The organism is Deefgea rivuli DSM 18356 (assembly GCF_000620145.1).
GTDB lineage: Bacteria > Pseudomonadota > Gammaproteobacteria > Burkholderiales > Chitinibacteraceae > Deefgea > Deefgea rivuli.
Genome location: NZ_KK211081.1, coordinates 427468 through 485138, shown reverse-complemented (window position 1 = coordinate 485138; position 57671 = coordinate 427468). Strand labels below are relative to the sequence as shown.

48 protein-coding genes and 1 tRNA gene (2 of these 49 only partly in view) are annotated in these 57671 nt (G+C 47.2%); 39 read left to right on the top strand and 10 right to left on the bottom strand.

Annotated features, from left to right (window positions below; translation table 11 throughout):
- From gap to Q320_RS0112280, 4 genes are all read left to right on the top strand, one after another.
- On the top strand, positions 1-212 hold the 3' end of the coding sequence (gene gap, locus Q320_RS0112300) for a type I glyceraldehyde-3-phosphate dehydrogenase (protein WP_027469250.1). 793 nt of this gene lie to the left of the window's left edge; 212 of the gene's 1005 nt are visible here — the last part of the coding sequence; its start codon lies beyond the left edge, outside the window; the stop codon is at positions 210-212.
- Positions 213-518: 306 nt separating this feature from the next.
- Positions 519-1625, top strand: a complete 1107-nt coding sequence (locus Q320_RS0112295; RefSeq protein WP_027469249.1) for a porin — start codon at positions 519-521, stop codon at positions 1623-1625.
- A gap of 227 nt (positions 1626-1852) precedes the next feature.
- Positions 1853-2929 (top strand): porin, encoded by a 1077-nt coding sequence (locus tag Q320_RS0112285; protein WP_027469248.1) that lies wholly within the window; start codon positions 1853-1855, stop codon positions 2927-2929.
- 269 nt (positions 2930-3198) lie between these two features.
- Complete coding sequence (locus Q320_RS0112280) at positions 3199-4281, top strand: porin (protein WP_169734458.1); 1083 nt, start codon at positions 3199-3201, stop codon at positions 4279-4281.
- Positions 4282-4385: 104 nt separating this feature from the next.
- Here the strand turns inward: Q320_RS0112280 and Q320_RS0112275 are convergent, their stop codons facing one another.
- The 6 genes from Q320_RS0112275 to Q320_RS0112250 all read right to left on the bottom strand — a co-directional run bounded on the left by Q320_RS0112275 (position 4386) and on the right by Q320_RS0112250 (position 10809).
- A complete protein-coding gene (locus tag Q320_RS0112275) occupies positions 4386-5606 on the bottom strand; it encodes an EAL and HDOD domain-containing protein (RefSeq protein WP_027469246.1) in 1221 nt (406 codons plus the stop codon).
- 67 nt (positions 5607-5673) lie between these two features.
- Positions 5674-7605, bottom strand: a complete 1932-nt coding sequence (locus Q320_RS0112270; protein WP_027469245.1) for a chemotaxis protein CheA — start codon at positions 7603-7605, stop codon at positions 5674-5676.
- 27 nt (positions 7606-7632) lie between these two features.
- Complete coding sequence (cheZ, locus tag Q320_RS0112265; protein WP_027469244.1) at positions 7633-8382, bottom strand: protein phosphatase CheZ; 750 nt, start codon at positions 8380-8382, stop codon at positions 7633-7635.
- A gap of 37 nt (positions 8383-8419) precedes the next feature.
- Positions 8420-8809 (bottom strand): chemotaxis response regulator CheY, encoded by a 390-nt coding sequence (cheY, locus tag Q320_RS0112260; RefSeq protein WP_027469243.1) that lies wholly within the window; start codon positions 8807-8809, stop codon positions 8420-8422.
- 68 nt (positions 8810-8877) lie between these two features.
- Complete coding sequence (locus Q320_RS0112255; protein WP_027469242.1) at positions 8878-9825, bottom strand: chemotaxis protein; 948 nt, start codon at positions 9823-9825, stop codon at positions 8878-8880.
- Between the two features lie 33 nt (positions 9826-9858).
- The gene (locus tag Q320_RS0112250; RefSeq protein ID WP_027469241.1) at positions 9859-10809 is read right to left on the bottom strand and encodes a chemotaxis protein; all 951 of its coding nucleotides are present in this window, start codon (positions 10807-10809) and stop codon (positions 9859-9861) included.
- A 218-nt stretch (positions 10810-11027) separates the two neighbouring features.
- Here Q320_RS0112250 and Q320_RS0112245 point away from each other — a divergent pair, with 218 nt between their 5' ends.
- The 19 genes from Q320_RS0112245 (at position 11028) to Q320_RS0112150 (ending at position 34023) form a co-directional block, all read left to right on the top strand.
- Positions 11028-12185 carry a sensor histidine kinase gene (locus Q320_RS0112245; protein ID WP_169734457.1) on the top strand — a complete coding sequence of 386 codons (1158 nt, stop codon included), beginning with the start codon at positions 11028-11030 and terminating at the stop codon, positions 12183-12185.
- Positions 12186-12268: 83 nt separating this feature from the next.
- Positions 12269-12574: an STAS domain-containing protein gene (locus tag Q320_RS0112240; protein WP_027469239.1), complete on the top strand. Its 306-nt coding sequence runs from the start codon at positions 12269-12271 to the stop codon at positions 12572-12574.
- 7 nt (positions 12575-12581) lie between these two features.
- The gene (locus tag Q320_RS0112235; protein WP_027469238.1) at positions 12582-14297 is read left to right on the top strand and encodes an ATP-binding SpoIIE family protein phosphatase; all 1716 of its coding nucleotides are present in this window, start codon (positions 12582-12584) and stop codon (positions 14295-14297) included.
- 556 nt (positions 14298-14853) lie between these two features.
- The gene (locus Q320_RS0112225; RefSeq protein WP_027469237.1) at positions 14854-15219 is read left to right on the top strand and encodes a response regulator; all 366 of its coding nucleotides are present in this window, start codon (positions 14854-14856) and stop codon (positions 15217-15219) included.
- A gap of 23 nt (positions 15220-15242) precedes the next feature.
- Positions 15243-17363: a chemotaxis protein CheW gene (locus Q320_RS19725; protein ID WP_051534701.1), complete on the top strand. Its 2121-nt coding sequence runs from the start codon at positions 15243-15245 to the stop codon at positions 17361-17363.
- An 8-nt stretch (positions 17364-17371) separates the two neighbouring features.
- Positions 17372-17848 (top strand): chemotaxis protein CheW, encoded by a 477-nt coding sequence (locus tag Q320_RS0112215; protein ID WP_027469236.1) that lies wholly within the window; start codon positions 17372-17374, stop codon positions 17846-17848.
- 106 nt (positions 17849-17954) lie between these two features.
- A complete protein-coding gene (locus Q320_RS22175; RefSeq protein WP_051534700.1) occupies positions 17955-20204 on the top strand; it encodes a methyl-accepting chemotaxis protein in 2250 nt (749 codons plus the stop codon).
- 122 nt (positions 20205-20326) lie between these two features.
- On the top strand, positions 20327-21193 hold the full coding sequence (locus Q320_RS0112205) for a CheR family methyltransferase (protein ID WP_027469235.1): 867 nt from the start codon (positions 20327-20329) through the stop codon (positions 21191-21193).
- A complete protein-coding gene (gene cheD / locus Q320_RS0112200) occupies positions 21193-21807 on the top strand; it encodes a chemoreceptor glutamine deamidase CheD (protein WP_027469234.1) in 615 nt (204 codons plus the stop codon). Before Q320_RS0112205 ends, cheD begins: the two co-directional genes overlap by 1 nt.
- Positions 21808-21831: 24 nt before the next feature.
- Positions 21832-22911, top strand: coding sequence for a protein-glutamate methylesterase/protein-glutamine glutaminase (locus Q320_RS0112195; protein WP_027469233.1), 1080 nt, complete (start codon positions 21832-21834; stop codon positions 22909-22911).
- An 8-nt stretch (positions 22912-22919) separates the two neighbouring features.
- A complete protein-coding gene (locus tag Q320_RS0112190) occupies positions 22920-24257 on the top strand; it encodes a sigma-54-dependent transcriptional regulator (protein ID WP_027469232.1) in 1338 nt (445 codons plus the stop codon).
- 74 nt (positions 24258-24331) lie between these two features.
- Positions 24332-24655 carry a flagellar hook-basal body complex protein FliE gene (gene fliE / locus Q320_RS0112185; RefSeq protein WP_027469231.1) on the top strand — a complete coding sequence of 108 codons (324 nt, stop codon included), beginning with the start codon at positions 24332-24334 and terminating at the stop codon, positions 24653-24655.
- Positions 24656-24683: 28 nt separating this feature from the next.
- A complete protein-coding gene (gene fliF / locus Q320_RS19715; RefSeq protein ID WP_084282624.1) occupies positions 24684-26405 on the top strand; it encodes a flagellar basal-body MS-ring/collar protein FliF in 1722 nt (573 codons plus the stop codon).
- 15 nt (positions 26406-26420) lie between these two features.
- Entirely contained in the window at positions 26421-27428 is a 1008-nt protein-coding gene (fliG, locus tag Q320_RS0112175; RefSeq protein WP_245591013.1) for a flagellar motor switch protein FliG, read from the top strand.
- Positions 27429-27436: 8 nt separating this feature from the next.
- Entirely contained in the window at positions 27437-28291 is an 855-nt protein-coding gene (locus tag Q320_RS0112170) for a flagellar assembly protein FliH (RefSeq protein WP_027469229.1), read from the top strand.
- Complete coding sequence (fliI, locus tag Q320_RS0112165; RefSeq protein WP_027469228.1) at positions 28275-29675, top strand: flagellar protein export ATPase FliI; 1401 nt, start codon at positions 28275-28277, stop codon at positions 29673-29675. The genes Q320_RS0112170 and fliI overlap by 17 nt, the downstream gene beginning before the upstream one ends.
- A 5-nt stretch (positions 29676-29680) precedes the next feature.
- Positions 29681-30112, top strand: a complete 432-nt coding sequence (fliJ, locus tag Q320_RS0112160) for a flagellar export protein FliJ (RefSeq protein ID WP_035853525.1) — start codon at positions 29681-29683, stop codon at positions 30110-30112.
- Positions 30113-30198: 86 nt separating this feature from the next.
- On the top strand, positions 30199-32673 hold the full coding sequence (locus Q320_RS0112155; protein ID WP_027469226.1) for a hypothetical protein: 2475 nt from the start codon (positions 30199-30201) through the stop codon (positions 32671-32673).
- Positions 32674-33147: 474 nt separating this feature from the next.
- Positions 33148-34023 (top strand): hypothetical protein, encoded by an 876-nt coding sequence (locus Q320_RS0112150; protein WP_035853655.1) that lies wholly within the window; start codon positions 33148-33150, stop codon positions 34021-34023.
- A 90-nt stretch (positions 34024-34113) separates the two neighbouring features.
- On the opposite strand, the gene Q320_RS0112145 is transcribed toward Q320_RS0112150, so the two are convergent.
- Entirely contained in the window at positions 34114-34851 is a 738-nt protein-coding gene (locus Q320_RS0112145; RefSeq protein ID WP_027469224.1) for a hypothetical protein, read from the bottom strand.
- A gap of 318 nt (positions 34852-35169) precedes the next feature.
- On the opposite strand from Q320_RS0112145, the gene Q320_RS0112140 reads away from it, so the two are divergent.
- The 4 genes from Q320_RS0112140 to Q320_RS0112120 all read left to right on the top strand — a co-directional run bounded on the left by Q320_RS0112140 (position 35170) and on the right by Q320_RS0112120 (position 37741).
- Positions 35170-35763 carry a recombinase family protein gene (locus Q320_RS0112140; protein ID WP_027469223.1) on the top strand — a complete coding sequence of 198 codons (594 nt, stop codon included), beginning with the start codon at positions 35170-35172 and terminating at the stop codon, positions 35761-35763.
- A 105-nt stretch (positions 35764-35868) separates the two neighbouring features.
- Complete coding sequence (locus tag Q320_RS0112135; protein WP_027469222.1) at positions 35869-36294, top strand: hypothetical protein; 426 nt, start codon at positions 35869-35871, stop codon at positions 36292-36294.
- Entirely contained in the window at positions 36294-36638 is a 345-nt protein-coding gene (locus Q320_RS0112130; RefSeq protein WP_027469221.1) for a hypothetical protein, read from the top strand. Before Q320_RS0112135 ends, Q320_RS0112130 begins: the two co-directional genes overlap by 1 nt.
- Positions 36639-37543: 905 nt before the next feature.
- Positions 37544-37741 carry a hypothetical protein gene (locus Q320_RS0112120; RefSeq protein WP_156939058.1) on the top strand — a complete coding sequence of 66 codons (198 nt, stop codon included), beginning with the start codon at positions 37544-37546 and terminating at the stop codon, positions 37739-37741.
- Between the two features lie 61 nt (positions 37742-37802).
- On the opposite strand, the gene Q320_RS0112115 is transcribed toward Q320_RS0112120, so the two are convergent.
- Together Q320_RS0112115 and Q320_RS0112110 are read right to left on the bottom strand one after the other, a co-directional pair.
- A complete protein-coding gene (locus Q320_RS0112115) occupies positions 37803-39491 on the bottom strand; it encodes a site-specific integrase (RefSeq protein WP_027469218.1) in 1689 nt (562 codons plus the stop codon).
- Between the two features lie 99 nt (positions 39492-39590).
- Positions 39591-39662 (bottom strand) — tRNA-Arg (locus tag Q320_RS0112110).
- Between the two features lie 161 nt (positions 39663-39823).
- Here Q320_RS0112110 and pyk point away from each other — a divergent pair.
- On the top strand, positions 39824-41260 hold the full coding sequence (pyk, locus tag Q320_RS0112105) for a pyruvate kinase (protein ID WP_027469217.1): 1437 nt from the start codon (positions 39824-39826) through the stop codon (positions 41258-41260).
- Positions 41261-41332: 72 nt separating this feature from the next.
- On the opposite strand, the gene uvrA is transcribed toward pyk, so the two are convergent.
- The gene (gene uvrA / locus Q320_RS0112100; protein ID WP_505624083.1) at positions 41333-44128 is read right to left on the bottom strand and encodes an excinuclease ABC subunit UvrA; all 2796 of its coding nucleotides are present in this window, start codon (positions 44126-44128) and stop codon (positions 41333-41335) included.
- 230 nt (positions 44129-44358) lie between these two features.
- Between uvrA and Q320_RS19710 the strand changes: the two genes are divergently transcribed.
- The 11 genes from Q320_RS19710 to Q320_RS0112045 form a co-directional block, all read left to right on the top strand.
- A complete protein-coding gene (locus Q320_RS19710) occupies positions 44359-45333 on the top strand; it encodes a phosphotransferase (RefSeq protein ID WP_169734456.1) in 975 nt (324 codons plus the stop codon).
- Positions 45334-45517: 184 nt separating this feature from the next.
- Positions 45518-46900, top strand: coding sequence for an MFS transporter (locus Q320_RS0112090; protein ID WP_245591012.1), 1383 nt, complete (start codon positions 45518-45520; stop codon positions 46898-46900).
- 109 nt (positions 46901-47009) lie between these two features.
- Positions 47010-47534, top strand: coding sequence for a single-stranded DNA-binding protein (gene ssb, locus Q320_RS0112085; RefSeq protein ID WP_027469214.1), 525 nt, complete (start codon positions 47010-47012; stop codon positions 47532-47534).
- A 158-nt stretch (positions 47535-47692) separates the two neighbouring features.
- Positions 47693-48793, top strand: a complete 1101-nt coding sequence (gene aroC / locus Q320_RS0112080) for a chorismate synthase (RefSeq protein ID WP_027469213.1) — start codon at positions 47693-47695, stop codon at positions 48791-48793.
- Positions 48793-49500 carry a DUF4136 domain-containing protein gene (locus tag Q320_RS0112075; RefSeq protein WP_027469212.1) on the top strand — a complete coding sequence of 236 codons (708 nt, stop codon included), beginning with the start codon at positions 48793-48795 and terminating at the stop codon, positions 49498-49500. Before aroC ends, Q320_RS0112075 begins: the two co-directional genes overlap by 1 nt.
- 129 nt (positions 49501-49629) lie before the next feature.
- The gene (gene hpnD, locus Q320_RS0112070) at positions 49630-50466 is read left to right on the top strand and encodes a presqualene diphosphate synthase HpnD (RefSeq protein WP_027469211.1); all 837 of its coding nucleotides are present in this window, start codon (positions 49630-49632) and stop codon (positions 50464-50466) included.
- A gap of 12 nt (positions 50467-50478) precedes the next feature.
- Complete coding sequence (gene hpnE, locus Q320_RS0112065) at positions 50479-51813, top strand: hydroxysqualene dehydroxylase HpnE (RefSeq protein WP_027469210.1); 1335 nt, start codon at positions 50479-50481, stop codon at positions 51811-51813.
- A 259-nt stretch (positions 51814-52072) separates the two neighbouring features.
- On the top strand, positions 52073-52828 hold the full coding sequence (locus Q320_RS0112060) for an SDR family NAD(P)-dependent oxidoreductase (protein ID WP_027469209.1): 756 nt from the start codon (positions 52073-52075) through the stop codon (positions 52826-52828).
- A gap of 416 nt (positions 52829-53244) precedes the next feature.
- Complete coding sequence (gene yoaA / locus Q320_RS0112055; RefSeq protein WP_027469208.1) at positions 53245-55242, top strand: DNA repair helicase YoaA; 1998 nt, start codon at positions 53245-53247, stop codon at positions 55240-55242.
- A gap of 49 nt (positions 55243-55291) precedes the next feature.
- Positions 55292-56347, top strand: a complete 1056-nt coding sequence (gene mltG / locus Q320_RS0112050) for an endolytic transglycosylase MltG (protein WP_245591011.1) — start codon at positions 55292-55294, stop codon at positions 56345-56347.
- A gap of 605 nt (positions 56348-56952) precedes the next feature.
- Positions 56953-57671: the 5' portion of a DMT family transporter gene (locus Q320_RS0112045; protein ID WP_027469206.1), read on the top strand. Its footprint extends 169 nt past the window's final position; the window shows 719 of its 888 coding nt (coding positions 1-719); the start codon lies at positions 56953-56955; its stop codon lies beyond the right edge, outside the window.

Here is a 57671-nt window from a genome sequence, read left to right as displayed (position 1 = left end):
CTTCTGAAGGCGCAATGAAAGGCGTTCTAGGCTACACCACCGAGAAAGTGGTTTCGACTGACTTCCGTGGTGAATCATGCACTTCTGTGTTCGATGCTGATGCAAGTATTGCTTTGGATGGCACTTTTGTTAAGTTGGTGTCTTGGTACGATAACGAATGGGGCTATTCAAGCAAAGTGCTTGAAATGGTTCGCGTTATGGCGAGTAAGTAAATCTAGCCTGATTTAAATTATTTAAATCAAGCGCAATGAATGCCGGTCGGCCTAGCTGACCGGCATTTTTTTTCGCTATCTCTTCGAGCGGCAATATTCATCGATCAATGAATGCTGCTGTGGCGCGGCAATAAGGGTCCAAATAAAACGCTAAGGTATGACATGCAGCATCTGGCTATGCTGTGGAGGTAATTTTACACCCTCGAAAGCGTCTTTTTTGCACAGAGTAAGCCGAGTAAGGTCTGGATAATGCGTCACATGCCTTCTGTCTTAGGTGGTTCATCTGTTCAACGAGGAGTGTTAAATATGTTCAAGCGTTTACTGATTGGTAGTCTGTTGTCGACCGCATTTGCTGTGCCAGCAATGGCTGAAATTTCTATTTCGGGTTCAGCTGAAATGGATTTGTTTTATCGTACGAACCAGGCTGATGGCAATGGCGGCAGTTCTGGCGGTGCTATGGGGCAAGAAATTGCAATCGTTGTAAATATCGACGGTAAAGATAAGCTCGATAGTGGCGACACTTTAAAATGGCGTCTAGCGCAAAAAGTAGCGACAGACTATCGCTATGATTCATTTGGTCAGCGTGAAGCTTGGATCGGTTACGAAGGCGGCTGGGGTGAGATGCGTTTTGGTAATCAATTCTCTAATCAATACTTAGCGATGGATTGGCCATATGGCGCGCAAGGCCAAGGTAACCTTTGGGCTGATTTTGGTGCGCACACTGTTCAGTACAGTAAAGCGGTTAGCTATTTCTCGCCTAACTTTGGTGGCTTTAGCTTCCAAGGGCAATACGACCTGGGTTCTGGTGATCGCGATGCACATGCATACGAGCTTACCGCAAATTATACGCAAGGTGGTTTGCGTGTAGATGCTGGCTTCCACGAGGCGAAAAACGATGGTTCTGCATCATCTGAAGCCTATGTATTTGGTAATAGCGGTGGTTGGGGTAGTGGTGGTAATTACGCGAAAGATAACAAGGTTCGCGCTTATAACGTAGGTGCTATGTATCGCTTTGAAAATGGTTTTGACGTCGCTGCAAGTGCAAAGCGCAATGAATGGAATGGCGAAGTGAACAGTGCTATCCATGCAGGCACAGGTAAAACTACGGTGGATCAATACTTAGTGCGTGCAGGCTATACGACGGGTAAGCACAATATGAATCTGGGTTACCAACGTGTTACTGATAGTAAAACTGATGGCGTGACCGCTGATGATGGCATGGATGTGCTGAATGCTCAGTACAACTACACCTTGTCTAAAAACACTAGCGGCTTTATTCAAGCGCGTTACCACATGCTAGATAATGCCAACAAAGCCAGTGTGATGCATGGTGCTTATCAACTCGATGGTTCAGCAGGTAGTGGGAAAGATAATTCCTTACGTGTACTGGTTGGTACTTGGACTGGCTTCTAAAGCGCTAAGTTGATGTAGTTAAATGAGTTTTGCATAAAAGCGGCGCAGCAATGCGCCGTTTTTGTTGTTTGCGCGATACAGTTTGTAGGCCGAAAGCCGCTTGGTTTTGCCTTGCACTCCAAACATGGGTATTCTCGAGTCTGTAAAGCAGTGGCGGCAATGTTCAGATTGCAGCCTGCTGTTACGGTGGTTTTAACTTAACTCTCGTATCTTTTGGAGAATAATAAATGTTCAAGCGCGTTCTATTGGCTGTAGCTGTTGCTGCTGCTGTATCTGCTCCAGCTTTCGCTGAAGTATCTATCAACGGCTCTGCTGAGATGGATTTGTTTTACCGTACTAACAATAGCGATGGTACTGCTACTGGTACTACTGGTAAATTGTTGCAAGAAATCGCAATCGTTGTGAATATCGATGGCAAAGACAAACTAGACAATGGCAGCACTTTGTCTTGGCGTCTTGCTCAGAAAGTAGCAACTCCAGATCGTTTTGATGCAATGGGCATCCGCGAAGCTTGGATTGCTTACGGTGGCGACTGGGGTACTTTGAAGTTTGGTAACCAATGGTCTAACACTTACCTGATCCAAGACTGGCCATATGGCTCTAAAGGCTTCTCAGGCACTATGGGTGAAGTTCCTAATACTGGCTTTGGCTCAGGTATTAGCTACGCTTCTCCATCGTTTGGTGGTTTTAACCTGACTGCTGCTTACGATTTCGGTAACGGCAATAACAATGCTGCTACTGCATACGAAGTAACATTGCAAGGCGCTATCGGTCCTGTAAACTTGGATATGGGTTACTTCGCAGTTGAAGACGGTTCTCCAATTCCAAACGGCCGCGATTGGGCTGGTGGTCAAACTGCCGGTAAAGCAAACGGCATGAAAGACGAAAAAGGCGCGAGCTACGCTAACTGGGTTATCGGTGCTCGTGGTTCTATCGCTGATGTAGCTTTGCGTGCAGCTGTACGTAACATCAACGCAGAAACTCCTACTGGTGTTGAAGCGGATCAAATGGGTTACCTGTTGAGCGGTACTTATGGCTTCGGTAAAAATGCACTGAGCCTTGGCTACATGTTGCAAACTGCTGAGAAAGATGGCCAAAATCAGAACGACAACGACTTTGAAACTATTGGCTTCCAATGGGATTACTCTTTGTCTAAAAACACTGGCGCATTCTTGCAAATCCGTCACAACATGGTTGGCAAGAACTGGGGTGCAAACGCAGCTGCTTGGCAAAATGATGATGGTAAAGCAGGTAGCAAAGACAACGCTACTCGTATCTTAGTTGGTACTTGGACAGGCTTCTAATCTAGTGATTTAATCGCTAATTAGAAATAAAAAAAGGCAGCTTAGGCTGCCTTTTTTTATTGTTTTCTTTTATAACTATTGGCTTAGGTATTAAATTTTTTTAATCAGATTATGATCTTTTATCATAAATGTCATTTTTTTGTAACGTAAAAAGATTATCATTTGTTCATGAAAATTTGGAATCAGATGAGTGTTTTTTTGCTAGTCAACAGCCCAATTTCGATATAACCAATTTTTTAATCATCTTTTTAATAAAGAGCTTGAATCAAATGAACAAAATTATTGCATTATCTCTTGCTACCGCATTGACTAGTTCTTTGGCTGTTGCCGAAGTGACAATTAGCGGGAGTGTTCGTACTGCTATGGAATACGTCAGCCCAGATCAAGTTGGCGTTAAAGCAGGTTCAAAAAGCGATGGCACTAGCAGAACACAACTAGCAGATCAAAGCTCACGTATCCGTTTTTCAGGTAAAGACAAGTTGGATTTTGGTGGCGATTTGGTATGGGTTCTGGAAAACCGTTTCCACGTTGGCGATCCTTATGACAAGGTTTCTAGCAACGTTTGGGGCTCGCGTGATACTTATATTGGTTACAAAGGTGATTTTGGTTTTACTCGTTTTGGTAAAATGGATAATGCATACAAAACGATGTTGAAAAACATTTCACCTACAATCGAAAATGAGATGAATGATTCTTCTGGTTATCTAGGTAATGGCCAATTGTTGCGCCGCCTCGGTGGTCGTGATGGACAGGTGATTTTTTATGAAACACCAAACTTCAGTGGTTTTAATGCCAGCACATCGTACACGATTGGTGAGAAAACAGCTCAATACGACGCATCTACTTTCCAGATCGGTGGTTCTTGGAAAAATGATATGTTTAACGTCGGTGCTGTTTATTCCAATGCAATGGATCAAACGGCCGATTACAAATCATCAAAAATTACAACTAAGCCAATGGGTGATGCATCGGTTAGTGGTTATATGATTGGTGCAAATGCTAAGTATATGGATTTTGGCTTGGGTCTTACATATGAAAATGTAACTCGTGATGATGGGAAAACATCTCGTGATCAAGATAGTTACGCAATTGCAGGCTCGTACAAGTTTCAAAAAATGAACTTCTTGCTAACTTATGTAAAAGCAAATGATGTTGACACTCTTTCAGAGTCTGGTGGTGACCAGGTTTCTGTTGCGGCATCTTATAATTTGTCGAAGCAGTCGAAAGTTTATGCAACTTATACAAAACTGAATAATGACAAAAATTCTAGCTTTACGACAGAGTCAGGCTACACATTGAATAATGGCCAAAGCATGGACTTATTCTCTGTTGGCGTACGTTCGGACTTTTAATTTGTTAGTGTTTGACCGCTTGAACTTGATCCGCCCAATCGAAAGATTGGGCGGTTTTTTTATTTTAAGCAGGGAGTTAGCTAAGCCTCAGGAATAGACCAAGATTAAACGCCTAGCTCTTCAACCCAGTTTAGGGCTTGTACATGTGAGCGATTTAGCATATCTGGGGTAATTTGCAGCTGTTCACACAGTCGTGGCACTTCTGCCATTTCAGGGTCTTCGCAAGCCTCTGCAAGCTCTAAAAATGGGCCATAGATGCCACTATGTTCCATAAGTGCATCACTGACCGATTCCGGTAAAATCAGTGTTTCTAATATTTTGTCCATTGGCATATCAAGCAGTACGTCAAGTAAAGAGAACATCCCAACAATGAAAAGATTATCTTTATCTTGCCCATCAAGCAGGTGAGCACCTAATAGTTCAACTAAGCGCCCGCGCGTGACTGCTGTTTTTAAAAGTGCAGGTGGGCTACCTGTTTCGGCGCCTGCTGTGACTAATAATAGTGTTAACCAACGATAGAGTTTTTGATAGCCCAGAATCGTTACTGCATGCCGGAAGGATTGAATCTCACAAGACAGGCCAAAGCCAGCAGAGTTGATGTAGCGCAGTAATTTGAATGAGAGAGCGACATCGCGTTTTAGTGCATTTTCAATATCCCGAATTTCTGCGTTATTGCGTAGCATATTCAAGAGCTGCAAAATGTTGGCATACCCAGGGTTAATAACTTTTGCTGATAGTGTTTCAGGGTGAGCAAAATAATAGCCTTGAAAGCAGTCCATGCCAATGTCTAGGCATTGCTTAAATTCATCTTTGGTTTCTACTTTTTCTGCAACTTGCAAAATAGGGTGCCGGCGTAATTCCTTCGATAAAGCAGGTACTTGCGCCATGCCAAGTTGTTGAATATCGAGTTTGATATAATTCGCAAACTCAATCATTGGGGCTGTTTGTGGGGTTAAAATAAAGTCATCAAGGGCTATACCAAACCCTTGCGCACGAAGATCGCGTAGGCGATTTAATAGTTCTGCACTGGGCTGTGTCGTTTCAACAATTTCCAAAACAACGCGCTGTGGTTGTAAAAGCTCAAGAAAATTACTTTCGAGCATAGATTCGGCAACATTAATAAATGCCAATTTGCTGCCGACTAGCCAATCGGTTCCCATGTTAGATATTGTATTAACTAAGACATTTGTACCGGCTTGCATATCACTAGAGAATTCAGCAGATACTGATTCTTTGTTGAGACGAAATAATAATTCGTAACCAATAATTTGCTGCTGCCGGTTAAGAATGGGCTGGCGGCCAATAAAAGCATGTTCTTGCGTCATATTCGGGTAACAGGCGTATAGCCATGCTCCAAGTTAGTGTTTGTCGTTAATCTTTTCAAATAACTTATCAAGTAAATTGCTCGATAAAGCGGGATGTCTTAATCGCCGCAGCATCTGCAGTGTCCGAGGCCAACAAGTCTTCCATGTCGAGCACGAGTACAATCGAGCCATCGCCGGATAATGTTGCGCCTGCCACGCCTTTCGGGCGAATATTCTGTAGTGGTTTAATCACCACATCGTCGCGGCCAATAAAGCTATCCACAGCGAGGATAAATGAATGCTCTGCAGATTGCATCAAGACGCCAAATTGAGGCAGCTGAACTTCATTCCAGCCGATGAGGTGAGCTAAGGAGCGGACGGATAGGATTTCATCCCGAACAACAATGGTTGCGCGCCCAGAGACCTCTTGAACCTGTTCTTGGCGAATCGTAATAATTTCCCGAACCATTGCAAGCGGAACAGCAAATGGTTGGTCACAGACTTTAACAACCAGAACAGGCAGGATTGCCAAGGTCAGCGGCAATGAAATTGTGAAACGGGAACCTTCACCTACAGCAGACTGGATATCAACTCTGCCATTGAGTTTCTGGATATTCGTTTTAACGACATCCATCCCGACCCCGCGGCCTGAGACGCTGGAGATCTGATCTTTGGTAGAAAAGCCAGGCAGGAAAATAAGCTGCAAGCTTTGCTTATCATCCAAGCTATTGGCTGTTTCAATATCAATCAGCCCTTTCTCAATTGCTTTGCGTCGAATGACATCAGGCCGCATGCCGCGGCCATCATCGACAATTTCAATACGAATATGATCGCCGACTTGGGTTGCAGTTAACTCAACCACTGCTTTCGCTGGCTTGCCACTGGCAATGCGCTCTTCTGTGGTTTCAACACCATGATCGACTGCATTACGAACCAAATGGACTAATGGATCGTTTAAGTCCTCCAGCATTGTTTTGTCTAGCTCGGTTTCTTCACCGGTAATTACAAGCTCAACATCTTTGCCCATTTGGCGAGCTAAATCTCGTGCTAATCGCGGATATTTTTGGAACAAGCGTCCGATTGGCTGCATCCGAGTCTTCATGACTGCATTTTGCAGGTCGCCAACGAGTAAATCTAGCTGTCCAATAGCTTCGTCTAGTGCTTTGAGCGTAACACCATCCATTTTTCCAGACATAATATCTGCGCGGAGGGTGGTGAGGCGATTCTTCGTTAGTCCAATTTCGCCAGATAAGTTAAGTACTTGATCTAGGCGAACTGTATCAATTCGGATGGTGGTTTCTTGAGTCGCTAGTTGCTGAGTGTTTGCTTGAGCACGAACATTGCTTGCTACTGCGGGGGCAGGTTTAAGACTTTGCATTGGCTCTAAAAAAGCGCTGCCTGCAATGATGACATCATCTGATTCTTGCTGGATTTCTTCGGCCACTGTGATAGGAGTTGGTATTAAAGATGGAGTAGTAACGACTTCAGCATCATCCAGTAATGCGTTATATAAGTTAGGCCAATTCGGCTCTGTATTGGATGATGTTGTTTCTGCAACTGTTACTGCGGGTATTGAATCTGTTTTTGCTGTAGCTGTTACAGCTGAAGGAGGGGCTGTATTTGCTTTTCTTCCTTCGAGTACATCATCTAATGCTTGAAGTAGCGCAGGGTCTGCCGCTGCAGGTTGGCGGCCTTGTGACATTTCACCAAACATTTCGCGCACTACGCCAGTCGCAGCAAGGATTTCATCCATAATTTCTGGATCAAGCTTGAGTTCTGCATTGCGAAGTTTGTCGAATAGGTTTTCAGTTCTATGGCATAAACTCACCATCGCATCAACATTTAAAAAGCCTGCCCCGCCTTTAATTGTGTGAAAGCCACGGAAAATATCATTTAAAAGCGCCTTGTCATCGGGGCGTTTTTCTAGCTCAACAAGTTTATTATCAACTTCAGATAGAAGCTCTGAAGATTCTGTTAAGAAGTCCTGCAGCAGGTCTTCCATTCCGCCGAAAACACTCATGGTGTACCCCTTTTATGCAGGAAGAGCTCAGAATCCGAGGCTTTCCAGCAAGTCATCAACTTGCTCTTGGTTAGTAACAATATCAGTTCGACCTTCTGTACTCACAACAGGCCCATTCAATAGGCTGGCATCATCAACTTTCACCGCACCTTGAGGACTAAACATCAATAGAAAATCAAGCAAATGACTTTCCATATCTTTTGCCATGCTTAATACCCGCTTAATGACTTGTCCTGTCAAATCTTGAAAGTCTTGGGCCATCATAATTTCAAGCATTTGAGTACTAACTTGCTCAGATTGCTGTGCAGTGGTTTTCAAATGAGAATGTGTTTGTTCAACCAGTTTTTTGAAGTCGTCAACACTGAGTTCGTGTTTATAAAATTTATCCCATTGGATTGATAAGCGTTTTGAATTATCAGTGATGCTGTCTTGCAATGGTTTTGCCACGTCGAGAGCATTTAATGTGCGCTCTGCAGCTTGCTCAGTCATGGTTGCGACGTAAGATAGTCGGTCGCGGGCGTCGGGAATAGACGCCGCAGCAGATTCAAGAGATTTATCTAGGCCAAGTTCGCGCAGGGTATCGTGCAGCTTTCTTGTGATCTGCCCGATGTGTGAGAACATTGATTTTGCAGGCTCATCCATCGCAGAACGTTGTTCTGAAGGCGGCTGGGCAGCGGATTCTAGTATTTCTACATCAGTAGAATTAGATTGAACTATGCTATCAAACAGCGCTTCAAGGTCGGGTGAATCCCCGTTATTTAATGCATTATCGCTCACAGTGCCTCCTGCTTTTTATATGTTGATTCGCTGAAAATTACTTGGCCATATTAGCGAAAATTTTCTTTAGCTTCTCATCGAGTGTGGCGGCTGTAAAAGGCTTCACCACATAACCACTAGCGCCTGCAGTTGCTGCTTCGATGATGTTTTCCTTTTTAGCCTCAGCTGTAACCATTAAAACTGGAAGGTGCTTTAATTGGGCATCTGCTCGAATCGCTCTCAATAGTTCAATGCCCGTCATATTAGGCATATTCCAATCGGTTACGACGAACTCAAATTGGCCGTTTTTTAATTTGTGCAGCGCGACTTGCCCATCTTCTGCTTCATCCACATTGGTGAAACCAAGCTCTTTTAGAAGATTCCGGACGATGCGACGCATAGTGGAAAAATCATCCACCACGAGAAAACGCATGTTCTGATCTGCCATAACTTAACTCCAGTTGCTTTATCACAATTGATAAACGCGCAAAATAAAATGTATTACGATAAGTCGAGCTAGCTTTGGCTACTCAACATAGGGGACAGCGTGTCTGCTAATATCAATGCGTCAAATTTTGCAACATAGGCATCAACACCAACACTTGCACCCATGGCGCGATTGGCATTCGATGATAATGACGAATGCATAACGACTGGTATGCCTTTAAATCGGTGATCTGACTTAATGTGTTTTGTTAGTACATAGCCATCCATTTCCGGCATTTCAGCATCTACTAATATTAATTTTAGTTTGTCTCGCAAGTTTTCGCCATCATGAGCTGCACGATTTGCTAAGTTTTGCAGTTTATCCCACGCTTCTTTGCCATTATTAGCTTGATGGTATTTGATGCCAATCTTGTCGAGAACGCTAATAATCTCTTTCCTTGCCACCATAGAGTCGTCAACAAAAAACATAAAGGTGTCTGGATGGATCGTCGTTGGGGGTAGGTCGGGAATGATTGGTTCACCAATCACGGTTGCCAAAATTTGCTCTACATCTAAGATAGACACGAGTTTGCCATCTGGTAATTCAGTAATTGCAGTAATCAAGGCTTGATTGCCGGCGAGCATGGTTTCAGGTGCGCGAACTTTGTCCCAGTCAACGCGGATAATCCGATCTACATCGTGCACTAGGAAGGCTTGCGTGTGTTTTGAAAACTCCGTCACAATCATGGTGCTAGTTGCATCGCTAGCGGGTTCTTCGTGGGTTGCAATAAAGCGGGCGAGTGAAATAACGGGAATAATATTCCCGCGTAGAGATAAAACACCTTCTACGCCGTGCGGCATATTAGGCGTTTTAGTAATTTTTGGTGTTTGTGAAACCTCACGAACTTTAAACACATTGATGCCAAAAATTTCTCGAGTTCCTAATGAAAATAGCAAAATTTCCATTTTGTTGGAGCCCGCCAGCTTGGTGCGTGCATCGACAGTATCAAGTAAATTAGCTTGTGGTGGCTTGCTCATGAGTAACCTCTTTTTGTACTTGTCTCGCAGAATTTATTCGCGACGCAAAAAATTCATAATACTTTCTGAAAGCTTGTGCGGCTCGAATTTTGCAACGTAACCATCAACACCGACGGACTGACCTAATTTTTGGTTTGAAAGTCCAGAAAGTGATGAGTGCATCAGCACCGGAATACCTACAAATCGAGGATCGCTTTTGATTTGCTTGGTTAGCATATAGCCATCCATTTCAGGCATCTCAACATCGGTCAAGACCAAATGCACCAAATCTTTGACCATTTTGCCTTGGAGTTCTGCTGATTTTGCAAGTTTTAGCAGTTCATCCCAGGCTCGCTTACCGTTAATCGCATGCATGTGATGTACATTCATTGCGTCTAATGTTTGCTCAATTTGGCTACGTGCGACTAGCGAATCATCGGCAAAAAATACGGTTTTGTGGCTGATGCTCGCATCACTAACCACTGCCGCTGTATCAATGGTGCTGCTCTTTTGGGTTGTTTCAGCTAGGACTTTCTCAACATCGAGCATCATGACTAGCTTGCCGCTTTCGAGTTCTGTGACCGCCGTAACTAAACCACCCATTTGCATGGTTAGCATATCGGGCGGTACCCGCATAACAGACCAATCAAGGCGCAAAATTGTGTCTACAGCCTCAACTAAAAAACCTTGAGTGTGGCCGTTATATTCAGAAACAACCATAATTTCGGGCTTACTTTCTGTGACAATGCCGGCGTATTTGGCAAGATCAATTACGGGAACTAAGACCCCGCGCAAGCTCACCATCCCTTCGACAGATGAAGGCATATCGGGGGCTTGCGTAATTTCGGGAGTTCGCATCACTTCACGAACTTTAAATACGTTAATTCCGAACGTCTCTCTGCGGCCTGATCTTTGATCAAGTCCTAGGGTAAAGAGCAAAATCTCTAATTTGTTGGTCCCTGCCAATTTGGTACGGGCGTCGATATTTTTTAGAAGGTCTGACACGACTCTACTCCAAGCGGCTAAGGGTGAATTGAATACTGCATTATCGGCCTTGGATTACAAATATATAGCGCTAAAAACATTTTTTTTTGCAAAGTGATTGTTTTTTAAGGTTCTAGCTCGATAAGCTGGCGCATCTTTGAATTGGTGCAATGTGAAATCTTTATAATCCATATTTATGAATGCAACAAGGACAGTTCTTTATGAGTACGCAGGATGAAGTGATTGATCCACGAAATCTGGAAGAAGCGTTTGCCTTGTTTACTGCGGCTTCGGAGCAATTGTCGCTGGCATATGCTGACTTGCAGGGGCAAGTGAGTACGCTAACTGAGCAGCTTGAGGTTGCTAATGGGAATTTACGCCGTGAATTTGATGAAAAATCAGCACTTTCCCGTCGTTTGCGTTTGTTATTAGATTGTCTGCCTGCTGGAGTGCTTGAGCTGGATTCTTTGGGGCGAGTTTTAGCACAAAATACTGCCGCGAAAAAATTATTACGTCGTGATGATGTTGGCTTTAACTGGCCACACATCGTTGCGGAGCACATGCAGCTCAGTGACGAGCCTGGTGTTTCCGAATATCGATATGCTGATGAAATATCGTATTTTTTACTGGAAGAGGTTGATGTTCCTGAAGAGCAGGTACGTCTGGTATTACTGCATGATGTTAGTTTGGCACATGAGATGCGTAGCGCGCTCGCTCGGCATGAACGTTTGGCCGCCATGGGGGAGATGGCGGCGGGTTTAGCGCATCAATTGAGAACCCCATTATCGACTGCCTTGCTTTACAACGGGCACTTGGTTCGGCCTAATTTGGCCGAGGATGATCGTGTTCGATTTGCACAAAAATCACTCGATCGTTTGCGGCATTTAGAGGTGCTCATCCAAAATATGTTGAGGTTTGTCCGTGGTCAGCAGCAGTTAACCGAGTTGTTAGATATTCGTTGTGTCATTCAGGATGCTGTGCAGCATGTTTTGCCACAATTTGAACAAAAAAATGTATGTTTAACAATTGTTGAACCAAGCGAGCCTATCTGGGGGAAAGTGAATGCGCGCGAGTTTTCTGGCTGCTTGGCAAATATCTTTGAGAATGCGTTACTGGCTTCTCATCCAGGACAAAAAGTTTTATGTGAAGTGCTAAAAGATGATTCATTCCTGTCGATTGAAATTAAAGATTTGGGATGTGGCATGGCAGAGGACGTGCGATCGCGGCTGTTTGAACCTTTTTTTACGACGCGTAAGGATGGGACTGGTTTAGGGTTGGCTATCGTACGAAATTTGGTTTCTTCATACGGCGGGGATATAAGTGTTGAATCTAAGCTAGATTTGGGGAGTTCCTTTAAGATTTGCTTGCCACTGGCGACAGCGGCAACTAAGGTGTGAGAGTGATCGTTAGATTTGGCAAAGTGCTAGTTTTTCGGTCGTACCGAGATCAATTTACTAAAAGATAATAGGGTTAATTACGTATGACACCTACCGTGCAGATTGAGGGTAATGTTGGCCGCGTCATTTTGTCGGGGCAGTTTGATTTTAGTGCGCACAGAGAGTTTCGTCAGGTGTGCGAGACGCTGATTGCGAATCCGGAGATCAAGGAAGTTTTAGTCGATTTCCAAAATGTGAATTATTTGGATAGCTCTGCGCTAGGGATGTTGTTATTGCTGAAAGAGAAAATTTCTGCTGCAAGTAAGAGTCTGGCATTAGTTAATTGCCGTGACACGGTAAAACAGGTTTTGGAAATCGCCTGCTTCGGTAAAATTTTCACGATTAGGTAGTTTTGTAATGAAAATTTTGGTTGTTGACGATACAGAAGCCATTCTGTTGCTAATTTCGCGCTTTGTCGAAGCTTTGGGGCATCGCGCAGTTTTGGCGAGGAATGGCCGTGATGCGGTAGAGCAATGTCGTTTAGAACAGCCTGATTTAGTATTAATGGATGTCATGATGCCGATCATGACAGGGCCAGAAGCGGCTATCTTGATTAAAGAAGAATCGGGAGAGCGCTGGGTACCGATTGTCTTTGTGACGGGGGTTGGCGAGGAAAACGCCTTAGCCGATGCCATTGAACGCGGTGCTGATGATTACATCAACAAACCGGTTAATTTCCGGGTTCTAGAAGCCAAGCTAAAAGCATTCGGGCGGACGCTCGAACTGAATCGGAAAGTACGCGAACAATCCGAGCGACTGGCGGATTATTACGAGAATGCTGAGGAAGAGAAACGAGTTGTGCGTCATTTGATGGAGCAACTCGTCAATTCTGAGCGCTTATCTGATCCTCAACTACAGTATTTATTGTCTCCGGCAGAAAGTCTGTCTGGGGACTTGATTGCATCTGCTCGTACGCCGGGTCAAGCATTGCATGTGATGTTGGCCGATGGGATTGGGCATGGTTTGACCGCAGCATTGAATGTGTTGCCACTGACTCAGCCGTTTTACAGCATGACTGAAAAAGGTTATGCGATCAGCGATATTTTGCTGGAAATGAACGACAAAGTTCGCCAAGTGCTGCCAGTTGGCCGTTTCGTTTGTGTCACCCTTATTTCAATTGATGAGACGACTGGTTGTATCGAAGTCTGGAATGGCGGCATGCCGATGGTGTATTTGCTCAATGACCAAGGCGAGGTGGTGTTTGAGTGTCGTTCAAAAAATCTGCCCCTGGGGATTGTTCCTTCGCACTCCATGGATTTTGCACCAGAGCGGTTTTATTCGAATGGTGCAGGTTTTGTAGTAGCGTATTCTGACGGTTTGGTTGAGGCCAGAAATGCACAGGGCGAAGAGTTTGGTGTGACGCGCTTGCTTGATGTACTGCAAAGTAATTTAACACTCAAGCCTATTGACTGCTTTCAGCATGAATTTGCCGAATTCTTGCAGCAAGAAAAGCATCATGATGATGTTTCGCTGGTGCTGGCTGGTTTTGGTGGTAATAGTCAGCGAGATATTCGTGTTGCTAATCCAGCAACTCAGGATATCAGCCAGTTATTAACGGCGGATTTTGCGACTGGTAATGAAAGTACGTGGCGTTATAGTCTGGTGCTCACTGCTGATGAATTAAGATACGTGAATACGATCCCTTTCATGATGACCTTTGTGAAAGAGATTAAATCTTTAGCAAGTTCACAGTCGGATGTGTTCTTGATTCTGACTGAGTTGTTTTTGAATGCCGTAGATCACGGCTTACTGGGAATGGATTCCGATATAAAATTAAATCCAGACGGTATGGAATATTATTTGCTTGAGCGTTCCAAGCGGCTACTTGAATTGCAAGAAGGCCGGATCGAGATTGATTTGATGGGCGTTATGCTGCACGGTCAGGAGGTCTTACGGATTCGTGTTAAAGACAGTGGCCCAGGTTTTAATTGGTCGAAATCTAGTCTGGACGCTCCTCACCCCCTGTACTCGTTTGGGCGGGGCATTGCATTAGTTAAAGCTTTAGCTTTGCGTGTCAATTACATTGGCATTGGTAATGAAGTTGAAGTTTATTACGCACCACAAGCCGTTTGATTTGAGTTTTGTGCTGATTTTTGTTTGATTTCATTGAGCCTAACTCTATTTACAGTCAAGCGTTGTTGATCAAGTTTACTCCCCTATACCCTCTTTTTCTTATTTGATCGTTTGCATCGCATGCAATACTTTGCAATTTTTATTGCTGGGTATATTCATGCCGGTCTTGTATTTAAAAGACGCCATTTAAATACCTGTATTTTAATAAGACCCCCTTCAATTTTTTTGCCCATCTTAGCATAAGCCTAGTTTTTTCTTAGTGTGTTTTTCTATCCAAAGAATAGCAATGTTCTCTTCGTGAAATTAGTCATTTGTCGGCTCTAAAACTACGCCAGCCATGGGCTAAGCATGCTGGCGCTATGCAGAATCCCCTTCTCCTTGCTTGCCTTTATTTGCAATTATTTTTTCATTGTTAGTAATATTATTTAGGCCAATTTGTAAATTTGTCTATAGTAAATTCTGTCCTGATTCTCCTCGTCATACATTGCTGCGTATTCATAAGCAGCGCACCACACAATGCCGTAGGCATATTTTGGTGAAACTCAAGGGGGCCAATATGGCTAAAAAAGTACTCACGGTGGATGACTCTACGTCAATTCGGCAAATGGTTGCGTTTACTTTAAAAAGCGCCGGTTATGACGTCGTTGAAGCGGCAGATGGCAATGCTGGTGTGGCGCAAGCGAAGACTCAGCAAGTCGATCTGATTTTGACGGATCAAAACATGCCAGGCATGGATGGGCTGACTTTAATTCGTACCGTACGCGCTCTGCCGCAGTATGTGAGCACGCCGATTCTGATGCTGACCACCGAATCGAGCGACACGATGAAACAGCAGGGGCGCGCCGTAGGGGCAACAGGCTGGCTGGTTAAGCCGTTTGACCCGCAAAAATTGTTAGAAGTTGTTCGTAAAGTCATTGGTTAATTCACTGCGCTAAGGAGTTGGCAATGACGATTGATATGAGCCAGTTTATCGCAGTATTTTTTGATGAGGCATCCGAGCATTTGGCTGCTCTTGAAGATTTATTGCTAAAGCTTGATGTTGCTAATCCGGATGCAGAAGAATTGAATGCGATTTTTCGGGCCGCTCATTCGATCAAAGGGGGGGCGGCAACGTTTGGTTTTAGCGATCTGACTGAAGTCACGCACATCTTGGAAAATCTGCTGGATCGCATTCGTAAGCATGAAACTCAGTTGCACCCAGCGATGGTGGATGTTTTTTTGCATACGGGGGATGTGCTGCGAGCGATGCTGGCAGCTCATCGCGGTCAAGATGCTGTTGATCCTGCGACGATTTCGCAAGTGATGCAAGAGTTAACGCAATGTTCTAGTGAATCATCGCAAGCTAAGCACCTTGAGCGAATTTCAATTGAAATTGCAGCAGGTGATGATTTTGATATTCGCGGCTTGCTGCGAGAATTAACAACTTTCGGTGAAATTATTGATTATGAACACGGCGATCTGGTGCGCCCGTGGCGCTTTCGTGTTGATTCAACCCAATCGAGCGCCAGTATTTTGGACTCGGTGTCATTTTTAATTGATCCGGCGCGAATTACTATTTTGCAGGGCGATTTGCCTGGTTCTGCGTATGGTTTATTTGCTACGGCAGGATTACTGGATGATGCCGCTGTAGTAGCGGTATCTGAGGATATTGGCTATGGTTTTTTCGAGCCACAGCTAGACGTTGAGCATCAGGCAGTGTTGATTGAGGGGGATGGCTTTGGATTTTTTGTTCCTGCGGCGTCTTTACCGATCTGTGCGGTCACTCCGCAGCCAGAGTTCAGTAGCAGTACCGAGTTGAATCGCCGGAGCACTGATCGAGTCGTCGCAGATAAAGCCGCCACTGGCGAAAAAACGGATTCTTCAATTCGCGTGAGTGTGGAGAAAGTCGATCAGTTGCTTAATCTTGTTGGCGAACTGGTGATTACTCAATCGATGTTGGCGCAAAACGCTTTGCTACTCGATCCCGTTTTACATGAAAAATTGCTTTCTGGTGTTGCCCAGCTTGAGCGCAATACGCGAGAGCTGCAAGAGTCGGTCATGTCGATCCGGATGATGCCGATTTCGTTTGTATTTAATCGCTATCCTCGCTTGGTGCGTGATCTGGCCAGCAAACTGAACAAGCAAGTTGAGTTAAGGATGATCGGTGAAAACACCGAGCTGGATAAAGGGTTTATTGAAAAACTATCTGACCCGCTCACGCATTTAGTGCGTAATAGCCTGGATCACGGACTAGAAACGCCTGAGCTTCGTGTCGCCAGAGGTAAACCCGCGCAGGGCAATCTCACGCTGAAAGCCTTTCATCAAGGCGGCAATATCGTGATTGAAGTGAGCGATGATGGCGCAGGTTTGAATCGCGAAAAAATCCTAGCTAAAGCGCGTGAGCGTGGGCTGAATGTCAGCGATAGCATGACGGACAACGAGGTATGGCTGCTCATTTTTGAGGCCGGATTTTCAACCGCAGCCGAAGTCACCGATGTATCTGGGCGTGGTGTGGGGATGGATGTAGTACGAAAAAACATTCAGGCGATGGGCGGGCGGGTTGAAATTCAATCCATGACTGGAGTTGGCTCAACCATCAGCATCCGTTTGCCATTAACACTGGCAATCTTAGACGGCATGTCAATCTCTGCATCGGATGAATTTTATATTATTCCACTCACTTTTATTATCGAATCACTGCAGCCCAAGGGGAATGAAATTAAAACAATGGCAGGGCGTGGCTCAGTCATTAATGTGAGGGGTGAATACGTACCTTTGGTCGCATTATATGAAGTATTTAATTTGCCGAAAAAAATTAATCATTTCTCTGATGGAATTGTAATTATCTTGGAAGCAGAAGGGCAAAAAATCGCTTTGTTCGTCGATGATTTATTAGGCCAGCATCAGGTTGTGGTTAAGAACCTAGAAACTAATTATCGTCGGGTTGCAGGGGTTGCTGGTGCCACAATTATGGGGGATGGACACGTAGCATTTATTTTGGATGTGGCTTCTCTAGTCAAAATGGCGCAGCACGCATCTACTAATGAACATCTCGCAGCGAAAGAGCTCGCTACGCTTGCTGCATAAGGAAAATCATGGACGCATTAATTCGAGAAAATGAGGTAAATCGTGAGTTATTGGTTTTTGCTCTGGGTCGCGAAGAGTATGGAATCGATATCTTAAAAGTTCAGGAAATTCGTGGTTATGATGCGGTAACCAGTATTGCAAATGCACCTAAATTTATTAAAGGTGTTATTAATTTACGTGGAAATATCGTGCCGATTGTAGATTTAAGGGTGAAATTTAATATCGGCAATGTGACTTATGATGAATTTACCGTGGTTATTATTTTAAATATCGCCCATAGAACCATTGGCGTAGTGGTCGATAGTGTTTCGGATGTAATGACTTTAGCGATGGACCAGCTCAGAGATGCACCTGAATTTGGTGCTGCTTTTGATACGACTTATATCCTTGGATTGGGTGTCATGAATGAAAGAATGATTATTCTTGTTGATATTGAAAAGTTGATGACGAGTACGGATATGGAGTTAATTGAGGCAGTTGCTTAATGTTAAATCACTTATAGATTAAGCGTGATTTTTTAATTTATTTTTGTCAGTGTGAAGATAAAATCGATTTGCATCAATAGGCCTAAAACTACTGGAGTAATGAACAATGCTTTTTATTAATAAATTACTGGGGAATGATCAACGCAGTTCACTACCTCCTGTGAATATGGCTACCATTGATGTCGCAGAGCTAGCTGATTTAAAGGGGAAAGTGGCAGCAATTAGCAAGTCACAGGGCGTGATTGAGTTTGATCTCAATGGCCATGTTCTTGATGCGAATGATAATTTTCTAAGGGTGGTTGGTTATGAATTAAATGAAATTATTGGCAAGCACCATAGTTTGTTCGTTGATTTGGAGTATCGCCAATCATATGAATATCGTCAGTTCTGGGATAAATTAGGCCGTGGTGAATTTGATGCAGGGCAATATAAACGGATTGGCCGCTCGGGTAAGGAAATTTGGATACAAGGTAGTTACAACCCTATTTTTGATCAAAATGGTAAGCCATTTAAGGTTGTAAAGTATGCGGCTGATATTAGTGCTGAAAAAATGCTGAGTGCGGATCACAATGGTCAATTAGCTGCGATTAGTAAATCACAAGGTGTGATCGAGTTTAATTTAGATGGCACTGTGATCACGGCAAATGATAATTTTCTTGCTGCGCTGGGCTATTCATTGTCGGAAATAAAGGGCCAGCATCACAGCATGTTTGTTGATCCTGTCTATCGACAAAGTGTTGAATATCGCAGCTTTTGGGAAAAGTTAGGTCGTGGCGAATATGATGCTGGACAATATAAGCGGATTGGTAAAGGTGGAAAAGAAATATGGATTCAGGCTAGTTATAATCCAATTTTGGATATGAATGGCCATCCTTTTAAAGTGGTTAAATATGCTTCTGATGTGACCGAGAGTAAATTGGCAACAGCTGATTTTCAAGGGCAATTGGCGGCAATTAGCAAATCACAGGCCGTGATTGAGTTTAATTTAGATGGTACGATTATTAACGCGAATGAGAATTTTCTTGCTGTATTAGGTTATAGCTTGAGTGAAATAAAGGGAAAACATCATAGCTTATTTGTGGATACAGTCGATCGACAAAGCCATGACTATCGGATCTTTTGGGAAAAGCTAGCTCGCGGTGAGTACGATGCGGGGCAATATAAAAGAATTGATAAAACAGGAAAGGAAATCTGGATTCAGGCGAGTTATAACCCGATTATGGATTTAAATGGCAAGCCATTTAAAGTTGTTAAATATGCTAGCGATATCACCAAGCAAGTGAATGATTCGATTGCGTTGCAAAAAGCGGTCGAGCAAACGCAGGCTGTAGTGAGTGCTGCGGTGAATGGTGATTTACGCCAGCATATTCCATTGGAAGGCAAAACAGGCATGTTGGAGGTTTTATGCTCTGGTGTGAATGACTTAGTGGATTCAATGGCCGATATTGTGTTGCAGATTCAACAGGCTTCTCAAGAAATATTAATGGGTACCAGTGAAATCTCGAAAGGGAATAGCAATTTATCCAGTCGTACTGAGCAGCAAGCGGCGAGCCTTGAAGAAACGGCGTCCAGTATGGAGGAGCTCACTAGTACGGTGAAGCAGAATGCCGAAAATGCACGGCAGGCGAATCAGTTGGCCATTGGCGCTTCCGACATTGCGCTGAAGGGCGGCGAAGTCGTGAATAAAGTCGTGTTGACGATGTCCGAGATTAACGATTCGGCGAAAAAAATTGTCGATATTATTTCCGTCATCGATGGGATTGCGTTTCAGACCAATATTTTGGCACTGAATGCCGCAGTTGAAGCTGCGCGTGCTGGTGAGCAAGGGCGTGGTTTTGCTGTGGTGGCATCAGAGGTTCGTAATCTGGCGCAGCGCTCGGCTGGTGCGGCGAAAGAAATTAAAACGCTGATTGGCGATTCGGTTGTTAAAGTGGAGGCGGGATCAAAATTGGTCGATCAGGCGGGCCATACGATGCAAGATGTGGTTGGCGCTGTGCGCCGTGTGACAGACATTATGAGTGAAATTTCTGCGGCTTCGAGCGAACAAAGCGCAGGAATTGAACAGGTTAATCAGGCCGTTACACAGATGGATGAAAACACGCAGCAAAATGCTGCTTTGGTTGAAGAGGCCGCTGCAGCGGCGGAAAGTCTGGAAGAACAAGCTCGAAATCTCAATCAGACCGTTGGCATTTTTAAGCTGGCGACTGATCCACCTGTTCGTGCCGTGTCGGCGCGCGCCACACCGACGCGTCAAGCGCCCGTGGTCGCACGAGTTACGGCTAAGCCGGTGCTTAAATCGGCAAGCCGTTCAGTCCCGCAGTTGGCTTCAAGCGACGGGGATTGGGAAGAGTTTTAAATTCAGCAAGCTGTAGCAGTTCAACAATGAAAGGGGCGATGCAGTCCCTTTTGTTTTTGATGGGTATTTAACTGTATGCGTTATTTAAAAATGGCTGTGGCCATATACCCTAGGTATTAAGCATGGATCTAAATCAGACGATCAGCCACGAGCATGAGTTCAGTTATTGCCGTGCTGATTTTAATAAAGTCGCGCAGCTGATTTATGAATGCGCTGGTATTCGTCTCAATGACAGCAAGCAGCAAATGGTTTATAGCCGTTTGGCACGACGTTTGCGGGTGCTGAAGCTACGTTCATTTGCACAATATTTGCATCTTCTGGAGCAGGATCCCGACTCTGCTGAATGGCAGCCATTTATCAATGCCTTAACAACCAATTTGACGTCGTTTTTTCGAGAAGCCTATCACTTTGAAATCTTGGCGCAGCAAATGCAAACCAGCCGTGCGCGGCCGTTTCGGATTTGGTGCGCGGCAGCGTCCACCGGCGAAGAGCCTTATTCATTGGCGATGACGGCGATGGAAGCTTATCAAACGGCTCAGCCAGCGGTAGAGATTTTGGCTTCGGATTTAGATACCCAAGTTTTGGCAACGGCAGCTCAAGGTGTTTATACGGTAGACAAACTTGAGCAGATGACATTGGCACGTAAGCGCGGTTTTTTCCTGAAAGGCACAGCAATGAATGGGGGTAAAGCGCGGGTCAAACCTGGATTAAGGGCTTTATTACAGTTTCAGCAAATCAATTTGCTCGATTCAACATGGCCGCTACAAGGGCAATTTGATGCTATTTTTTGTCGCAATGTGATGATTTATTTTGATCAAGCAACGCAAAAAATCATTCTGCAAAAAATGGGGCGCTTATTGAAACCCGATGGGCAACTCTATGTTGGGCATTCAGAAAACCTTCATTTCATCTCGGAGTATTTTACCTCCTGCGGTAAAACGACCTATCGATTGACCGAGCGAGCCATTCGCGAATGGGGAGTGGGCTAATGTCGTTCAGAGAAACGGATGAAATCCTCGCCCCAACCTTGTATTACGATCGAAATTTTGAGACTGCAGCTGTGAAAATTTTGCCCGGTGAATATTATGTCACGCCGCGTGAAATGCTTTTGGTCACTGTGTTGGGTTCTTGCGTTGCCGCTTGCATACGAGATCCGGTGAGTGGGATTGGCGGAATGAATCATTTTATGTTGCCAGAATCCGCTGAAGATAGGGCAAGTGTGAATGGCTTATCGACCCGTTATGGGACACACGCGATGGAAGTTTTAATCAACCAGCTGTTGAAATTGGGCGCTAAAAAATCGCGTTTAGAAGCCAAAGTGTTTGGCGGTGGTAATGTTTTACGCGGATTTACGGTTTCTAATGTAGGCTTACAAAATGCAGAGTTTGTGAAACGCTTTTTATCGCTAGAGCAAATTCCGATTGTGGCAGAAGATTTACTCGATATTTTTCCCCGCAAAGTGTATTTTTTCCCGCAAACGGGACGTGTTTTAATTCGAAAACTCAAAGCCGTTCATAACAATACGATTGTGGAACGGGAAAAGAATTACGGCGCACGCCTGACGCATCTGAAAGACGGTGGCGATGTGGAGTTGTTTTCGTAAACTGGCTGCCGAGGAGTTAAATGAGTGCCCAAAATAAGAGTGATTGTCGTTGATGACTCTGCGCTGATGCGTAGTTTGTTAAAAGAAGTGATTGATACTGCACCGGATATGGAGTGCGTCGCTGTTGCATCGGATCCGATTGTGGCGCGGGAAAAAATCCGCGAGCTCAATCCGGATGTGATTACCCTCGATGTGGAAATGCCCAGAATGGATGGGCTGGATTTTTTGTCACGCTTGATGCGCTTAAAGCCAACGCCCGTGTTGATGATTTCGTCACTCACTGAGCATGGCTCGGAAGCCGCTATGCGCGCCTTAGAGTTGGGGGCGGTGGATATTATTGCCAAGCCCAAACTCGATATTGTGCAAGGCATTCAAAATTATGCAGAAGAAATTCGCGAGAAAATTCGTATGGCTGCTAAAGCAAGAGTGAGGGCACTCAGTACCGAGCCGATACCTGTCAGTTATACCGCTGATGCGGTACTGCCCAAAGCGGTTCGCCCGCTGATGAAGTCGGAAAAACTCATTATTGTGGGCGCATCGACGGGCGGAACTGAAGCTTTAAAAGATTTCCTATTGCCAATGCCGCCTGATGCACCGGCGATCTTGATTGCTCAGCATATGCCGGAAATGTTTACGAAGTCATTTGCGAATCGGCTCAACTCTTTGTGTCGAATTACGGTGAAAGAGGCGGAGCAGGGTGAACGAATTTTGCCGGGTCATGCGTATATCGCACCGGGTCATTCACATTTATTGCTAGGGGTTTCTGGCGCAAATTATGTTTGCGAATTATCGCAAGCGCAGCCAGTGAATCGGCATCGTCCCTCAGTGGATGTGCTATTTCGTTCTGCCGCCAATATTGCGGGTCGTAATGCTGTAGGCGTTATTTTGACCGGTATGGGTAAAGATGGCGCGGCGGGTATGCTCGAAATGCGTCAAGCGGGCGCTTATAATTTTGCCCAAGATGAGGCCAGTTGTGTTGTATTTGGCATGCCAAAAGAAGCCATTGCTTTGGGCGGAGCGAATGAAGTAGTGGCGTTAAAAGATATGGCGCAAAAAGTGTTAGTTTGGCTGGCTGCTAATGGCGGTCGAGCGTTGAGGATTTAAAGGAAGACATGGCTTTACCGATTTTAATTGTTGAAGACGATGATGCGCTACGCGAAGCCTTGGTGGATACCCTTGAGCTGGGCGGCTATCAGGTGATTGCGGCTGAAGATGGTTCAAGTGCATTACTATTATTGCAAACTCATCGTGTGGGTATGGTGATCTCCGACGTACAAATGCAACCGATGGATGGCGATACCCTGTTGCGAGAGGTTAAAGCGGCTTATCCATGGCTGCCAGTGATGTTGATGACGGCGTATGGTGTGATTGATAAAGCAGTGTCGGCGCTGCATGCTGGAGCGTGCCATTATTTGCCCAAACCCTTTGAGCCTGATTTGCTCTTGGCTCAGGTTGAGAAATACCTGTTGCCGGATATGGGCTTGGATGAGGTATTAGCTGAAGCGCCCGCGATGCGGCAATTGATGGATGTGGCTAGGCGCGCCGCAATGGTCGATGCATCGATTATGCTGACTGGCGAGTCGGGCGTGGGTAAAGAAGTGATGGCTCGTTATATCCATCGCCACAGCCCGCGGGCGGCGAAACCCTTTGTAGCGATTAATTGCGCTGCAATTCCTGAGCAACTCCTTGAGTCGACCTTGTTTGGGCATGAAAAAGGGGCTTTTACTGGGGCGGCCGCGCAACACTTAGGCAAGTTTGAGCAGGCGCAAGGTGGTACTTTGTTGCTGGATGAAATTACCGAAATGCCTTTGTCATTGCAGGCTAAGTTATTGCGAGTACTGCAAGAGCGCGAGTTAGAGCGCGTTGGTGGTGTAAAACCGATTGCTTTGAATATTCGTATCTTGGCGACTAGCAATCGTGATTTGGCGCTGGAAGTGAAAGAAGGGCGCTTCCGTGAAGATCTGTTTTATCGTTTGAATGTCTTCCCATTAAAAATTCCAGCGCTGCGCGAGCGGCAAGAAGATATTTTGCCTTTGGCACGATCCATGCTTTCTCGTTATGCAGTAGCCTATCAGCGGCGTTTACCTGTATTTACCGCTGATGCTGAGCAAGCGCTTAAATCATATGCTTGGTTGGGTAATATTCGTGAGCTAGATAACGTGATTCAGCGTGCTTTGATACTGGCGCCAGGGGATGAAATTGCCGCTGAGCATTTATATTTGCCAGTTGAAGCGGCAAATTCTGCCGTTGTATTGCAGCAAGACAATGTCGTTGAGTCGTTGCCTGTGACTGCCAATATTAAAGACATGGAAAAAAGCATGATCTTGGAGGCGTTGAAGTCAACTCAAGGTGTACGCAAGGCCGCAGCAGAAAAACTCGGGATGAGCGAGCGGACTTTGCGCTATAAATTGGCTCAATATCGCGAGCAAGACGGTAATTTACCAATTTGATGCCACATGGTGCAGGATTTGCTTGCCGCAGCCGCCACGCACCCCTACAATTTTGCCCAGAAGGATAGGTAGTTATGAGCGTGCAAGGAATTGATCAGGTTCTCGGCGAATTAAGGTCGATGTCTGCGCTGGCTTCGGGTCAGCCAGTCAGCAATCCGGCAGAAGTGTCGGGTGCGCCCGATTTTGCAGAGTTACTTAAACAGTCCATCGATCAGGTGAACCAAGTCTCACAAGATGCTCAAGCCAAACAAACGGCTTTTCAGTCGGGTGATTCTGAGGCGAATTTACAAGATGTGATGGTTTCATTGCAAAAAGCCAGTTTGAGTTTTCAAACGATGGTTCAAGTGCGCAATAAGCTTGTTACTGCCTATCAAGAAGTGATGAATATGCAGGTGTAAAACCTGAGACCTTGAAAACCGGTAGAGTATGGCAGAAGCGGGCGTCGCGACAGATAACACCCTAGTTAGAGCAGGAAATATCGGTGGGCTGCGTCAGCGCTTCAACGAGATGCCTGCTGCCCGCAAAATGATCGCTATGGTCATGGTGGCGGTCATTGTTGCCGGCGTTGTCGGCTCTTTGCTTTGGTCACGTGAACCCGCTTATCGCATTCTGTTTACCAATCTGCCAGATAAAGACGGCGGCGCAGTCGTTCAGTCTTTAGAGCAGCTAAAAATTCCCTTTAAACTGGACGCTGGAACGATTTCTGTTCCTGCAGACAGAATCTATGACATTCGTTTGAAGCTTGCTGCGCAAGGTTTGCCAAAAGCCGCTAATACCGGCTTTGAGCTGATCGATAATCAAAAATTTGGCGTTTCGCAATTTGCTGAGCAAGTCAATTATCAGCGTGCAATCGAAGGTGAATTGGTTCGTTCAATTGAAAGTATCTCCTCTGTTGAAAAAGCGCGCGTGCATTTAGCGACGCCAAAGCAAACTGTTTTCCTGCGTGACCAACAAAAACCTTCCGCTTCGATTGTATTAACCCTGCATCCAGGGCGTAGCTTAGATGGCGGCCAAATTGCCGGTATTATTCATTTAGTGTCATCCAGTATTCCGGGCTTGCCAGTGAGTAATGTCACTGTCGTTGATCAGGACGGTAATTTGCTGTCGCGTTCGGCGGACTTGATGAATAAAGGCTCGCTAGATCAACGTCAGTTGCAGTATGTTAATTTGGTAGAACGTGGTTTTGTTGAGCGACTAGAAACCATCCTTGCTCCGATTGTGGGTAAAGGCAATGTTCGGGCCGAAGTCACTGCACAATTAGACTTTTCTGAAGTTGAGCAAACATCTGAAACCTTCAAGCCTAATTCCCCGCCCAATGCCGCCGCGATTCGTAGCCAGCAATCTTTAGAACAATCTGGCCGTTCTGCAGAAGATGCTGCAATGGGCGTGCCAGGTGCATTATCGAATCAACCGCCTGGCGCTGCTGCAGCGCCGATTACGGCACCTGTGGCGAGTGAGGCGAGTGCCGTTGCAAGTACCGGTGCGAGCAATATGCGCAAGGAAGGCACGACCAATTTTGAAGTTGATAAAACCATTCAGCATGTGCGGCAATCCGTTGGTACCGTTAAACGTTTGTCGGCTGCGGTGGTGCTGAACTACAAGGCGGGCAAAGATAAAGACGGCAAATTGTCCTATGTGCCGTTTTCTCCTGCTGAAATGACGCAGATTAATAATCTGGTACGCGAAGCGATTGGCTTTAATAAAGAGCGTGGCGATTCGGTCAATGTTGTGAATGCCGCCTTTGCCGAGTCAATGCCATTAGAAGAAAAACCGCTGCAAGACCGCGCTTTAACTTATCTGCAAAGCAATGGGCCTGATGTACTCAAGGCTTTTGTGATTTTAGTCGCGGTCTTTTATTTGCTGTTCTTTATTGTGCGACCATTGATGAAAGACATCACTCGCTCGCGCGAAGAAGCGCGTACGATGGAGCTGGATTTGGGCGAAATGGCGGCTGGAGATCATTTCTCGCCTGATTCGGGAGTCAAAACCGAAAGCGAAGAAGATCAAAGCAAAATGTCTGCCTTTGCTGACCTATTGCAACAAGCCAAAGAGTTGGCGAAAAATGATCCGCGCATGGTGGCCACAATTCTGCGCGAATGGATGGCCAGTGCAGCTGATGACAAGGGCAATCCGAATAAAATTTCCTGAGCGGAGGGCATCTAGATGGCTGCCAGTATGAATGAAGAAGGCGTCAATCGCGGTGCTTTGCTCCTGATGTCCTTGGGTGAAGATTGCGCGGTTGAAGTGTTCAAGTTTTTGGGCCCGAAAGAGGTACAAAAATTAGGCTTCGCAATGGCCAATATGAACAACGTCAAACGTGAAGAGATGGATAAAGTGCTGGGTGACTTTATCGCGTCTACGCAAAATCGCGCTAATCTGGGCGCCGCCGACGAATATATCCGCTCCGTTCTCACTAAAGCGTTGGGTACTGATAAAGCGGCCAACTTGCTCGACCGTATTTTGCAAGGCAATGATAATAACGGCATTGAATCACTGAAATGGATGGATTCAATTGCGGTTGCCGAGCTGATTAAAAATGAACATCCGCAAATTATCGCGACGATTATGGTGCATTTAGAGCCCGATCAATCGTCCGAAATCATGGGGCATTTTGTTGAGCGTTTGCGTAATGATGTGTTGCTACGGATTGCTACGCTGGAAGGTGTGCAGCCTGCGGCACTGAAAGAACTCAACGATGTACTTACCCAATTGTTATCTGGCTCGGATAAGCTCAAGAAAAGCGCAATGGGTGGCGTGCAAATGGCCGCCGATATGCTCAACTTTATGGGTAGCGCCGTCGAAACTTCGGCAGTTGCCAATATTCGTGAATACGATCCTGAGTTGGCACAAAAAATCCAAGATAAAATGTTTACCTTCGACAATGTCTTGGATATTGATGACCGTGGTATCCAATTGTTGATGCGTGAAATTCAGTCTGATTCCTTGATTATTGCGTTGAAAGGCACCAGCCAAGCACTACGCGAGAAAATCTTCAAAAATATGTCGCAACGTGCGGCGGAAATGTTGCGTGAAGATTTGGAAGCCAAAGGGCCAGTCAAACTGTCTGAGGTTGAAGGTGAGCAAAAAGAAATTCTCAAAATCGTACGTCGTCTGGCTGATGAAGGGCAAATTGTCCTTGGCGGTGGCGGTGGCGAGGGTCTAGTTGATTAAGGAATATCATGTCTGGACCTCATCGACGCGTGATTCCACGCGAAGAGCTATCTGAATTTCAGCGCTGGCAATTTAACTCATTACTCGATACGCCCGCTGCGGCGCATTCTCCAGCAATTCCAGAAATAGAACAGCTCAACGCTGGTGCTGAACTAGCGCCAGCCGTTGAGCACGTTCACCAAGAAGAAACTCAGCTGGTTGAGACTGAAATCGGTTTGCCCGACGAACCTGCAATGCCTTACCCAACAGCTGAAGAAATCGAAGCCATTCAGCAGCAAGCCCACGATGAGGGTTTTCAAGCCGGTTTGGAAGCGGGGCGTTTGGCTGCTGAGGCCGAAGTGCTGCAATTGCAGGCTTTGCTCGCCAGTGTGACCGATACTTTGCAAGCAGCAGAAAGTCAATTGGCCGAATCCGTGCTTGATTTGGGCTTGTTGGTGGCGCGGCAAATGATTTGCGATGAACTACAAAGCCAACCAAGACAATTACTCGCGCCAATTCGCGAGGCTTTGGCGGTGATGCCAACGCCCGTGCATCCATCGCGCTTGTATTTGTCGCCGGATGATTTGGAATTACTGCAATCGGCACTGCATATTGAACTGCCTTCGGATGTGTGGCGTTTATTGCCCGACCCGAATATGGCGAGTGGCAGTTGCAAAATCGAAACACCAGCCACACAGCTTAGTTATACGCTGGCGTCGCGCTGGGAAAATATTCTAAAGGTATTGAAGCGTAGCCATCATCCAGACTTAGCTTGGGGTAAATACCCAGATATAGCTTCGATGGAGGCGCAGTCATCTGCCACTGTAGCAACAGATACGCCTATGAGCGCGCCCTTTGCGGCAGACAATGACGCAATCGATTAATCTCATCCAGTCCTACCTCAAAGATTGCGCCTTGGCTGTTGGTGCCGTGCGCCCGTGGCTGCCGCGTGGGCGATTAACGCGTGTGTCTGGCATGGTGCTCGAAGCCGTTGGTCTGCGCTTGCCCATTGGCGCGTCGTGTAATGTGATGACGCCGAGCGGGCATCCGGTTGAGGCGGTTGTCGTCGGTTTTCAGGAAGCGCGCTTGTTTCTGATGCCGATTGCCGAAGTGTATGGCGTCGAGCCTGGTGCTGCTGTCGTGCCGCACGAAGACTTTGCTGCGTGGGTTCCCGAATACGGCCAACCGCGCACTGCACAGCGCCGTATGGAAGACCATGGTCGACAAGTGCCGGTCGGCTGGGGCTTACTGAATCGTATTTTGGATGGTCTTGGCCGCCCCCTTGATGGTAAAGGGCCGCTAGAATTTGATGCCTATCAACCCTTATTTGCTCGCCCGTATAATCCGATGGATAGGGAACCCGTCAAAGATGTGATGGATGTTGGCGTGCGTGCAATTAACGCCATGCTCACCGTCGGGCGCGGCCAGCGTTTGGGTTTGTTTGCTGGTTCTGGTGTGGGTAAATCGGTTTTGCTCGGCATGATGGCGCGCTATACCAAGGCCGATGTCGTCGTTGTTGGTTTGATTGGTGAACGTGGCCGCGAGGTGAAAGACTTTATTGAAAATATTCTCGGAGACGAAGGCCGCGCTCGCAGTGTGGTTGTTGCCGCGCCTGCGGATACGCCGCCTTTGCTGCGACTTTACGGCGCAGCGTACGCAACCAGCATTGCTGAGTATTTCCGCGATCAAGGGCAAAATGTACTGCTGATTATGGATTCGCTAACGCGCTATGCAATGGCGCAACGCGAAATCGCGTTGGCGATTGGCGAGCCGCCAGCAACCAAAGGTTATCCACCGTCGGTGTTTGCGCGTTTGCCGCAACTGGTCGAGCGCGCTGGCAATGGCCGCGAAGGCGGCGGGTCAATCACTGCGTTTTATACCGTTTTATCTGAAGGTGACGATCAGCAAGATCCGATTGCCGACAATGCACGCGCTATTTTAGATGGTCACTTTGTCTTATCGCGGCAATTGGCCGAGTCAGGCCATTATCCGGCGATTGATATTGAAGCGTCGATTTCACGTGTGATGCACGACATCATTAGCCCGCCAGAATTTGATCTGGTTCGTAAATTTAAATACCTTTACGCGCGTTATCAGCGCAGCCGTGATTTGATTAGCGTCGGCGCGTATGTCCCCGGCTCAGATCCGGTGCTCGACGATGCGATTCGGCGCTATCCGGCGTTCGAAGCTTTTTTGCAGCAAGCCATTCATGAGCAGGAAAGTTACGAGGGCGCTAGAATGAAGCTCGCCCAATTGTTTGGGGTTTGATCTTCGTGGCCAAGTTTCGCTTTGCATTTTTACTGCAATTATCCGTTGATCGGCGCGAAGACGCTTCGCGTTTAATGCAAGCCGCACAAGCGGCATGGTTATTGGCGCGCAGCAAATTAGAGCAAGTTGATGGCTTTCGCAATGAATACCGCGCCCGCCTCGCCAATAGCGCGCAAACCGGTATGTCGATTGGGCAATGGCGTGATTACCAATTGTTTTTGGCCAAGCTCGATGGTGTTGCCGATCAGCAAGTCTTTGAAGTCGATCGACTAGCGCAGGAATATGAACGGCGCAAAAATGATTGGCAGGAATGCGAAAAGAAGGTTAAAGCCTTTGAGGCGCTACGTGATCGGCATAATCAAGCCGAATTGCGTAAAGAAGGGCAACTTGAACAAAAATTATCTGACGAGTTCAATAGCCGCCTTGGGCGAAATTAAATTTAGTGACTCTGAAATTTTTTAAAGCGGTATCAGATTATACTTGTGTTTGGCTTTAGCTTCCTTACATTCAATAAGAAGAAATAATGATTGATTTTGTAACTGCAAGTAAAAACATTAATGCTCTCATTGAGCAATATACTGAGCTAGGCTGTAAAAATGAGGCAGAAACTAGATTTCATTATATTGATGTATTACTCACTGATTGTTTAGGCTGGGATCGCCATACTATTCCGTTGGAAAAGTACCTAAGTGGTGAGCGAAGTGATTACGAACTTGGAAGCCCCGTTTCCATAATTTTAGAGGCTAAGCGGGATGCCGTCTTCTTTGAAATCCCGCAGCGTAAAAGTAAAAGCTTGCTTGTGCCTTTAAAGCAATTAATTGGTTTAAGCGCTGCTGCTAAAGAGGCTATTGAGCAGGTACAAGGATACTGTGCAAAACGGGGTGTTCGTTATGCTGCAATTTGCAATGGTCCACAACTTATTTTATTTGTAGGCGCTAGAACTGATGGCAATTCACCTTTCGATGGTAGGGCATTAGTTATTGATGGTTTTCAACAATTAATTGAAAATTTCGCTTTAATTCATAATATGATCTCTCCTTTAGGAGCGGTATCAAATAAGCTTTTAACATATCTTGATGCAAATGGGGTTGCAGGGATTCCTGAGAAAATATCATCTAAATTATCCAATCATCCATCTTTTCGATATCAGAGCAACTCACAAAATAGTCTTCGCATGGTGGCTGAGTTGCTATTAGAAGATATTGCTAGAACAAAAGAATTAGAAGAGCGATTTTATCGTGAATGTTATTGTGATAGTGGGCCTCTTGCTCAAGATGCTTTGGTTAGCAAAAATTTGCTAAAAACGCGCTATGCAGCATTGTTTCATCCTAGTGAGGAAGCTCCTGCCGTTGTTCCTATTAAATCTAAAGGTAAGGCTGGTGTTTCTTCTGAAATTTTAGCTGAAGGGTTATCTCGGCGGCCAATAATTTTACTCGGTGATGTGGGTGTTGGAAAAACATCATTTATTAAAAATTTGATGCTAGTTCAGGCTGAGGAAGAGTTTAAAAAATCTATATATGTCTATCTTGACCTTGGGGTGAATGCATTTTTAGATGATAATTTAGAAGAGTACGTTAGTAATGAAGTTAGTAAGCAGTTGTATGAAAAATATGAAATAGATATACAGGCTTATAATTTTATTAATTCGGCTTATCGTGATGAGATTAAACGGTTTGAAAATGGTGTGTATGGGAGAATTGCCGATAGCAATCCCTCATTGTTTCAAGAGAAGCTACTCGAATTTTTATCCAAAAAACTAGAATCTAAAGAAGATCATTTGCGTGTATCTATTAAACAGATTCAGAAAACAACAAATAAACAGCTTATTATTATTTTCGATAACGTTGATCAGCGTGAACTTGAAACGCAACAAAAAGCATTTATTGTCTCTCAAGGAGTTGCGCAGCACTGGGCTGCTATTGTTTTTTTATCTGTGAGACCTAATACATTTCATCAGTCAAAAAGAACAGGTGCGTTGTCTGCATATCCTAATAAGGTCTTTTATATTATGCCACCCCGACCAGAGCAAGTACTAGAGAAAAGACTTATTTTTGCTCTAAATATTGCGGAAGGACGTCTTCCAATTGAGTCAATTTCAAGTGTAAGCTTGAATTTGGAAAGTATTGCTATATTTTTAAAAGCCTTGTTGCATTCATTAAGAAAAAATCCAGCAGTTGCTGAGTTTTTATCAAATATTACAGGTGGTAATGTGAGATCGATGCTCGACTTTGTTACTAAATTTACAGGTAGCCCAAATGTTGATAGCGATAAAATTATTGAGATTTACAGTCGAGTTGGTGAGTACATAATTCCTGTTCACGAATTTTCAAAAGCAGCGCTCTTAGGTGATTATTCAAACTATGATCCAAATTCATCACTTGCAATGAATTTATTTGATGTTCGATATCCTGATATTAGAGAGCATTTCTTATGCTCTCTAGTTTTGGGTTACCTTAATTATGATGCCTCACACCGTAATGTTGAAGGATTTGTGAGTGCCTTAATTATTAAAGAAGAAATGCAATCTCATGGGTTTACTGTTGAGCAATCAGAAAGTGCCCTTCGCAGATTGACAAATAAAAAATTAATTGAAACGACACAGCGAGTCACATTTGAAGAGTCTTCAGGCTCCGAATTAGTTGGAGATTTGACGGACGCATTTCGTGTTACTACTGTTGGTGCGTACCACTTGCTTCGTTGGTGCCCTACGTTTGCATATTTAGACGCGATGGTTTTTGATACTCCAATATTTGATTCTGGAGTTCAAGGTAAGTGTAGTTTAGAAATGGAGTCTTTTGATATAAGACATCGATATGCTAGAACTGTGGATTTTCGTAATTACTTATGTCGAGTATGGGATGCTAGTGGCTTATCCGCACCTTACTTTGATTGGAAAACAGTTTTAATTAAGGGGGAAAGAACCTTTGAATCTGTGCTAACTCATATTAAAGGCCTGGGAAGCGCCCCATATCATAATGGCAGGAAGGTGAGACGGTAAATTTTTATGTCTAATAATCGCTGATCGAAGTAATTATTAAAATATTTTTTGTGAGGTTATCAAATTATTGCGGAAATAGAGATTTAAATAATTATTTATTTTTTATATGTAATTTACTTACTAGTAGTGCACTTGATATATTTTCTTATAGCAACAGATAGATGATAAACAAATAACAAAAGCCCCGTTGCTGGGGCTTTTGTTATTTGTATTTTTGGTGTCCCCGACAGGAGTCGACACTATAGTTGCGAAGTTACGCAAAGCTTGGTTAAAAGGCCGATAGTCGGGTCTGCAAATGTATCAGTCAAGTGCGTCGAAATTTTAATGCTATCTGTAGTTACTTTGTTGTGACAATAACCACGATGATGGCAATATAAACGTGCCTCATAATTACACTACTTATAAGTTTTATGGCGGTTACACTTAGGGTACTTAAAATATTTTTTTGATCTCGTGCATGTGGAGTTGATATCGGTGGATACAAAACGAAAAAGCATTCCTGATGCAATCAAGCGGGAACTTAGGCAAGAGGTTGGTTTTGGCTGTCCTGTGAAGGGGTGCGGCAATCCTTATTTGGAATATCATCATTTTGATCCTCCAGTCCATATTCAAGCCCACAATGAGGTAAAAGGAATGATTGCTCTATGTCCAGAGCATCATCGAAAAGCAGACGGTGGAAGCTACACAGTCGAACAATTGCACTCAATGAAGCAAGACGTAGACAATGCTACTCTCGTTCGAGGTCGCCTTGATTGGCTAAGGCGTGACATGCTTGCTGTTGTGGGTGGAAATTTTTACTATGAAACGCCAAAGATAATCGTTATTGATGGGCATGACGTTGTTGCGTTGGAGCGAGATTCGGATGGTTATTTACGATTAAGTATTGAGCTTCTCAGCATACTTGATGAGGAACGCATCGTTATGCAAGCCAACTCTTGGGAAAATATTGGCGCACCTAGCGATTTACGATCCCCTCCTCAAGGAAAAGAGCTGGAAGTTCACTACAGCAATGGTGATATGTTGCATATCCGTTTCATAGAAATCAATACGGTCGAAGAGGCTTGCAGTAGGTATAAAACCGATATATTTCTCCGCAATAGTTTGATTTCGTTCCCTTTGACCGTAGTAGAAGTCGCTCTCGAAATTGGAGGGACTAATATAAAAATTTCACCTGATGCAACTACTCTTGGTGGGGCGGTGATTAAAGGCTGTCTCACGACTAATTGCGGGGCGGGTATTAGCGCAGATTTTGGGTTTCACTGGAGACACAGCCCAAAGTGGAAATTAGCATCAAGAGTTACCTCCGTTGACGGCGGAAATGTCATCAACGTCAAGTTTGGGCGGAAGTAAGGTAAGCATCCGAAGCTATGTGCTTAAAATTGATTAATTGCTTCTCGTGCTTCATCTAAAATGTAGAAGCCGCCTTAATGGCGGCTTTTTCTAATTAATCACACGTCCACGATCACCGTAGCCTCTCGGTTCTACGATAATTTCCGCTAAAGGTTGAAGTAAATTATTTCTGCAACTTAGCGTCGTTGTCGCAGATTGAAGCCACGCTCCTCTTTCCCGTTCCAGCCAGCTTGTAGCAAAGGCATCTCCAGCGGAAAAGCCCGCATTGAATGCGCGAACCCAATTGTCAATTGGATTTACGGCCACGTGAATGGCTAGTTCCGAGAAGCCAGCATCTTGCACATATCCACGAGCAGGCAGACCATTTGGAAGTAGGAAATCAAATAAAGCGCCTTTGTGCTTATGATCTTCCCATCTGCAATCATTTGGCCTTAATGAAAATAGTTTTTGAGTTATACCGGCATTGATGGCGCAGACTAATAGGTTTCTCCAGGCCTTATCTCTTTTGCTTTTGTATTCGATGTATTGTGCTCGATCATCATTGGTTGCTATTGCACCAATGTTAGAGAAAACTGCGAAAGCCTTTTTTTCACTTAACTGATAGCCTAGCTCTTTAAGGCGTTGAGAAAAAAGCTGGTGCTGTAGAAACTCAATGGGCGGATCGGCGTCTAGGTTTGGAAGTGCAGATAAAAGTGCGGCATTGGTACGGAAGCCCAGCGCCGCTGCAAGTGCTTCACTCAAGTGTGAGGACTTAATCTCAGGGCATTGGTCTAGTAAAGCGTGTTTCGCTGATGTAATTGATGAAGCTTTAACTTCAATTGATGGCATTTGATACCTCCAAACATAAAGTGGCGGTGTCTGTCGATTACGCACCGACAAATGAATGAAGGTGGAGCAGGTACTTTGATTAATAAGAACGCCTCTTTAACCCGACAGTAGGTTCGGCTAGGCAGCCAGAGCATATCCTAGCAGGTTTACGTATATCTTCAAATTTTCTGATTGTGACTCTGTATCTAAAACGACCGTTTTCGATACGATTTTTCGACTACGGTTTTGCTGGGGTTTGTCGTGCCTGTAAACTAGGGTTTGACATAAAATACATCGACCATATAAAATACACCTTTTAGATACATTGGTTTGCATATCATGAGCCGCACATTCTCTTATTGCCGTGTTTCCACCATCGACCAGACCAACGACAATCAAGAACTCCAAATCAAGGAAGCTGGCTTTAAAGTTACCTCAAGCCGTGCTTTTGTCGAAACCATCAGCGGCAAAACTTGCGCCATGCAGCGCCCAGCCTTCTCGGAGTTAATCGGCAAGCTGGAAGAGGGCGATACCCTTGTAGTATCGAAACTCGACCGCTTAGGCCGTGATACTTCGGACGTGCTGGCAACAATCACTAAGCTGGAAGCAATGGGCGTTAAGGTGCATTGTTTGGCGCTGGGCGGCATGGACTTAACCAGTGCGGCGGGAAAGATGACCGTAACCGTTTTGGCGGCGGTAGCTCAATTTGAGCGTGACTTACTGGTGGAACGTACTCAAGCTGGTTTGCAACGCGCCAAAGCAGAGGGCAAGACACTAGGCCGCCCGACAACAATCGATGCAGAGAAGGCCGCCGCTATCCTTGCTGACCTGCCAGTCTCTAGTATTCGCAAAGTTGCGGATAGGCATAAGGTGAGCGCTGGCACAGTCCAGAGAATTATCGCAGCAAACAGGGCTAAGGAAGCTAGTGCCTAGCCAAACCCTCGAAAGAGGGTTTTTTGTTGTAAATTTTGTTTACATTTACTTGTAAACTTGTGGGTGGTGAGTTAGTATTCTGGGCATATAAATCAGGTACAGCACATGGCAAACCCAGCACGAACTATCCGCACAAATGGCAAGGCAACAGCTTTTCGCCTGACAGCGGAAGAATGGTCGACCTTAGAGCAACAGGCAAACGAGAACGACTTAACTTGGCAAAGATGGATGCGGCTTGTTCTTTTTGTAAATCAAGAAATGAAGCCGATAGATGCACTCCGTAAAGTTGCTGGGGGTGAGTTGCCAAGTCAGCGGGTCATTGAGGCTATGAAAGCAGCAGGTATCACCGAGCCAACACCATCAACAGGATTGAGTATCGAATTCTTCCCACAAACCCAGCCCATGCCGCATATATCTGTCGTTGGAAGGGTAGGTAATCGCCCCTTTACCGCCAAACTTAATTTGTCCGAAGCTCATCAATTAGCGCAAGACGTCAACGGCGCGCTTGCCGCACTTGAGGGGGCTAAATAATGGCAACTGCTAAACCCATTCCATCGCCAATCCTAAACACTGCCGATGCTGTTTTTTTGATCGACACTGGCTTAAGAGCGCATTCAATTTTTATGAGCGCCTACGATTTGTTGAACGATGTCACGCGCTCGGACTCTATGACGCGCAGGGGCGTTCGGCAGATTGAAGTGGCGATGAAGGGCGGTAGGCGTTATTACCGTCGAGAGGATATAGAGTGGCTTATCGCGCAAATGTTGATCTTTAGAGAACCGAAGAAGATCAAGCTACCATCTGTACACACCTTGCACTTTATGCACCACGAAACGGCGGCAGAGCGTGAACGGCATTTCGAGGCGCTGATTTGAAACTGCGCTGACTATAATAGCCATTCATGCTTTATCGGCATCCAAACGTTCGGGCATGAAGGGCGTCACGAAGTGACACATGGGTAGAAGAATCTGGTATACCCAAACGGCGGGATTGGACTCGAAAGAGACTGTCGCAGGCCGTGCCAGTGAGAGTTGTGATGAGCGCCGAACCTTGCTTGTCATTGCAACCCAACACAAGCTGCGACTAAAGTAAGGATGGTTGCCTATACCGATGATGTCGGGTTGGAACTGAGCGCCCAACAACTTCAAGTCTTTGCTTGGGGTTGGGGGAAATACGCCTTTACCAACCCGATGTAAGGACTTAAACCCCAACACCTTAACCACCATTTCGCCTTCTTTGAAGCCATCCAGTGAGTAACGCGAGCGCAGCGAGGCGGCCTACCCAACATACCAATGTTTGAATTCATCACTTCGCTTGCTTCGCAATCTCTTTGATGAATTCTTGTTGATGAAGATGTTGAATAATTTAATCAATCACCTACCTCGCGCTGCTCGGTTTTGGTATTAAATAAGTTTAGATTCCGTTGAGAAAAGAAGAGTTAATTTGGTTGAGAAGAGACGAAGTCCTAGAAAAAACAGCGTATCTCTATGCCCCACCCTGAGTAATTTTTTTGAACTTTTGACAACAAACCTTTGAAACGGCAGCGAACAAAGACGAATTCTCTTTTTGCACAAACGCGCATGGTTCGATAATGGGGAAAAGCCGACATCGGAAACGCTTCGCCATAGTTTTACCTTTATAAGCCAGAAACTACTCATCCAAGCCTCATAACCGCTGTACACGGCGTTTTTAATGCAAAAATTCTTACTTACGAAGTTCTTATTAAGTCGCGTGTAGGGCGATTACGCGCAGTCATAAGTTTGAAAATCTGATGACTATAATGATGATTCAGACAGACCAACCAGAGTTAAGCGTGATGAATAAAGTAGAGCTAGAGATTGTTTTCGATGACGCCACCAAAGACTACATCAGCATTTCAGAGTTGCGGCAAGGGGAGTATGTGAAGCAGCTATCCAATCTGCCTAATGTTGTGACCATCGGCAAGATTGAGAGCTTGGTAGTCGAAGTGCTGTACTAATCTAAATTGGCGGCTCAGGAGACCCTCGCCAAGCGATCCTGAGCCTAAATCACTATTTCTGCTAGCACTTACGCTTACGCGGCCTTAGTGCTTTTATGGTGGTAATTTCGTCGTATTTGGGAATCAAGGCTAGAACTTCTTGGGGGATTGGTAGGCGCTCGACTGTTTGCTTCTTGAGACACAGTGGCTCAGCGGTTATCCCATAGGTCTTCGCTGCTAGTAGTGCGTCAGCGTGACCCAGAACGATACCGACTTGCCATGCGGGTACACCAGCACTCTGCATTTCGGTGCTGAACGTATGTCGAAAGGAATGAAAGACTTTTCCTTCCTCAGTAAGACCACACGCTTCTCTGTAGCGTCCGAACCATTTCGAAGGCGCGTCAGCGTGATGGTTGAGTTCGGTGGGGCGTATTTCGGGGAAGAGGCGAACGTGGCCATTTGCTTTGATCTTTGCAACAAAGCTCAAAAATCCCATATTAAGTAAGAATGGATGGATAGGTATCTGGCGTCTTGCTGCATCGTTTTTTAACCGCTTTTCGCAATGTAGCGGGATAGATGCGGAGGCTACTTCGTTGCCTTCGTTGTCGAACATTGCATCGTCGATTCTAAAGCACCATATCTGCTCAGTAGCGCCGGATTCATAGTTAAGAGCGTTCACTTGAATAATATCGTTTGTGTGAAGCTGGGCTAGCTCGTTAAGCCGCGCTCCTGTGAACAGCGCCATTGGTACGAGCCAATATTTAAAGGCTTTGTCGAATGCGCGTAGTTTGTACCCACCAGAGCCAAACAGAGTTGTAAGGTCTTTGGTATTGAAAGGCTTCCTCACTATGATTGTTTTTTTACTATTGAGTTGAAGGCCTTCAAATACGTTGCGAGTTAGTTCTTCGTTTTCTTTTTCTCGCATTGCGTCTTTGAACATTCCGCTCACATCACCCATTCTGCCGTTGATAGTGCTTTTTGAAATGCAGCTTGCTTCGGGTAGGTCTAGGGCAATCAATTCATCAATAGTCAGGTGGCTGTATTTTTTACTCACACTTCGACCCTTTGGCAGCTTCATCTGCTTATCACGGAAGCTCTTTGCCATGTCTCTGGTGATGTCGGTAATTGGTATATCACCTACAATTTCCAGCAAAAGCGCAAAGAGTACGCGGCTCTCCTTTTCAGCTTTTGGTTGCCATTCTTCTTTAGTTACTTTTTCTTTGCAGTATTTCTCAATGACCACGCTCAGCAACTGGCCTTTTGGTGCGATCAATCCTCTTGTCGTTGCCTCTGTTAGGGTTGCCGCCGTATCTTTGATTGTTTTGATTTCTTTGGCGCTTTCAATCCGAACATCATCTATTTGAGCATGAGCCTCAGCAAGCTGCTCCTCAAGACACAGTGTTTTTTTCTTAAATGCAACGTCGGCAAGCAGTTTGTCTTGTTTTGTTTCTGCGACCTCTAACGACTTTAGCTCAAGCAGCACCTCGCTCTCGATGTTTTGGAAGTTGAGTTGTTTTTGAAGCTGTTTGTTAAGGTTTTCAATCTCTGTTGAGTGTTCTGACGTGCTCATTGCTTCAATCCTGCGAATGCCATAGTCAGCCAAGATGGACAAGCGCAATGCAATTGATTTAGCTTTTTTGACGCAGCCGACCTTGAGCGAGAAGTAAAACTCTCTTCGCTGCGAGGTTCGTCTGAGGTTCTTGGGGATGACTTGGCGAAAATAAAAAAAGTTCTCGCGCCGTTGCAAGTGGTAGGCGACTTGATACGTCATGTTGTAGCGCTCGAATGTAGCACTTTGACTAACGACGCAATGTAATTGTTCCCTAAATGCCTTGAACCCCTTTGAATACTGAGGTTGTAAGCATAAGAGCGTCCCCGACAGGAATCGAACCTGTATCTAGCGCTTAGGAGGCACTTGTACTATCCGTTGTACTACGAGGACACAAGGCGGCGATTGTACCGGAAGGGCGTCGCTTCGGCTAGGCGCTGATTCACCGCATGGCTCGCCGACCAACCTTGCAGCAAAATGACATTAATCAACGCAATCCCGCGTAAATTAACCTAGGCTGTACGCTGCATCCTTGCATTGCTCAGGAGAAATTCATGTCACGAAGTACAAAAATCGTCGCCACCTTAGGCCCTTCTTCCAATGATGTGGCTACGCTAGAAAAATTAATACTGGCTGGCGTGAATATGGTGCGATTGAATTTTTCGCACGGCACCGCGCAAGATCATCTGGATAGGGCCGCCTTGGTGCGCGAAATCGCTAAAAAGATGAATCGCCCGATTGCGATTATGGTGGATTTGCAAGGCCCAAAAATTCGCATTGGGAAGTTTGAAAAAAATAAGATTGAACTCAAAAACGGCGCTAAATTTACCCTCGATGCCGAATGTGCTTTAGGTAATCAAGATACCGTCGGTTTAGATTACAAAGAACTACCCAATGATGTCGATGCTGGCGTGATTTTGCTGCTGGACGATGGCAAGGTGAAATTGCAGGTGGATAGGGTCGAAGGCGCGAAGGTCTATACCACCGTTTTGGTTGGCGGCACGCTATCAAATAACAAAGGTATTAATCGCCAAGGTGGCGGGCTGACTGCGCCAGCGCTTACTGGCAAAGACATGGAAGACATCAAAGTGGCGGCTAAATTGCATGCCGATTACGTTGCCGTGTCGTTTCCAAAAAGCAGTGCGGATATGTATATGGCGCGCACTTTACTTAAAGCCGCTGGCAGCAAAGCTTTGCTGATCGCTAAAATTGAGCGCACTGAAGCGATTGCCAATCTAGAAGACATCTTGACTGCCTCGGATGGGATTATGGTCGCGCGCGGTGATTTGGCGGTGGAAGTGGGCGATGCGGCGGTGCCAGGGCTACAAAAACGCATGATTAAAGCGGCGCGTCGGATGAATAAGCTGACGATTACCGCGACGCAAATGATGGAATCGATGATTTCTAGTCCCGTGCCTACGCGTGCCGAAGTGTCCGACGTCGCCAATGCGGTGCTCGATGGCACCGATGCAGTGATGCTGTCGGCAGAAACGGCGTCGGGGCAATATCCGGTTGAAACGGTGGAATCGATGGCACGCGTCTGCGTCGAAGCAGAAAAATCGCAAGATTATGCGGTTTGCAACGCCGCTTTGCTCGATGGCGAATATTCGCGCATCGATCAAACGATTTCGATGGCGGCGCTGTTTGCGTCCAACCATTTGAATGTCAAAGTGATTGCCGCGTTGACGCAATCTGGCTCGTCGGCGCTGTGGATGTCACGCGTGATTTCTGGAGTGCCGATTTATGCCTTAACACCGGAAGCCGAAACCTATAACCGCTTGGCGCTGTTCCGCGATGTAGAGCCAGTGATGCTGTCACACGATAATACCGACCGCGAATCTTTGCTACTGCGTGCCGAAGTCGAAATGCTCAAGCGTGGCATTGTGCAAGCGGGTGATTTGATTGCATTTACGTTTGGTGATGTGGTGGGTATGGGCGGCGGTACGAATTGCTTGAAAATCGTCAAAGCGGGCGAAATGAAAGCGCGTTAATTGCTGAGTTTGAAATGGAATAAAAAACGGCCAGTGTCTTCACTGGCCGTTTTTATTATGTACTGCAAGTGTTTATGCTTGGGTATTGGCTTCTACATTAATACCCAAGCTACGCGCAAGGTAATACCCTGTATGGCTGGCTGGGTTTTTCGCAATATCTTCCGGTGTGCCAGTGGCGATAATTTGCCCGCCGCCTGCGCCGCCTTCTGGGCCTAAATCAATCACCCAATCGGCGGTTTTAATCACGTCCAGATTGTGCTCAATTACCACCACCGAATTGCCATGCCCCGCCAAACGTTGCACGACAGTCAGCAGTAAGTCAATGTCGTGGAAATGCAGGCCGGTGGTTGGCTCATCCAAGATATACAGGGTGCGGCCGGTGTCACGTTTGGAGAGTTCGAGCGCCAATTTCACGCGCTGCGCCTCGCCGCCTGACAGCGTGGTTGCGCTTTGGCCGAGGCGGATATAGCCCAAACCAACGTCCATCAGCGTTTGCAATTTGCGCGCGACGGTCGGTACCGCACTGAAAAATTCCAGCGCATTTTCCACTGTCATTTCCAGCACTTCGGTAATGTTTTTGCCTTTGTAGAGCACTTCCAGCGTTTCGCGGTTGTAGCGCTTGCTGTGGCACACGTCGCACGGTACGTAGACATCGGGCAAGAAGTGCATTTCCACTTTCAATACGCCATCGCCCTGACATGCTTCGCAGCGGCCGCCTTTGACGTTGAACGAGAAACGTCCCGGCCCATAGCCGCGTTCACGCGCCATCGGCACGCCTGAAAACAGCTCGCGAATCGGTGTGAACAGACCGGTGTAAGTGGCAGGATTGGAGCGTGGCGTGCGGCCAATCGGCGATTGGTCGACGTTAATGACTTTATCCAGATGTTGCAGGCCAATCACTTCTTTGTACGGCGATGCTTCAATCCCCGCACCGTTCAGTTCTCTAGCGGCAATCGCGTACAGCGTATCGTTAATCAGCGTCGATTTGCCCGAGCCGGACACGCCAGTAATACACACCATCATGCCCAGCGGCAGATCGAGCGTAACGTCTTTCAAGTTATTGCCGCTCGCGCCTTTGATTTGCAGCCAACGGTCTTCCGTTGGCACGCGGCGCTTTTCTGGCATATGAATTTTGCGTTTACCCGTCATAAACTGGCCGGTAATCGAGTTTGGATTATTAAATACATCTTCCGGCAAACCATAAGCAATCACTTCGCCGCCATGCACGCCAGCGCCCGGGCCCATATCAATCAGCCAATCAGCAGCGCGCATTGCATCTTCGTCGTGTTCGACGACAATCACTGTATTGTCTAAATCGCGCAAATGAATCAGCGTGCCGATCAAGCGGTCATTGTCGCGCTGATGCAGGCCAATCGACGGCTCATCCAGCACATACATGACGCCAGTTAGCCCTGAACCAATTTGGCTAGCGAGTCGAATCCGCTGTGCTTCACCGCCCGATAGCGTATCGGCGCTGCGCTCAAGGCACAGATAATCCAGACCAACATTCACCAAAAAGCCCAAACGTTCGCCGACTTCTTTCACAATTTTTTCTGCAATTTGTGCTTTGGAGCCTTCCAACTTCAAATCTTGGAAAAAGTGCAGTGTATCTCGCAAAGCCATTTGTCCAATGGCATGCAGCGTAATACCCCCAACTTTAACGTTACGTGCTTCGATGCGTAAACGAGCGCCATTACAGCTTGGGCAGACTTGATTGTTCTGATATTTGGCGAGTTCTTCGCGCACCGCCATTGAGTCAGTCTCTTTATAGCGGCGCTCTAAATTCGGGATAATCCCTTCAAACGAATGCACGCGCTCGAACTTATTACCGCGTTCATTGGTATACATAAACGCAATTTCGTCAAAGCCTGAGCCTTGCAAAATGGCGCCTTGCACCTCAGCAGTCAGCTCATTCCACGCAGTATTAATGTCAAAACCATAATGCTCGGCAATGCTCATCAGCATTTGGAAATAGAACTGATTACGCTTATCCCAGCCTTTGACTGCGCCTGCAGCGAGGCTCAAATCAGGATGCGCCACGACGCGCTTTGGATCAAAAAACGTACGGTGACCAAGGCCATCACACGACGGGCAAGCGCCCATCGGATTATTAAACGAGAACAGGCGCGGCTCTAACTCGGGCAGGCTGTAACTACACACCGGACAGGCAAATTTAGCCGAGAACCAATGCTCTTTACCCGTATCCATTTCCACTGCAATTGCGCGGCCTTCGGCGTGGCGCAGTGCGGTTTCAAAGCTTTCGGCCAAACGCTGCTGGATGTCGGCGTGGACTTTCAGGCGGTCGATAACGACATCAATGGTGTGCTTTTTGTTTTTATCCAGTTTCGGCGTTTCATCCAACTCGAACACTTCGCCGTCGATGCGTACTCGGACAAAACCTTGTGCGCGCAAATCATCGAGCAAATCGGCGTTTTCGCCTTTTTTGCCCATAATCACCGGCGCTAAAATCATCAACTTGCTGTCTTCAGGCAGCGCCAACACGTGATCGACCATTTGGCTGACGGTTTGGCTTTCTAGCGCCTGATTATGCTCAGGGCAAAATGGCGTGCCAACACGCGCAAAGAGTAGCCGCAAGTAATCGTGAATTTCGGTAACGGTGCCCACGGTGGAGCGCGGATTATGACTGGTGGCTTTTTGCTCGATGGAGATCGCTGGCGACAGGCCTTCGATCAAATCAACATCCGGCTTTTCCATCAATTGCAAAAACTGCCGTGCATAGGCCGACAGCGATTCCACATAGCGCCGCTGACCTTCGGCGTACAAAGTATCAAACGCCAAGGAGGATTTACCCGAGCCGGAAAGGCCGGTAATCACAATCAACTTGCCGCGCGGCAAGTCAAGATTCACGTTTTTTAAATTATGCGTACGGGCTCCGCGAATGCGGATCATCGGGATGTCGGTTTGTTCGGTTGCACGGTACATATTTACTCTCGTTAAAGCGGCGTAGCCCAGTTGATTTCGGTTCTGAATTTTCAAGCTTTGATGCTCCTTAAAGCGATGCTGACAAAGTCAGGCTGAATTCAGAATTGAGAATGACAGGCGCACAAGGCAATCGAGTAATATACCCTAAACCCAACATGTTGAGACTCTCTACGATGGAATCTTCAATCTACGCAGCGCCCGCGCTGGCCTTGGCAGCTCAAGCTGGCTTAGAAAACATGCGTTTTAGCGGCGAAGTGCCGAGCTTTTACGGCCACGTGGTATTTATCACAGGAGAGCAGGGCGACTATGTAGTGAAGTTTTCGCGGCAAGCGGGGCGCTTAGCCAGCGAAGTAATAGCGCTCAATCGCCTGCGAGTGCATAGCCTGTTGCCAATGCCAGAGATTTTATTTCATGGCCTTGTTGCCAGTGAAAACGGCGATTTAGATACTTTATTGATGCCCAAACTCAGCGGCGTTCCAGCTTGGGAATTGCCTGCGCCGTTACCGAGTCCGCAGCAAACCGCGCAAATCATTGTTGAGCAAATGCTGGCTTGGCACGCGGTTAGCGATACGCGCGGTTTTGAGCATATCAATGGCGAGTTTAGCGCTGAGTTTTTAGCGGCCTTTGAATCGTGGACTCAGCCTTTAGTCGATTTTCTGTTCTCAAGCCATTCGCCATTTTCACCCGAGCTGCGTGCTGCGTATGCCCAACTGTGGGCAGAGCGCGAGCGATTTTTAGCGCCGATTACAGGCCCATCATCGCTGTGCCATGACGATCCACATGCGTGTAATTTCCTGTATGACGCAGAGACCGGCTTGCCGACAGCGGCGATTGATCCGTGTGATGTCGCGTTTCGCCATCGTGAGCAAGATATTTTCCATTTGGCCGATGCCTATCCGCAATGGCGCTTGCTCGAAACGTATATCGAGCAATGCCCGCTGGCGGAAGGTTACGCCGCGCGGCGCTGGTTTTTCTCCTTATGGGATGATGTAAAACACAGCCTGAATGTCGGCTGGTACGACGCGCCATGGTTTGCGGCAAAGTTCACGCGCTTGGCTGAAACGGATGCAACGTTTGCTGATGTCGCCGCTGCGGCGAAGCTCGCGCATCCTGCGGTGAGTGAAGCTTAATTCGCTAGGATTGTGAGTATATTCATGCAGGCTTTATTAAATAAGTTCTGCATGTATATACCCTTGTTTATTCTGGTTTTAGTGCTGCACTCCTCAATCTATTCAGGTATTGCCCAAAAGCAAACGCTGCCATCTAGTGGCCTGAGCTGTTAAAATCGCCCATCCTTTTTGAATGTGTCGCCTGATGTCTGTTGCCTCCCGCATGTCTGCTCTTGAATTACGCGCTGCCACGAGCTTAGCGGGGCTGTATGCGCTCCGTATGTTGGGCATGTTCCTGATTTTGCCAGTGTTTGCTGTTTACGCTGGGCGATTGCCAGGCGGTGAAAATCATACAATGGTGGGTTTGGCTTTCGGCGCTTATGGCCTGACGCAGGCTTTGCTGCAATTGCCGTTTGGCATGTGGTCTGATCGAGTTGGCCGCAAAAAAGTAATTTATATCGGACTGGCTTTGTTTGTCGTGGGCTCGCTGATGTGCGCGATGGCCGATCATATTGTGTGGCTGATTTTGGGCCGCGCGGTGCAAGGCGCTGGTGCGATTTCGGCGGCGGTAACGGCGCTATTGGCCGATTTGACGCGCGAAGAGCATCGCACCAAGGCGATGGCGATGATCGGCGGCGCGATTGCGTCGACGTTTGCGATTTCCTTGGTCGCCGCGCCCAAATTGGCAGAATGGATAGGCTTGCCGGGGATTTTTCTGCTAACGGGTATGCTGGGTGTATTTGCGCTGATTGGCGTGTGGAAAATCATTCCGAATCCAACGATTTCACGCTTTCATTCAGATGCCGAGGCCAATACCAGCCGCTTGCCGCAAGTGTTGAAAAACTCGCAACTGCTGCGACTGAATTACGGCGTATTCGCGCTGCACGCGGCGCAAATGGCGATGTTTACGGTGATGCCGCTGTTGCTCAATCAAGTCGGTGGCATTGATGTGGCGCACCATTGGTGGGTGTATTTGCCGGTGGTACTGGTCGGCTTTGTGTTGATGGTGCCGGCGATTATTTATGGCGAGAAAAAAAATCATCTGAAAGAAGTGTTCTTGTTTGCGATTGTGCTGATGTTCATCGCGCAATTGGGCATGACACTGTGGATGCCAAGCCTGACGTGGATTGTCGTGTGGCTGGGCGTGTATTTTATTGCGTTTAATATTTTGGAAGCGACGCAACCGTCGTTGATTTCGAAAATCGCACCGACCGAAGCCAAAGGCACGGCGATGGGCGTGTACAACACCTGCCAAGCGGCGAGTATGTTTATCGGTTCGGCGCTGGCGGGCTATTTGTATCAACACTTTCAAAGCCCCGTGCCGGTGTTTGCGTTGTGCGCAGGTTTGATGGCGATCTGGGTGGCGGTGTCTTGGGGTATGCAGCCGCCGCTGCCAGTCAAAACCAAAATGTTCCACATTGGTGAGGATTGGTCGGGCGATGCAGGCCTGCTGTCTGCTAAACTAGGCGCCATTGACGGCGTAAAAGAAGCCGTTGTTTTGATCGACGAGCGCGTCGCGCTATTGAAAGTGCTACAAGCGGGCTGGGACGAAGCCGCAGTTGACGCGTTGATTGCAGAAACAAATTGAATAACTGAACCTGAACGTAGGAGCGGGCTTGCCCGCGAATGTGGCGCTGCGTAGATAGCCTTCGCGGGCAAGCCCGCTCCTATAAATTGATTTAAAACTGGAGCGTACGATGGCCTCATTGAATAAAGTGTTATTGATTGGTAATTTGGGCAAAGACCCAGAAACGCGTTTTATGCCGAATGGCAACGCGGTATGTAATTTCTCGATTGCGACCACTGAAAGCTGGAAAGACAAACAATCGGGCGCAAAACAAGAAAAAACTGAATGGCACAACATCAGCATGTATGGCCGTTTGGCTGAAATCGCCGGTCAATACCTGAAAAAAGGCAGCAGCGTGTATATCGAAGGCCGTTTGCAAACCCGCAAATGGCAAGATAAACAAACGGGTGCGGATCGTTACACGACTGAAATTATCGCCGACGAAATGAAAATGCTCGGCGGTCGCGGTGATGGTGGCAATGCGGGTGGTGGCTACAATCAACAAGGCGGCGGCGACGATTTTAACCAAGAATACAGCGCGCCAGCTCAGCAGCAACAAGCTCCACGCCAAGCGCCAGCCCAAGCAGCGCCTCAGCAGGCCGCAGCAAAACCTGCACGTAATTTTGACGATTTTGAAGACGATATTCCGTTTTAAAAATCTACTTCGAATTGTTGTATAAGTATTTTTCAAATAAGCCCATGTTTTTATGGGCTTTTTAATGCCTGCTGTAAACGCACTGCGAGCAGCGGCGAAGTCCTTGACCGTGGTAAAATTAGAGTAATCAGAAAATATTCAAAGCATAGGGGCAGACGATGTCAGGCAATTCCTTGGGATTATTATTTACAGTTACGTCGTTTGGCGAGAGTCATGGTGCGGGGATTGGTTGTATTGTCGACGGTTGCCCTCCGGGATTGGAAATTTCGGTTGAAGACATTCAGCTTGAGTTAGATAGACGCAAACCCGGCACCAGCCGCCATGTGACGCAGCGCAAAGAGCCCGATTCGGTCGAAATCTTGTCGGGTATTTATGAAGGCAAAACCACCGGCACGCCGATTGCGCTATTGATTCGCAACCAAGATCAGCGCAGCCAAGATTACGGCAAAATCGTTGAAACCTTCCGCCCTGGTCACGCCGATTACACCTACTGGCATAAATACGGCATTCGCGATCCGCGTGGCGGTGGCCGCTCATCCGCACGTGAAACTGCAGTGCGCGTTGCGGCGGGTGCGATTGCGAAAAAATGGCTCAGCGAAAAATTCGGCATCGTGATTCGTGGCTATATGAGCAAGTTGGGCGAAATTGATATTCCATTCCAAAGCTGGGATCACGTGGGCGAGAATGCGTTTTTTGCGCCAAATCTAGAAATCGTGCCGCAGCTAGAAGACTATATGGACGCGATTCGTAAAGAGCGCGATTCAGTCGGCGCGCAAATTTCAGTCGTTGCTGAAAATGTACCCGTCGGTTGGGGCGAGCCAGTCTATGACCGTCTGGATGCCGAAATCGCCTACGCGATGATGAATATCAATGCGGTGAAAGGCGTTGAGATTGGCGCTGGCTTTGACAGCATCGCGCAGCGTGGCTCTGTGCATTGCGATGAACTCACGCCTAAAGGTTTTGCCAGCAATCACGCCGGTGGGATTTTGGGGGGTATATCGACGGGGCAGGATATTACCGTGAACTTGGCGGTTAAACCCACCTCGAGTATCGCGCAAGAGCGCCGCTCGATTGATAAAGATGGCAATTCTGTGATGATGGCGACAACGGGCCGCCACGATCCTTGTGTTGGCATTCGTGCTACGCCGATTGCTGAGGCGATGTTGGCGCTGGTGCTGATCGATCATGCGCTGCGTCACCGTGCGCAATGCGGCGATGTGGTCGTGAATACGCCGCGTATTCCTGGCAAGATAGCCTAATGTTGCGCCGCTGGACCGGGCTACTAATGGGACTGCTGCTGGCGGTGTTTTTGGCGGGCTGCGCCGCACCGTCGTTTGTCGCGACGGTGTCAGTGCGACATCAATTGCCACCACTGAAATCCGCGCCGGTGGCTTCGGGCACGGCTGCGGCAGTGCAGGCGGCAATGGCCAAGCCCAAAGCCTTTGTCATTGAGAGCAATGCCTCGCAAGCGCAGAGCTTGGCTTACAGCCAGTTTGAGTCCGAGCTAGCAGGGCATTTAATGCAGCAAGGCTTGATCTGGCAAAAAGATCCACAAAAAGCCGATTGGCTGGTGCGGCTGGATTATCAAATTGATGACGGCAAAAACAAATCTTATCAACAGCCGATTTGGGGTACGGTTGGTTATTCGGTCAGCTATCAGCGCGTGATTAGCGGTGGCAGCGTGGTGTTTATCCCGCGCTATTACCCTGAAACCGGTATTGTCGGTTCGCAAATGGTGAGTGAAACGATTTTTACTCGAGAAGTGTTTATCGATATTTTGGATAAACGCAATCTCGATAAAGGCGAATTTGCCAAGCTCTACGAAGGCCGCGCGCGCAATCGCAGTCAAAATGACGAGCTAGATGCAGCCGTGCCGTATTTGATTCGTAGCCTATTTTTACCTTTTCCTGGTCCGTCCGGTGTGAGTCGCGAAGTGCGTATTCCATTGCAGCCGGCTCAGCCTTAGGTAACTGAGCAAAAATTTTCGCGCAAGGCGCACCGCCGCAGACAGTACACAGGGTACGGCAAGGCGGAGCAACGATGGGCGGGAATTTTTGCCTTATTACTTAACATTTATTCAAAAGCCGAGACGTTTGTGACTCCAGATCAATATTGCGAAGACAAAGCCGCCAAAAGTGGTTCGAGCTTTTATTATAGTTTTCGATTTTTAAGCCCAGAAAAACGCACCGCGATCACTGCGCTGTATGCGTTTTGCCGTGAAGTGGATGACGTCGTTGATGAAATCAGCGATGAAGGCGTGGCGCGCACGACCTTGGCGTGGTGGCGGAGTGAAGTCGATCAAATGTACGCAGGCGCACCGCAGCATCCGGTAACGCAATCTCTGTTGCCTGCCGTAAAAGCCTACGATTTATCGCGTGAGCTATTCCTAGAAATCATCGACGGTATGGAGATGGATCTGGATCAGGCGCGCTACAACACGTTTAAAGATTTGCATCTGTATTGTTACCGCGTTGCCAGCGTTGTCGGCCAATTGGCGGCGACGATTTTCGGCTATACCGACCGAAAAACACTGAAATACGCGCACGATTTGGGGATTGCCTTTCAGCTGACCAATATCATTCGCGATGTCGGCGAAGATGCGCGCCGTGGCCGGATTTACCTGCCGGTCGATGAATTGCAACGCTTTAATGTGCCTGCTGCCGATATTCAAAACTATCGTGAAACCGCAGAATTCAAAGCCTTGATGAATTTCCAGATCGACCGCGCTGAGCAGTATTACGATCAAGCGCTGGCTTTACTGCCGGAATGTGATAAGAAAAATCAACGCACTGGCCTCGTGATGGCCGCGATTTACCGCGCCACCTTGGCTGAAATTCGCTTGGATGGCGCACAGAAAGTGCTGAACCAACGCACCTCATTAACTCCAATTCGCAAGCTGTGGCTCGCGTGGAAAACGTGGTGGTTTGCTTGAGCGTATTTTTAAATGCGTAAAGTAGCCATTATCGGTGGCGGCTATGCGGGGATGGCAGCAAGCGTAGAATTGGCCGCGGCTGGCGTTTCGGTGACGGTATTTGAGGCGGGTAAAGTGCTCGGTGGTCGGGCGCGGCGCGTTGATCGGGCGAACCGTAGCACCGCCAACGATTCGCCGCTCGATAATGGCCAGCATTTGGTGATTGGCGCATATTCGGAATTGCTGCGGTTGATGCAGCACTGCGGCGTGGATTTGGAGGCGGCATTTTTGCGCCAGCCGATGCGCTTGCAGGTTGAGCCTGATTTCTTGCTGGCTTGCCCCGCGTTACCTGCGCCTTTGCATTTGGCCGTCGGTTTAATCCGCGCCAAAGGCTTGTCGTGGGCTGAGCGTTGGGCGCTGATTCGCACAATTGAAGTCAGTAAATGGCGGCGCTGGCGCTTACGGCAGGATATGACCGTAGTTCAATGGTTGGCGCAGCAGCGGCAACCGGCTAGTTTGATTGCCAAATTTTGGTCTCCGCTGACCTTGGCGGCACTCAATACGCCGCTGGAATTGGCCAGCGCGCAAGTGCTGTTGAATGTGCTGCGTGATAGTTTGGGCGGGCGGCGTGCAGCTTCGGATTTGATGTTGCCGAAAGTCGATTTTAGCGCGCTATTTCCTGATCCAGCGGCGCGCTTTGTGCAGAATAAAAATGGGTATATTCAGCTGGGTCATCGTGTTAAAAGGCTAGATAGCAATACCCATGGTTGGTGCGTTGATGGCAATGAGCAAGAATCATTCTCTGCCGTCATTTGCGCGGTGCCGCCGCATCAAGCGGCAAGTTTGTTGCAACCGTTCCCTGAACTGGCGGCATTGGCTGGACAACTAGCAACATGGCCGTATCAGCCGATTGTCACAGTGTATTTGCAGTACGCGGCAGACGTTCAATTGTCGACGCCGATGCTGGGTTTAGCCGATGCCTACTCGCAATGGGTGTTTGATCGCGGCGTCACGCACGAGCAGCATGGTTTGATTGCCGTGGTGATTTCAGCACAAGGTTTGCACAGCGGTTTGAGCCATGACGAGCTGGCGCTGGCAGTGCAGGCTGAATTGCATCAACAATTGGGCTTGCCCGATTTAGTATTGCGCCAGCAAGTGATTACCGAAAAGCGCGCGACCTTTGCTTGCACGCCCGATTTAGTTCGGCCGAGTAATCAAACCGCAATGGCGGGGCTGTTTTTGGCTGGTGATTTTACTGCGGGCTTGGCCGGAAAAGATCGCGGCGAATATCCGGCGACATTAGAAGGCGCAGTACGCAGCGGCGTGAATGCCGCGCGCTTGGCGCTGAAATATTTAGCAAAAGAATAATGTTGTCCACGAAAAACACGAAAGGCACGAAATATTTTTTCAATGCAATGATGAGCATTGATATCCTTGTTTCTCGATCTAGCTTTTTTAGAAGATGTTTGTAGGGCCGCTTTAAAGCGATAGTTTGGCGGCTGACGCCAGCTCTACAAAACCATTGTTTTTCTTTCGTGTTTTTTCGTGCCTTTCGTGGACAAATGGTTTTGATTTTTTTTCGTGTTCGGCATCATCGGCTGAGACGTAGTGGGATAAGGACATAAAAATGAATGAATGGAAAACAGCAGTACCGAGCGCAGACGCATTTAAAGATCGCGTGATTTTGGTGACGGGCGCAGGGCAGGGTATTGGTGCGGCGGCGGCGTTGGAATTGGCTAAGCTTGGTGCAACGGTTATTTTACTCGGCCGCAATGAGAAAAAACTCAGCCGTACTTACGATGCAATCGAAGCCGCTGGCGGCGCGCAACCGGCGGCGATTCCTATGGATTTGGCCAAAATCGGTGAAGCTGAGCTGAATCAACTCGGCGTGTTAATCCAAAAAGAATTTGGTCGTTTGGACGGTATTTTGCATTGCGCCAATGGCTTTAATCATTTATCGCCATTGTCGAATCAAAAGCTCGATGAATGGGTGGATATGTTCCGCGTGAATGTGGCTGCGCCATTTGCCATTACGCGTGCGCTGTTTCCATTATTGGAAAAATCGCCTGATGCGGCGGTTTTAGTGCTCGGTGAAACCCATGCGTTTGAACCCAATGCCTACTGGGGCGGTTTTAGTGTGACCAAATCAGCGCAAAAAAACTGGGTTGAAATTGCTGCTTCCGAATGGGATAAGTTGTCAAACCTGCGGATTAATCTGCTCGTTCCTGGCCCAATTCAATCGCCATTCCGTTTGGCGACGCATCCGGGCGAGTTAAAAGACAGCTTGCCAACTACGGAAGCAATTTTGCCTGCGATTGCGTATTGGTTGGGTCAAGCCAGCCAAGGGCAATCGGGGCAGACTTTGTTTTTTGCAGAAGAATAATTTGAAATATTTTTAAAATGAGATGAACTTTTTGAATTACCCGGCCTCTCACAGAGGGTAAATGAATTGATTATTCATTTTAGCTGTGCTGCCGTTGGTGGTTCAGTTGTGTATTGTGTTTTTCATCTCTCCCTGTATTGATTGGCCCCGCCTCGTTGCGGGGCTTTTTTTTGGATTTTTCTATCGAAGAGAGAGGATGCTGCACAATCCCGTAAGCGCAGCTCAGGTGGTGCTCGGAATCCTCATGTACAAATGTACACTCCGGTTCCTGCGCTCCAGCTTCACTGCGCTGACGGGCGCTCGCTATTTTTGCGGCGTGCTGAGTATTTATGAAGCTCCATCGATAAGTTCAGCGCGATGCCGCTAGCCAAGCTGTTGATACGGTACAATCCTTCATCCGAAGTATTGAGCTTTCCATGACACTTGAAGAAGTTTTTGCCGATAAAGGCCCGTTTGGCGACGCGTTTCCTGGCTATAAATTGCGCCAGCCGCAGCTGGAAATGGCGCAGGCGGTTGAGCGCACCATAGAGTCTTGCGGGCAATTGATTGCCGAGGCGGGCACCGGCACGGGCAAAACTTTTGCGTATTTGGTGCCAGCGCTGTTGTCGGGCGGCAAAGTGATTGTGTCGACCGGCACCAAAACGCTGCAAGATCAATTGTTTAATCGCGACGTGCCTAGCGTGCGCGATGTGCTCAAAGTGCCAGTCGTCATTGCGCTACTGAAAGGGCGCTCGAATTACGTTTGCCATTACCATCTGGCGCGCGCTGAGCATGAAGGCCGCTTTATGCGCCGTGAAGACGTCGCCGATCTGCAAAAAATTAAACGCTACGCCAATACGACTTTATCTGGCGATAAAGCCGCCTGTCCGGGCGTGCCCGAAGACGCGCCAATTTGGGCGCATGTCACCAGCACGCGCGATAATTGCCTTGGCCAAGATTGCCCGAATCATAAAGATTGCTTTGTATTAAAAGCGCGGAAAGACGCGCAAGAAGCCGATGTCGTCGTTGTGAATCATCATTTGTTTTTTGCCGATGTGTGGCTCAAAGATGAAGGCGCAGGCGAGCTGCTACCCGCGTGCAATACGGTGATTTTTGATGAAGCGCATCAACTCCCCGAAGTCGCCAGCCTGTTTTTTGGCGATACGCTCAGTAGCGGGCAAGTCGTCGAACTGGCGCGTGACGCACGCGCTGAAGCGTTGGTTGTCGCAAAAGATTTCGTCTTGCTGCCGAACGCCGCCGAAGCGCTAGAAAAATCGGCGAAAGATCTGCGTTTGGTGTTTAAAGACGCGTTGCGCTTGCCACAGCATGAGTTGCTTGAGAAATATCCGGCCTTTTTTACGCAACTCAATGTGATGACGGGCGACTTGCAGCATTTAGCTGAACTCCTCGCCAAGCAAGCCGAACGCGGCGAGAGCCTAGAAAAATGCCATCAACGCGCCGCTGAAATGCTCGAACTGCTCGAAAAATGGCAGAAATCGGATTCAGCAGAAAGCGTGCATTGGATCGACGTGACGCAGCATGGCTTTTTGTTGCATATCACGCCGCTCAATATCGCCGACCTATTTCAAAAACAAGTGAATATGAATCCGCGCGCATGGATTTTTGCTTCCGCTACTTTGGCGGTGAACAATCACTTTACGCATTTTCAGCACGAGTTGGGTTTATGGAAAGCCGAAACTGCAACTTGGGATAGCCCATTCGATTACAAGCAGCAAGCGGTACTGTATGTGCCGCAAGGCATGCCGCAGCCTAATACGCCAGAATATACCCGTGCTGTGGTTGAAAAAACGTGGCCTTTATTGCTGACCACGCAAGGCCATGCCTTCTTGTTATTCACTAGCTTACGCGCCATGCGTGAAGCGCATGAATTGCTATTAGAAAAGCTCAAAGAAGCAGGGCTAGAATGGCCGGTGTATTTGCAAGGCACGGGTTCGCGCACGGAATTGCTCGATCAATTTCGTAAGCAACCGAATGCAATTTTGGTCGCCAGCCAAACTTTTTGGGAAGGCATCGACGTGCGCGGCGAGCAGTTGTCGCTCGTCGTCATCGACAAGCTGCCATTTTCGCCGCCCGATGATCCAGTGCTGTCGGCCCGGATGGAGCAAATCACCAAAGCCGGGCGCAGCCCGTTTATGGATTATCAATTGCCCAATGCGACGATTACGCTCAAGCAGGGCGCGGGGCGCTTGATTCGTGATGAAACGGACATTGGTATTTTGATGATTGCGGACACTAGATTAGTTGAAAAGCAATACGGAAAAATGATTTGGAAAAGCCTACCGCCAATGTTCCGCTCACGCGAATTGGCGAATGTGCAGAAATTTTATGAAGTGCAGCGCGAAAAATCCCGCGCGAAAGATGCTGCGGAGCCAGATGCGAGCGCTGATGCTATTGATGAAGCGCCTGACTTGTAGAGCGCCAAAATATTGCCGTAGTGAATCCATATTAAGGAGGTAAAACGCAGTGGCCGCACCCGTAGCAAAATCGAAATCCACTTCGAAGAAAGCGCCGAACAAACCAACCTCAATCTGGGGGCGATTATTCGGTTTATTGTTGTTTGGTCTGTTTACCGCCACGATTGCGGGTGGTGCGTGGTTTTACGCGTGGTCGGTCACCGAGCAAGCCAATCCGCCATCGCATTCAGTGTTGATTGAGCCGGGCGGCGTGAACGCCGTCGCGCAGCAATTGGTGCGACAAGGTGCGGTGGATTCGGCGTCTTTGTTTGTGCTGCTGGCGCGGATTTCTGGCAAAGATGCGGAATTGAAAGCGGGTAGTTATTCGCTGAAAGCGCCGATTTCACCGTGGATGTTGCTGAAAAAACTCGGCAAGGGTGAAGTTGATTTGCAGATGTTTAGCATTATTGAGGGCTGGAATTGGCGGCAGTTGCGCCAAGCGCTCAATACGCATCCGTATTTGAAGCACGACACCGCGAAAATGAGCGATGAAGAAATTCTCGCTGCATTAGGCATTAGTGCCTTATCGCCTGAAGGGCTATTTTTCCCCGACAGTTACCGCATTGATAAAGGTAGCTCCGACCTTAAACTGTTGGCGCGCGCGCATCGCTTGATGCAAGAAAAGCTCGATGATGCTTGGGCAAGCCGCAAGCCCGATTTGCCGCTCAAATCAGCGTATGAAGCGCTGATTTTGGCGTCGATTGTCGAAAAAGAAACCGGCAAAGCGGCAGATCGGCCTTTGATCGCAGGGGTATTCACTAATCGACTGCGGCAAGGAATGCGTTTACAAACCGATCCGACGGTCATTTATGGTGTCGGTGAGGCCTTTAAAGGCGATATCACCAAAGCACATTTACGCACTGATACGCCTTACAACACGTACACGCGAGCGGGTCTGCCACCAACGCCTATCGCGATGGTCGGCGAAGCCGCACTGACTGCCGCCACCCAACCCGCGTCTACTCGCGCGGTGTATTTTGTTGCCAAGGGCGATGGTAGCTCAGCATTTTCAGAAACGCTGGATCAACACAATTCAGCGGTGCGGAAGTATTTGTTGAACCGATAAAAACGCTAGTCCACGAAAAACACGAAAGGCACGAAAAAATATAAAGGCATCTAGGTTGAGTGTGTTGGTATTGCCATATAGGCCTTAATTATTAAGGTTTACATAGACATACCTAAGCTTGTTGTGAAATTACTGTGGATGAAGGCACATTGGCACTTTGTTATATCACAATGATTGGTTACACGATGCTGTAGCTTCCCCCTTTGGCAAAGGGGGAAACAAGTGCAAAGCCTTGTGTACCAACACGTAATCTGAACATTGCCGAATATTATGAAATTTCAGATTTGGTGTTAATACGTTTAAAAGATAGGCAATTGCGTAGATCACATCCGCTGGATTAGAGCTGCTGTAGCGCCTCCCCCCTTGACGGGGGAAGGCTGGGATGGGGGTGTGTTGAGCTTAAATTGTACTTCGTAGTATCACCCTCATCTTAACCCTCTTCCGCCCCCGGGGAGGGGATGCCGCGATATAAAACTGCAAATCAGTATTCTTGATTTAATCAGGGTATTGCCTGATAGAACTCATTCACTAAGCAGCCTGAGAATATACCTCTGCTTGTTTTAATGCCTTTCGTGAACTCAGATTTTTAACCATTAGGAGTGGCAATGAAGCCGGTTTTAAAAGGCCATTTAATGGTGCTGTTTTGTGTGGTGGTGTGGGGTGTGACCTTTGTTTCGACCAAGATTTTGCTGGAGTGGCGTAGTCCGGTCGAAATCGCACTCGACCGATTTGTTCTTGCGTATGGCCTCTTGTTTCTCTTGCATCCCGTCATCAAAAAACCGCAATGGCGCGAAGAATTATTCTTCTGCGGCTTGGGGCTGTTTGGCGTCACGCTGTATTTCCTGACAGAAAACATCGCGTTGCAATACACGCAAGCATCCAGCGTCGGCTTGCTGGTTTCGTCCGCGCCACTGCTCACCGCGTTTTTCGCGCATTTCACCACGCACGATGAAAAGCTCAGCCCGCGTTTGATTGTCGGCTCGCTCGTCGCGCTATTGGGCGTGGCTTTAGTGATGTTTAATGGCAGCGTGATTTTAAAACTCAACCCGCTCGGTGATATTTTGGCATTGTCGGCGGGGGCGGCGTGGGCGGTGTATTGCTTGCTGCTCAAGCGCGCTGGGCAGCGTTATGGCTATCTGTTTTTGACGCGGCAAGTGTTTTTCTATGGGATTGTCACTTTGCTGCCCGCCGCAGGGTGGATGGGTTATCGCGTCGATTTCGCGCTGTGGCTTGATCCCTTGCAAGGCGGCAATATGCTGTTCTTGGGCGTGATTGCATCGGCTCTGTGCTTTGTCGCGTGGAATAAAGCGCTCGGGATTATTGG

Coding starts and splice junctions, on each gene's coding strand:
- Q320_RS0112295 (WP_027469249.1), top strand. CDS start 519: ATGTTCAAGCGTTTACTGATTGGTAGTCTGTTGTCGACCGCATTTGCT.
- Q320_RS0112285 (WP_027469248.1), top strand. CDS start 1,853: ATGTTCAAGCGCGTTCTATTGGCTGTAGCTGTTGCTGCTGCTGTATCT.
- Q320_RS0112280 (WP_169734458.1), top strand. CDS start 3,199: ATGAACAAAATTATTGCATTATCTCTTGCTACCGCATTGACTAGTTCT.
- Q320_RS0112275 (WP_027469246.1), bottom strand. CDS start 5,606: ATGACGCAAGAACATGCTTTTATTGGCCGCCAGCCCATTCTTAACCGG.
- Q320_RS0112270 (WP_027469245.1), bottom strand. CDS start 7,605: ATGAGTGTTTTCGGCGGAATGGAAGACCTGCTGCAGGACTTCTTAACA.
- cheY (WP_027469243.1), bottom strand. CDS start 8,809: ATGGCAGATCAGAACATGCGTTTTCTCGTGGTGGATGATTTTTCCACT.
- Q320_RS0112255 (WP_027469242.1), bottom strand. CDS start 9,825: ATGAGCAAGCCACCACAAGCTAATTTACTTGATACTGTCGATGCACGC.
- Q320_RS0112240 (WP_027469239.1), top strand. CDS start 12,269: ATGACACCTACCGTGCAGATTGAGGGTAATGTTGGCCGCGTCATTTTG.
- Q320_RS0112235 (WP_027469238.1), top strand. CDS start 12,582: ATGAAAATTTTGGTTGTTGACGATACAGAAGCCATTCTGTTGCTAATT.
- Q320_RS0112225 (WP_027469237.1), top strand. CDS start 14,854: ATGGCTAAAAAAGTACTCACGGTGGATGACTCTACGTCAATTCGGCAA.
- Q320_RS19725 (WP_051534701.1), top strand. CDS start 15,243: ATGACGATTGATATGAGCCAGTTTATCGCAGTATTTTTTGATGAGGCA.
- Q320_RS0112215 (WP_027469236.1), top strand. CDS start 17,372: ATGGACGCATTAATTCGAGAAAATGAGGTAAATCGTGAGTTATTGGTT.
- Q320_RS22175 (WP_051534700.1), top strand. CDS start 17,955: ATGCTTTTTATTAATAAATTACTGGGGAATGATCAACGCAGTTCACTA.
- Q320_RS0112205 (WP_027469235.1), top strand. CDS start 20,327: ATGGATCTAAATCAGACGATCAGCCACGAGCATGAGTTCAGTTATTGC.
- cheD (WP_027469234.1), top strand. CDS start 21,193: ATGTCGTTCAGAGAAACGGATGAAATCCTCGCCCCAACCTTGTATTAC.
- Q320_RS0112190 (WP_027469232.1), top strand. CDS start 22,920: ATGGCTTTACCGATTTTAATTGTTGAAGACGATGATGCGCTACGCGAA.
- fliE (WP_027469231.1), top strand. CDS start 24,332: ATGAGCGTGCAAGGAATTGATCAGGTTCTCGGCGAATTAAGGTCGATG.
- fliF (WP_084282624.1), top strand. CDS start 24,684: ATGGCAGAAGCGGGCGTCGCGACAGATAACACCCTAGTTAGAGCAGGA.
- fliG (WP_245591013.1), top strand. CDS start 26,421: ATGGCTGCCAGTATGAATGAAGAAGGCGTCAATCGCGGTGCTTTGCTC.
- Q320_RS0112170 (WP_027469229.1), top strand. CDS start 27,437: ATGTCTGGACCTCATCGACGCGTGATTCCACGCGAAGAGCTATCTGAA.
- fliI (WP_027469228.1), top strand. CDS start 28,275: ATGACGCAATCGATTAATCTCATCCAGTCCTACCTCAAAGATTGCGCC.
- Q320_RS0112155 (WP_027469226.1), top strand. CDS start 30,199: ATGATTGATTTTGTAACTGCAAGTAAAAACATTAATGCTCTCATTGAG.
- Q320_RS0112145 (WP_027469224.1), bottom strand. CDS start 34,851: ATGCCATCAATTGAAGTTAAAGCTTCATCAATTACATCAGCGAAACAC.
- Q320_RS0112140 (WP_027469223.1), top strand. CDS start 35,170: ATGAGCCGCACATTCTCTTATTGCCGTGTTTCCACCATCGACCAGACC.
- Q320_RS0112135 (WP_027469222.1), top strand. CDS start 35,869: ATGGCAAACCCAGCACGAACTATCCGCACAAATGGCAAGGCAACAGCT.
- Q320_RS0112130 (WP_027469221.1), top strand. CDS start 36,294: ATGGCAACTGCTAAACCCATTCCATCGCCAATCCTAAACACTGCCGAT.
- Q320_RS0112120 (WP_156939058.1), top strand. CDS start 37,544: ATGATGATTCAGACAGACCAACCAGAGTTAAGCGTGATGAATAAAGTA.
- Q320_RS0112115 (WP_027469218.1), bottom strand. CDS start 39,491: ATGACGTATCAAGTCGCCTACCACTTGCAACGGCGCGAGAACTTTTTT.
- pyk (WP_027469217.1), top strand. CDS start 39,824: ATGTCACGAAGTACAAAAATCGTCGCCACCTTAGGCCCTTCTTCCAAT.
- Q320_RS19710 (WP_169734456.1), top strand. CDS start 44,359: ATGTTGAGACTCTCTACGATGGAATCTTCAATCTACGCAGCGCCCGCG.
- Q320_RS0112090 (WP_245591012.1), top strand. CDS start 45,518: ATGTCTGTTGCCTCCCGCATGTCTGCTCTTGAATTACGCGCTGCCACG.
- ssb (WP_027469214.1), top strand. CDS start 47,010: ATGGCCTCATTGAATAAAGTGTTATTGATTGGTAATTTGGGCAAAGAC.
- aroC (WP_027469213.1), top strand. CDS start 47,693: ATGTCAGGCAATTCCTTGGGATTATTATTTACAGTTACGTCGTTTGGC.
- Q320_RS0112075 (WP_027469212.1), top strand. CDS start 48,793: ATGTTGCGCCGCTGGACCGGGCTACTAATGGGACTGCTGCTGGCGGTG.
- hpnE (WP_027469210.1), top strand. CDS start 50,479: ATGCGTAAAGTAGCCATTATCGGTGGCGGCTATGCGGGGATGGCAGCA.
- Q320_RS0112060 (WP_027469209.1), top strand. CDS start 52,073: ATGAATGAATGGAAAACAGCAGTACCGAGCGCAGACGCATTTAAAGAT.
- yoaA (WP_027469208.1), top strand. CDS start 53,245: ATGACACTTGAAGAAGTTTTTGCCGATAAAGGCCCGTTTGGCGACGCG.